Below are 57,671 nucleotides of genomic sequence, written 5' to 3' on the forward strand. Positions count from 1 at the left end.
TGTCCTCAGCAAGAGCGCCCAAAGCGGGGACGCCCCGAGCGGATACGCCTGAAGCTGTCCGTCCCGAGAAGGTGCCTCCGAGCTGCATGTCCTCAGCAAGCGCGCCCAAAGCGGGGACGCCCCGAGCGGATACGCCTGGAGCTGTTCGTCCCGAGAGGGGGCGTTCCGGGAGGTGCGTTCCGAGGCGGGCGTCTGCGGGAGGTGCGGGGAGGCCGGTATACGAGGCCGTCGAGCCGCTGTCTCCTTCAGGCGCCGTTCCTCCCTGAGCAGCTCTGCTCCGGCTCCTCCTTTTCCCGGCTCGCTGCTCCCATCCCGGCCGCCCTTGCTTTTCCGGCCCTTCTTCTCCGGCCCAGCCGCTTCCCCCGGGCGCCCCTTTTCCTCTCCGGCACCCTTCCCCTCTGGCATCCCTCCTTCTGGGGCACCTCTCCCTCTCCAGCCCAGCCTCTTCTCCAGGCACCCCTTCATCTCCGGCGCTCTCCTCCCCAGCGCCCTCCTCTCCTGCCCGGCTGCTTTCTCCGGGTGCCCTCGCTTTCTCTCCCCTTGGGCAGCGCTTCCTCTCCAGCTCCCCTTCTCCGGCCCAGTCGCTTCTCCGGGCCCCCTCCCCCCGAGCGCCCCTCTTTCTGCGGCCTCTCTCCCCCTCCCTCGCCCCTTGCTATCCGGTCCGGCTGCTTCCCTGGGCGCCCCACTTCCTCTCCGGCGCCCTTCCCCTCCGGCATCTCCCCGCCCGGGAGGGGCACCCCTTCCCCCCAACTCCTTCTTTCCGGCCCCTCTCCCTCCGAGCGTCCCTTTCCCCCGGCTCCTCTCCCCCGCCCCCATCGCTTTCTCCGGGCGCCCCTTTCCTCCCCGGCGCCCCTACTCCCTCCCCGGCTCCCCCTTCTCCCCCAGCTCCTCCTCCGACTCCTCCCAAGGTTTCGACGCCTTCCTCAGTGCTGCCCAGCGGGCCTCCCTGGCCGTGTCGGCGTGCCAGGACGGGTCGGGGTCCGGGGTGTGGAAGTCGTAGGGGTCGAAGAGGGCGTCCGGGGCGTCCAGGTCGTAGGAGGCGTCCTGGTGAAGGTGGGCGTAGACGGGGTCGTCTAGGCGGGGTACGGGCTGCCCGGTCGGCAACTCTGTGGGCGTCTCCTTCGTCCTCGTTCTGGCGCGGGGCCAGGGGAAGGTCCGGCGGGAGCGCTTCTCTGAGGTGGGCGGCTCGGGGGTGGCCGGGGGTGGTGGAGGTGTCGGGGGCTGTGAAGGTGCTGGGGTCGAAGAGGGTGACGAGATCTGCGAGGGCGCTGGCAGCGAAGGCGTCAGGGGCGATGAAGACGCCTGACTCTGCGAAGGCGCCGGAGCCGGTGCAGGCTCCGGGGTCTTAGAAGTCGCTGGCGTCGGTGAGGGCGTCGGGGCCTGTGAAGGCGTCGGAGTCGATGAGAACTCCGGGGTCTGCAAAGGCGTCAGGGCCGGCGAGGCTGGCGGGGTCTGCGAGGGTGCCGGAGTCGATGAAAACTCCGGAGTCTGCGAAGGTGCCGGGGTCGATGAAGACTCCGAGGTCCGCGAAGGTGCCGGGGTCAGTGAGGGCGACGGAGGCTGCAAAGGGGACGAGGTCTGTGCAGGCGATGAGTTCTGCCCAGGTGCCGGAGTCGGTGCAGGCGACGGGGTCCGCTCAAGTACCGGAGTCAGCGCAGACGCCGAGTTCTGCTCAAGTACCGGAGTCAGCGCAGACGCCGAAGTCGATGACTGAGCCGGCGGCAGCGGAGCCAAGGGCAGCGGCGTAGCCAAGGGCGATGCCGGTGTCAGCGGCGACGCCGGGATCGTCGTACCCCTCTGCTTCCGTTCCCTGCGGCGCCACACCCGTACCCCCAACGCCACCGGCACCGCCAAACCCATCATCCAGACGAGGGCCGCCGTGCCGGTCTGCCACCAGACCGGTCCGAAGCTGGCCAGCGCGCCCACCCCTAGGGGGCCGCCCGCGATGACAGCCGCCACGGTGATGAAGAAGGAGCAGGTCAGAGCCGCCACGGCTGCGGTGAGCGCGGTGATGGGGAGGCTCGGGGCTCCGAGGGAACGCCCGTCAGAAGGGGAACGCTCGCCGGAGAGCGAACGCCCGCCAGAAGAGGAACGCTCGCCGGAGAGGGAAAGCCCGCCGGAGAGAGCGCGCTCGTTGGAGAGCGAACGTCCGCCGGAGAGGGAACGCCCGTCGGAGGGCAGCCCTTCAACCGACCGTCCACCCGACAACCCCCCTTCAACCGGCACCCCCTCCCCCAACCGCCGTTCACCCGACCGCCCTTCAGCGAACCGCCCTCCCGAAGACCGTCCGCCAGTCGGCAGCCCTTCAACCGGCCACCCCTCAAGCGGCCTCCCCTCAACCGATCGTCCCTCGATCGGCCGCCCCTCAAACGATCCCCCTTCAACCGACCGCCCCTCAAACGGCCGCCCCTCAAATGACCGCCCCTCAAACGGCCGCCCCTCAAATGACCGCCCCTCAAGCGGTCGCCCCTCAAGCGGCCTCCCCCCAACCGACCCCCCTCCAGTCGACCACCCCCCAGCCAGCCACCCCGCCCCCGACCGCCCCTCCCCGAACCGCCCCTCCCGCGAACCCCCCTCAGCCAACCGCCCTCCTCCGGAACCCCCTCCCAACGGCCGCCCCCTCTCCCCGCCAACCCCCACAAACCACCCCACCACCAACCCCGCCACCACCGGCACCAACCCCGCCGCCCACGTCAACGGGCCCCCCGCGCCGGCATCCGGGACCGCCGACAGGAGCGGGAACGGGGGGAGCAGCGCCGCAGGAGATGAGGCGAGCGGGGTGATCACATGGCCCGTGCCCAGGAGGAAGCCGGGGCCCAGGGCGTACGAGGCCGCCCAGACCGCCGCGTTGGGGATCAGGGCCAGGCAGAGGAGGAGGACCGCGAACCTGCCGGACCAGCCCTCGGTGAGGTGGAGGAAGGACGCCTGCGCGGCGCGGGCGTGGAGGAGGGAGGAGGCGGCCACCAGGAGCGCGCCGCCGCCCAGGAGGACGGCCGTGCCGGCGCCGGCCGCGCGCAGGGCCGTGCCCGCCCAGGGGGGCGTGCGGCCGGCCAGCGAGCGGGGCAGGCCGTAGCCCGTCCACGCGGCGGCGGCGACCAGGAGCGGGACGGCCGTGAGGGTCCAGGTCCAGGCGGGGCGCAGGGGGCCGGCCGTCGCGTAGGCGGCCGTCGCCGCGGCGATCATCAGGTAGCCGATGACCACGCCCGCCCACGCCGTACGGCCCCCGGCGTCGCGCGCGGCGCGGTGCACGAGCCACATCGGGAGGGCGAGGAGGAGCAGCGGCGTCACCCCTACGGGTGCGGGGACGCCCGAGAGGGTGTCGACGCGGACGAGTTCGGCGCCGTGGGCGAGGAGCCAGAGGGCGGCGGCGGCGTGGAGGGCGCCGCCGGGGCCGCTGTCGGGGTACGGCGAGCTGATCCACAGGACCGTCACCAGCACCGCGACCGCGCCGAGCCCCAGGCCCGCGGCGAGGGCGCCGGCCAGCAGGCCCGACACGAGGCCGGGGGAACGGTCGCGGAGGAGGGCGCGGAGGGCGGGCAGTGACGGTCGGCTCACGCGGATCGGGATCACGCCGGTCATGCTCCCAACGACACGCGCTTTCCCGTCGTAACAGGCGAACATTCGCCGTGTCACCCAAAATACGCTTATGTACTTTTTCGTACGAAAGGGTGCCCGGTGAACCAGAGTCCAGCCGCCCCGCTCCCTCCCCCCAAGGAACGCCGACGCCTGCGCGAGGCCCACGCGCTGACACAGGCTCAGGTCGCGACCACCGTCGGCGTCACCCGGGAGACGGTGCGGGCGTGGGAGACCGGACGTACGACGCCCCGGGGGCGGAAGAGGGAGGTGTACGCGAGGTTGCTGGCGTCGCTGGAGCCGCCGGAGCGGATGAGGATGGGGAGGGCGGAGTTGCCGGAGAAGCTTTCGGGTGAGCTTTCGCCGGAGTTGACGCCCAGGCCGGAGCTGACGTCCGCTCAAAGGGTGACGTCCGCTCAAGGGGTGACGTCCGCTCAAGAGACGGCTTCACCCCAAGAGGTGACCGCCCCTCAAGAAGCGGCCCCCGCTCCTGCGGTGACCGAGCCGCGGGAAGCCGGCCCCCTTACCCCCGCCCAGGCCTTCGACGCCCTCTACGCCTTCTGCTCCCCCGCCCTCGTCCGCCAGACCTACCTCCTCACCGGCCGCCGCGAACTCGCCCGCGAGTCGGTCGAACGGGCCTTCCAGACCGCCTGGCAGCGCTGGCCCGAGGTGGCGACCGACCGCGACCCGGCCGGCTGGGTGCGCGCCACCGCGTACGAGTACGCCCTCTCCCCCTGGCACCGGATGCGCCCCCGCTACCGCCACCCCGAACCCCCGCCGGCCACGGCCCCCGACCGCGCCCTCCTCGACGTCCTGCTGAAACTGCCCCCCTCCTACCGCCGCACCCTCGTCCTGTACGACGGCGTCGGCCTCGACCTTCCCGAGACGGCCGCGGAGACGGAGGCAAGCACCCCGGCCGCCGCGAACCGCATCCTGCACGCCCGCGAGATGCTGTCGAACCGGCTGCCCGAGCTGTCGGACCCGGCCGTGCTGCACCGGCGGCTCGCCGAAGTCGCCGGCGCGCAGCGGCTGCGCGCGCCGAAACCCGCGACGGTCCGGATCACCGGCGAGCGCCGCGCCAGCTTCTGGACGCGCGCCGCGATCGCCTTCACGGTCGCCATCATCGGCGCCACCGCGCTCACCTTGCAGACGGCTCCCACCCATTACGAGCCTCCGGTCCCGGCCGGGGAGACGGTGCGCGGGGTGCCCGCGCGGGTGGCGCCGGGGGCGCTGTCGGACGCGGAACTCGCGCTGCGCGCGAAGCTGCGGAAGGAGGCGCATCACGGGCCGGAGAGGTTGGTGCCGGAGGTGAAGTGAGGGAGCGGCGGCACGCCGAATCTTTTAGGGGCGCGGGGAACTGCGCGACCAGCCACGACGCAGCCGCACCCGAAAACGGCGACGGGCCCACCCCCACCTGGGAACGGGCCCGTCGACGCGCAGTCAGCCAAACTCAGGCGGACAGGATCTCCCTGGCCAGCTTCGCCGTCTCCGTCGGCGTCTTGCCGACCTTGACGCCCGCGGCCTCGAGAGCCTCCTTCTTCGCCTGCGCCGTGCCGGAGGAGCCGGAGACGATGGCGCCGGCGTGGCCCATGGTCTTGCCCTCGGGCGCGGTGAAGCCCGCGACGTAACCGACGACCGGCTTCGTCACGTTCTTCGCGATGAAGTCGGCGGCCCGCTCCTCGGCGTCGCCGCCGATCTCACCGATCATCACGATCAGCTCGGTGTCGGGGTCGGCCTCGAACGCGGCGAGCGCGTCGATGTGCGTCGTACCGATGATCGGGTCGCCACCGATGCCGACGGCGGTCGAGAAGCCGATGTCGCGCAGCTCGTACATCATCTGGTACGTCAGCGTGCCGGACTTCGAGACCAGGCCGATGCGGCCGGGCTTGGTGATGTCACCGGGGATGATGCCGACGTTGGACTGGCCGGGCGTGATGATGCCGGGGCAGTTCGGGCCGATGATGCGGGTCTTGTTGCCCTTCTGGCCGGCGTACGCCCAGAAGTTCGCCGAGTCGTGCACGGCGATGCCCTCGGTGATCACGACGGCCAGCTCGATCTCGGCGTCGATCGCCTCGATGACGGCGTCCTTCGTGAACTTCTCCGGGACGAAGATGACGGTGACGTTGGCGCCCGTCGCCTCGATCGCCTCGGCGACGGTCCCGAAGACGGGTACCTCGGTGCCGTCGAAGTCGACGGTCGTACCGGCCTTGCGGGGGTTCACGCCGCCCACGACGTCGGTGCCGTCGGCCAGCATCAGCTTGGTGTGCTTCTGCCCGGTGGCGCCGGTCATGCCCTGGACGATGACCTTGCTGTCCTTGTTGAGCCAGATAGCCATGGTGTGTGGTGTCCTCGTCCTGAGTGCTTACTTGGCGGCGGCCAGCTCGGCGGCCTTGTCGGCCGCGCCGTCCATGGTGTCGACGCGCTGCACCAGCGGGTGGGCGGCGTCGGTGAGGATCTTGCGGCCCAGCTCGGCGTTGTTGCCGTCGAGGCGGACGACGAGCGGCTTGGAGACGTTCTCGCCGCGGTCCTCAAGGAGCTTCAGGGCCTGGACGATGCCGTTGGCGACCTCGTCACAGGCGGTGATGCCGCCGAAGACGTTCACGAAGACCGACTTGACGTCCGGGTCGCCCAGGATGATCTCCAGGCCGTTCGCCATGACCTGGGCGGAGGCGCCGCCGCCGATGTCGAGGAAGTTGGCGGGCTTGACGCCGCCATGGTTCTCGCCGGCGTAGGCGACGACGTCGAGGGTGCTCATGACGAGACCCGCGCCGTTGCCGATGATGCCGACCTCGCCCTCCAGCTTGACGTAGTTGAGGCCCTTCTCCTTCGCCGCGGCCTCAAGCCGGTTCGCCGCGGCCTTGTCGTGGAGCTCCTCGAAGTCGGGGTGGCGGAACTCGGCGTTGTCGTCGAGCGAGACCTTGCCGTCGAGCGCGATGACCTCACCGGAGGCGACCTTCGCCAGCGGGTTGACCTCGACCAGGAGGGCGTCCTCCTTGATGAAGGTGTCCCACAGCCTGACCAGCACGTCGGCGACCTTGTCGGCGACCTCGGCCGGGAACTTCGCGGACTTGACGATCTCCCGCGCCTTCTCGGGGGTCACCCCTTCGATGGCGTCGATCGGCGTCTTGGCGACGGCCTCGGGGCGCTTCTCGGCGACCTCCTCGATCTCCATGCCGCCCTCGACGGAGGCGATGGAGAGGAAGGTGCGGTTGGCGCGGTCGAGGAGGAAGGAGACGTAGTACTCCTCCACGATCTCCGGCGCGGTCTCGGCGATCATCACCTTGTGGACCGTGTGGCCCTTGATGTCCATGCCGAGGATGTTGGTCGCGTGCTCGACGGCCTCGTCGGTGGTCGCGGCCAGCTTCACACCGCCGGCCTTGCCACGGCCGCCGACCTTCACCTGGGCCTTGACGACGGACTTGCCACCGAGGCGCTCGGTGGCTGCGCGGGCCGCCTCAGGCGTGTCGATGACTTCACCGGCCAGCACCGGTACATCGTGCTTGGCGAAGAGGTCCCTCGCCTGGTACTCGAACAGGTCCACGCGCTTCCGTCCCTATCAGTGATCTCGCGGTTCGTTGGATGCGTGGGCGTGCCGCGAAGGGCAACGTGACGACCGCTGTGTCACAAGGAGGGCGCACACGGTGTCCGGCGCGCGGCATGTCCGTCTCGCAGGTTATCCCTGCTGGGCGGAGCCCTCTAAATCGCGAGTCGCACCTGAGCGGTGATACCTGTCACATGATGCCGCGATCTCTGACACTCCGTGCCGCACCGGCGCGTCCTCACCGGTCACCCCGGGCCCACCCGGCGGGCCGGGCGGGGGATCCGGGGCGGGGGATCCGGGGCGAGCCGGTGTCCGCCGTCACCGAACGCCGTCCCGCCCCGGGCCCCTTGTCCCCGGCCGCCCCGTCAGCCGGCGCTCACCCCCGGTCGGGCACCGGTATCGCTCTCCTCTCCAACGCCGCCGCCATCACCTCCGGAAAGAGATCCGGAGTACAGGCGAACGCCGGGACCCCGAGCGCTCCCAGCGCCGTCGCGTGCTCCCGATCGTAGGCCGGGGCCCCTTCGTCGGAGAGGGCCAACAGGGCCAACACCTCGACCCCGGAAGTCCTCATCGCCGCCACCCGTTTCAGCATCTCGTCCCTTATCCCCCCTTCGTACAGATCGCTGATCAGCACGACCACCGTCTCCGCAGGCCGCTCGATGCGCTCCTGGCAGTACGCCAGCGCCCGGTTGATGTCGGTCCCGCCGCCGAGCTGTGTCCCGAACAGCACGTCCACCGGGTCATCCAGCTGATCGGTGAGATCGACGACCGCCGTGTCGAAGACGACGAGTCGCGTGCTGATCGTCCGCATGGAGGCCAGCACCGCCGCGAACACCGACGCGTACACCACCGACGCCGCCATCGAACCCGACTGATCTATACAGAGCACGACCTCTTTCTTGAGTGACTGCGCCGCCCGCCCGTATCCGACGAGCCGCTCCGGCACGACCGTCCCCCGCTCGGGGAGGTAGTGCCTGAGGTTGGCGGCGATGGTGCGGTTCCAGTCGATGTCGCGGTGGCGCGGACGGTTCATCCGCGCACCCCGGTCGAGGGCTCCGCCGATCACGGCCCGGGTCCGCCCCGCGAGCCGCTTCTCCAGATCCGCGACGACTTTCCTGACGACCGCCCGCGCGGTCTCCCTCGTCGTCTCCGGCAGCGCCTTGTTCAGCGAGAGCAGCGTCCCCACCAGATGGACGTCCGGCTCCACCGCCTCCAGCATCTCCGGCTCCAGCAGCAGCGACGCCAGGCCCAGCCGCTCGATGGCGTCCCGCTGCATGACCCGCACCACCGAGGAGGGGAAGTACTCCCGCACGTCCCCGAGCCACCGCGCCACCGACGGCGCGGACGCCCCGAGCCCCGCTCCCCTCTCTCTCCGCCCCTCCTCCTCCCCTTTCCCTCCGCCGGAGTACAGCGCCCCCAGCGCCCGGTCCATCGCCGCGTCCCGCCCGCTCAGTTCCCATCCCGTCCCCTCCTCTTCACCTTCACCCGGCGCACCCGCCGCCTCGCCGCCCAGCACCAGCCGCCACCGCCGCAGCCGCTCCGCTGCCGCGTCCCCGATTCCGTCCGCTACTCCCTCTCCTCCCGCTGCTTCCGCTCCTCTCTCTCCCTCGGCTGCTTCCGTCGTTTCCGCCGGCGTCACCTCCTTCCCCTCCGTCGCCCGCTCCCTTTCCTGCCCTTCCTGCCCTTCCGCCCCTTTCGCCCTACACCCCTTCATCGGTCCACCCCCTCCGATCGGTTCACACATCCGCCCACGAATTTCCGGACCCCAGCAGCCCCCGCACCACCGGCACCACCGCCGCCGCCCGCCCCTCATCGAGCCTGGCCCCGAATCCGGCCGCCCAAGAAATCCCGGCCGCGTTCCCCCGCTCCCGCGGCTCCCGCCGCACCACCTCCCCCAGCGTCCGCCGCACCCCCGCCTCGAACTCGGTGAACGTCCGCCGCAGCAACGGCAGTACGTCCACGAACGCCTCAGCGGACACGCCGGTCAGCCAGGCGTCGACCAGCCCGAGCAGCCGTTCGTCGTGGACGAGCAGCAGCCCTCCCCCGGGCCCGCCGACGAACCCCTCGATCCAGGCGGCGGCGTCGGCGGGCGGGGCCGCCGGGGACAGGGCGAGGCCCATCCGGCGGGCGGCCTCGTCCTGGCCCGCATCCCCGCCGTCCAGGAGGAGCCGGGCCGCGCGGCCCCGGACCACCCCCGCCACGTCGTCCCGCCCGGCGAGCCGGCGCAGCACGGCGAGCCAGGACGCCCGCAACTCCCCCTCGTCCAGCAGGGCCACCGCCCCCTGGACTGCGTCCACATGGCCGCGCATCTCCCGCGCCGCGTCCGCGTCGAGGCCCACGCAGGCGGCGGGCAGGCCGACGAAGACCCGCCGGGCCAGGCCCGCCGCGACCTCCGCGAGCGGTCCTGTCCCGGTGCCCCGGACGTCGCCGTAGCGCAGGGAGCGGACCAGGGCGGGCAGGGCCTGGGCGAGGCGGCCGACGTCCGTGTCGAGCGCCGCGCGGTCGGCGAGGGCGCGCATGACGTCGGGCAGCGCGCCGGGCAGGTCCGCCAGCAGGCACTGCTCGGCCAGCTCGGTCACCTCCGCGAGGGCCTTCGCCGCCTCGGCCCGCGCGCGGGCTCTCGCGGTCGCCGCGGCCTCCACGGTCGTCCCCCACACACCCGCCTCGGCGACCCGGACGTACAGCTCGGGCTCCCAGCGCAGCCGCCAGGTCTCGCGGAACGTGCCCGCGCCGCCCCGGCCGGCGACCGGCTCGCCCCACCCGACGCCGAGCAGCCGCAGCCGGTGCAGCAGGCGGCTGCGCGCGCCGTCGGTGTCCTTGCGCAGGTCCAGTTCGGCCTCGCGCTCCCCCGCCTCGGGCCGCAGCCGCAGCCTGCGCTGCGTGCGCTCCAGGTCCCGCCGCAGCGGCACCGCGGGCGCCCCCTCGGGCACCTCCCCGAGGACGTCCCCGACGGCCAGCCGGTCCCGCACCAGCTCCAGCGGCACGTCCGAGCCCTCGCACAGCACGGCCCGCACGGCGTCGGTGACCTCCCCGAACCCGGGCAACGGCCGCCCCCGTACGGCCGCGAGGGTCTCGGCGAGCCGGACCGCCTCGATGACGTGCGCCGGGGACACCACGCGGTCCTCCGCGCGCAGGAGCCGCGCCGCCTTGGTCATCCACCGCTCGACCGGCCGGTCCGGGGCGTCGTGCAGGTGCGCGTACCAGCCGGGCGAGTCGACGCCGGCGCCGTACCCGCCCGCGCGCGCGAGCCTGCGGTGCGTCCACGGCACCCACGTCAGCTCCGCCTTGACCTTCGGCAGCCCTTTGAGCAGCCCCCGGTCGGCGGCGACGGCCGTACGGCGGCGCAGCGCCGGCACATGCCAGGCCCCGCACACCACGGCCACCCCCTCGGCCCCGAACTCCCGCAGCGCCGCCCGCAGCTGAAGCCGCATATGGGCCTCGCGCACGGCGTCCCGGCCGCCCTCCGGGTCGTCGTACACCTCCCGCACGGCGTCCATGGCCTCCTCGACGGCCAGGAACGCCGCGAACGGGTCGCCCGCCGCGCGGTGTTCGACGACGTCCTCCCACCAGCGCTCGGCGTCGTCGTACCCGGCGGCCCGGGCCAGCTCGCCCAGCGGGTCGACGCGGACGGCCTCCTCGGGGTCCTCGGCGGGCCGCGCCAGGGTGTGGGCGGCCGGCAGGTCCATGAAGCGGACCGGGACCTCTTCGGCGAGCGCCCAGCGCAGGGCCGCCCACTCCGGGGAGAACCCGGCGAACGGCCAGAACGCGGACCGGCCCGGCTCGTCCACCGCGTGCGCCAGCAGCGCGACCGGCGCGCGCATCCCCTCGTCCGCGACGAACGGCACCAGCGCGTCGGCCTCCATGGGCCCTTCGACCAGGACGACCGCGGGGCGCGCCTTCTCCAGCGCCTCCCGCACGGCCCGCGCCGACCCCGGCCCGTGATGCCTGACCCCCAGCAGCAACGGCCACCGCACTTCTCCACCCCCCTCTGCGCTCATCCGCCCATCCGTCCGTCCGCCCATCCGTCCGTCCGCCCATCTCACCCACGAGGCCACTTCGAGTCGTCGTCCTTCATGCGCTCACCTCCCTGCACGCCCGGTAGAAGTCCGTCCATCCGTCCCGCTCCCGCACCACCGTCTCCAGGTACTCCTGCCACACCCCCCGGTCCGCGCCCGGATCGCGGACGACGGCCCCGAGGATCCCCGCGGCGACGTCCCCCGCGCGCAGCACCCCGTCCCCGAAGTGCGCGGCCAGCGCGAGCCCTCCGGTGACGACCGAGATCGCCTCGGCCGTCGAGAGCGTCCCGCTGGGCGACTTGACCTTCGTACGGCCGTCCCCGGTGACCCCTTCGCGCAGTTCCCGGAAGACGGTCACCACGCGCCGGATCTCCTCGATGCCCTCGGGCGCGGCCGGCAGCTCCAGGGACCGGCCGAGCTGCCCGACGCGGCGCACGACGATGTCGACCTCGGCCTCGGCGCTCTCCGGCAGGGGCAGCACCACCGTGTTGAACCGGCGGCGCAGCGCGCTGGAGAGGTCGTTGACCCCCCGGTCGCGGTCGTTGGCCGTGGCGATCAGGTTGAAGCCGCGCACGGCCTGGACCTCCTCGCCCAGTTCGGGCACAGGCAGGGTCTTCTCCGACAGGATCGTGATCAGCGTGTCCTGCACGTCCGCCGGGATGCGGGTCAGCTCCTCGATCCGGGCCGTCCTGCCCTCGGCCATGGCCCGCAGCACGGGGCTGGGCACGAGGGCCGCGCGGCTCGGGCCGTCCGCGAGCAGCCGCGCGTAGTTCCAGCCGTAGCGGATCGCCTCCTCCGGCGTCCCCGCCGTGCCCTGCACGAGCAGCGTCGAGTCGCCGCTGACGGCCGCGGCCAGATGCTCCGACACCCACGTCTTCGCCGTGCCGGGCACGCCGAGGAGCAGCAGCGCGCGGTCGGTCGCGAGCGTGGAGACGGCGACCTCGACGATGCGGCGCGGGCCGACGTACTTGGGCGAGATCACTTCCCCGCCGGGCAGTCCGCCGCCCAGCAGATAGGTCGTCACCGCCCAGGGCGACAGCTTCCATCCGGCCGGGCGCGGGCGGTCGTCGTACGCGGCGAGCGCGGTGAGTTCGGCCGCGAACTCGTCCTCCGCGTGCGCCCTGAGAACGGTCGGCGCGGAATCGTCCGCGGATGTGTTTTCGGTGGTTTCGGGCATGACTGGGTCCCCCTCCGGCTCGGCCGGTTTTCCGATCTGGCTCCACCATGCACCACACCACTGACAATCGCGCTGACCTGCGGAAACAGGGTTTTCGGAGGGGACGGCGAGGGCGATTGTCAGTGCCGGGTCCTACCGTCGGGGACATGACGCAGCAGGGGGAGCGCTGGAGCGCGGATCAGGTGCGGGCACTGGCGCCTGACGAGGCATCACGGGTGGCGGGGGACAAGCTCGCGGCGGCCGGCCGGTGGGAGTCGGCGGGGTGCGCGGAAGGGGGTGCGGTGTGGGGGGTGTGCCGGGGCAGCGCGCTGTACCGGACGGTCGTCGATGTGCCGGGGCCTGCGTACCGGTGCGGTTGCCCTAGCCGGAAGGTGCCGTGCAAGCACGTGCTGGGGTTGCTGTTGCTGTGGGCGGCGGGGGAGGTGGCCGGGGCGGCGGCTCCGGACTGGGCGCGGGAGTGGCTCGCGGGCCGGGGCAAACGCCCTGAGGCATCTTCGGCACCGGCCGGTCCTGCCGATCCGGAGGCTGCCCGGCGGCGGGCGGAGCGGCGTGCCGCGCGGATCACCGCCGGGGCCGCCGAGCTGGAGCGGCGGCTGGGGGATCTGCTGCGGGGCGGGCTGGCCGCGGCCGAGCGGGCGGGGTACGGGCTGTGGGAGGAGACGGCGGCCCGGATGGTGGACGCGCAGGCGCCCGGACTCGCCACGCGCGTGCGCGAGTTGGGCGCGCTGCCCGGATCGGGCCCCGGCTGGCCCGGACGCCTGCTGGAGGAGTGCGCGCTGCTGCACCTCCTGTGCCGGGCCTGGCTGCGCCGCGACGAACTCCCCGAACCACTGGCGACGACCGTACGCGCGCGCGTGGGCCTGCCGGCCGCTCCCCAGGGACCGCCGGTCCGCGACGACTGGCTGGTCCTGGCCCAGTACGACACCTCGGACGGCGCCCTGACGACGCGTCGCATCTGGCTCCACGGCGCCGCCACGGACCGTACGGCCCTGGTCCTGTCGTACGGCGGCGCCGGACGCGCCCCCGAACTCGGCCTGCCGGTGGGCCTGTCGGTGGCGGCGGAGGTCACGCCCTACCCCGGCCCGCGCCAGCCGCGCGTGTCCCTGGGCGACGCGTTCACGTCCCCCGCCCCGACCTCGGTACGACCGCCCGGCATCCCTCTGGCCCAGGCCATGTCCCGCTATGGCGACGCCCTGCGCGAGGACCCCTGGCTGGACTCGGTGCCGGTCACCCTGGACGACGTCGTCCCGGTCCCGGCCGGAACCTCGTGGCAACTGGCGGACGCGCGCAGCGGATCCGCCCTCCCCCTGACGCCGGCGGCCATGTCCCGTCCCGCTCTGTGGCGCCTGATCGCCCTCTCCGGCGGCGCCCCCGTCAAGGTCTTCGGCGAGTGCGGCCACCGGGGCTTCACGCCCCTGACCGCCTGGCCCACCGCCCCCGGAGAAGCCGTCCCCCTGCACTGAGCCGCACCGAAAGGAGCCGACATCCCGATGAACGACACCCCTGGGGACACCGCCCACTGGGAAACCCTGCTCACCACGGCCCTCTTGGGGACGGACCGCAGGCCGCTGCCGGGGGAGGGCGTGGACGCCCCCGGCGCCCTCCTAGACGCCCCCGGCGCCCTCCTAGACGCCCCCGGCGCCCTCCTGGACGCCGCCGCCGTGGCGACCGTCCGCCGCCGGGCCGGGCTCTGTCCTGGTGCCGCCGGCCCCCGGCTCGCGCCCGCGCCCGAGGAGCCGCGTCCGGCGCTGCCGGCTGCGGCGGCCCGGCGGCTCACCCTCCTGCTGGCCGAGCGGGGCGCCCCGTCGGCGGGGCGGCGCGGGGGCGTGCCGGACCTTGTGGAGCTGCTTCCGCAGTGGCTGGCGGCGGCCAACGCACACGGGTACGCGCCGCCGCCGCAGGCCCTGCCCGCGCTGCTGGACGCGGCGCGGGGGCGGACGGATCTGCGGGCGGCGGTGCTGGTGTTCGCGGGGCCGCGCGCGCTGTGGCTGGCCCGGCTGAACCCGGAGTGGCGGTTCGCGCTGCGCGCGGCGGGCGCGGACCGGACCCCGGCGTCGACCGCCGAGGAGGCCGGACGGGTCTGGGAGGAGGGGCTGTTCGCCGAGCGGGTCGCGCTGCTCGGGACGCTCCGCGCGCGGGACGCCGACGCCGCCCGTGAGCTGCTGGCGTCGACCTGGGCGACCGAACGCGCCGAGGACCGGCTGCTGTTCCTGGACTCGCTGCGCACGGGGCTGTGCCCGCGCGACGAGCCGTTCCTGGAGCAGGCCTTGTCCGACCGCAGCCGCAACGTGCGCGCCACGGCGGCCGAGTTGCTGTCGGCGCTCCCGGGTTCGGCGCTGGCCGCGCGGATGGCCACGCGCGCGGGGACCTGCGTCGCCGTGGACCGCACGCAAGAGACGCCCACGATCGTCGTCGAGGCGCCTCACGAGTGCGACGCGGGCATGGAGCGCGACGGCGTCGTAGGGGCCGCTCCGGCGGGGCGGGGTGAACGGTCGTGGTGGCTGGGGCAGTTGGTGGAGGCGGCGCCCCTGGGGAGCTGGCCGGCGCGGCTGGGGGGCCGTACGCCTGGGGAGATCGTGGGGCTGCCGGTGGCCGACGGGTGGCTGGGGGAGCTGCATGCCGCGTGGTGCCGGGCCGCCGTGCGGCAGCGGGACGCGGACTGGGCGCGGGCGCTCCTGGGCGCGCCGTCCGCGCCCAGCGCGGGTGGTCCCGGGGCGGTGTCGCTGGCCGAGCGGGCGCGGCTGCTGGGCACGCTGCCGGGGGACGAACGGGCCGCGTGGGTGGCCGGTTTCATCGCCGCGCACGGCCTCTCGGAGGCCTTCCAGCTGCTCGGCGTGTGCGCGGTGCCGTGGGCCGCGCCGCTGGGGCAGGCGGTCCTGGACGCCCTCGACATCGCGCGGGACACGGGCAGTTACCCCTGGAGCCACAGCGGGGTGATGGGGCTCGCCGAGCGCTGCCTGGATCCCGCGGAGGCGCCCCGCCTCGACGCGCTGCTGGCGGCGCCGGACGAGGGGACGGCCGACGCGGCGCCGGGAGCGGGCGGCTACTGGGCGGAGGCGTTCCGCCGGCTGGCGGCGACGCTGCGGCTGCGGGGGGAGATGCGCAGGGAGTTGGAGGCGGCGTGAGGGGCGTCCGTGGGGCCTGGGAGGGCGTACGAGGGGGCGGGAGGCCGATCGCGTCGGCGGTGGCCTCCATGCCCGCGTCGCGCAGCGCCCGCGCGAGGGCCTCCGCCGCCCGGCAGGTGAACGAACGTTATGTCCAGCATCCCGTAACCGGCAGTTTCGCGGCGGAGGGCGAGGGGCAAACCACACGCAGGGACACATTCGCCGCGCACCGCACCCCCGTTCACCGCGGGGAGGCGGGCGCACCGGGAGCCGCAACGAGGTCGCCGTACCGCCGCGCCGAGGCCGCGCGGCGCGCGCGGTACGGCGCGCGTCGGCGTCGGCGCAAGGGTTCGGGGAGCAGGTACGGCACGACTCACGGGGGCTCGTCACCAGCACCGCAACGGCGCTCCCGGCATGTCGAAGGGCAGCACACGCACGACCCGCGCGCCCGCGACCGCACCGCCTCCCGGCCCGCGCCGGCCGCCGGCCTCCTCCGCCCGGCCGCCCACAAGGGGCACACGGGGGGAACAGTGCCTCCTCCCGTGCGCCGACAGGAGGTCGGCCATGACACCCGCAAAGGCAGCCACCGCGCGGGCAGCCAGCGCCCAGACGACCACCGCGCGGGCGACCACGTCCGCCCGCGCCCTGGAACCCCTGCGCCGCCTCCTGCCCGGCTTCCTGACGGGCCTGTCCATGGCGCTGCTGAAGGCGACCGCCCTGGAGCTCGCGATCCTCACCGGGCACGCCCTGCTGTACCCCACGGGGATGACCCAGGAGCGTCCCAGCGCGCCCCCTAAGCCGGAGCCCGGCGGCCCGGACCTGCTGCCGGTGCCGGCCCGCCCGCCGGTCGTCCTGCTGCACGGCTTCATCGACAACCGCTCGGTCTTCGTCCTGCTGCGCCGCACCCTCGCCCAGCACGGCCACCAGTCGGTGACGTCCCTCAACTACTCGCCCCTGACCGGTGACATCAGGGTCGCCGCCGAGTCCCTGGGGCGGCACATAGAGAGCATCTGCGCGCGCACGGGCAGCAGCCAGGTCGACGTCGTGGGGCACAGCCTGGGGGGTCTGATCGCCCGTTACTACGTGCAGCGCCTCGGCGGGGACGCGCGCGTGCGCGTGCTGGTCACGCTGGGCACCCCGCACGGCGGCACCCGCCGGGTGCCCCTGGCCGACGCCCACCCGATCGTGCGTCAGATGCGCCCCGGCTCCCCGGTCCTGGCGGAGCTGCGGCGGCCCGCGCCCGGCTGCCGTACCCGGTTCGTAAGCTTCTGGGCCGATCTCGACCACCTGATGGACCCCCCGGAGACCGCCGCCGTCGACCATCCCGACCTGCTCGTCCACAACGTCCGCGTCACCGGCATCGGCCACCTCGCCCTCCCGGTGCACCCGGCGGTCGCGACGGGGATACGGCAGGCCCTGGACGCGGAGTTCCCGCTCCCCCGCGCGCGCAGGGACGGCCTCACGGTCGCCTGAGACCCGCCCGGCTCACGGCGGTCCGGGCCCCGCCCCGCGCGCGGGCCGCACGACCCGGCGCGTGGACACAACAAAGCGGCGTACAGGCGCAGTCCAACGCCGGGCAAAAGTCCCCCGCAGAAACCGTCCGCCCGCGAGGAACCCCGCCGCACCTTCGAACATTGACTCGAACAAAGCCCCGAAGCCGCGTCCGCAGTCCCCCGAAAGACGGCCGAATGCCCGTTTCCCGCAAGGGCGAAACCTGAGGAAGATTGTCGCGCCCGCGTACCGCCGGGTACAGTCGCCGCACTGCTCTGGCAGCCCCTGTTGTCGAGGCGAAAGAGAAGTTGGTGAACGACGGTCACCCGTCGGGGATCCTGACCCCCCCGGCCCCGGCTTCCGACGCCGCCCCGACGCCCCAGGCGTCGTACGGCAGCCAGGAGGCCCAGTACGACGGCTTCACCACCCCCTACGGGGGCCACGACACGGGCGCCTACGGGACCGGCGCGTACGACACCTGGTCGACGGGCGCTCAGCCCGCCCTGAACCACGACCCGTACGCGGCCCAGCACCACGCCGCCTACGACACCACCGGCTGGCAGGCCGACTACCAGCAGCTCCCGGCCATCCCCGGGCAGCAGCCCCCGGCGGACAGCAGCGGCCAGTGGGACACCCGGACCTGGCTCCCGCCCGAGCAGAGCGGCGGCCCCGCCGACCAGACCCAGCAGTGGGAGTGGGGCACCCAGGCGTTCGAGACCGGGACCTTCGAGACCCAGTCCTTCGACACCGGCGCGTACGACGCCACGGAGTGGAACTCCGCGGGATCGCCGGACGTTTACGAGACATCCGGCGACACACCGGACGCCGCCGACCCGTCCTACGACCCGCAGGCCCACCACCCCGACCAGTCCTCCGACCCCTTCGCCCCCTTCGACCAGCAGGCCACCACGACGTTCGAGGCCGACGGCCTGGCCGCGACAGGTGAGCTCCCGGTCCTGCTGGACGGCCAGGAGGAGCCCGCCGCCCGCCCGGCGGGCCGCGCCGCGAACCGCCGCCGCAAGGCGCCCGCGAAGCGGTCCGCGCTGCTGACCGTCGCCGTGCCCTCGGCGTGCGTGATGAGCGTCGCCGGCATCGCCGCGGCCTCGGTCGGCACGTTCGGCGACGACGGCAAGGACACCACCGCCTCCGCCGCCGCCGAGACGAAGTCGGTCAAGCCGTCCGCCGCCAACAACAAGCTGGACAGCCAGCTGGAGAGCCTCAGCGCGGAGGCCGACGACTTCGCCGACCGCGCGAGCCGTACGCAGGAGCGCATCGACCTCAAGGCGCAGCAGGAGGCCGAGAAGAAGAAGGCCCTCGCGGAGGCGGCGCGCAAGGAGCGGCTGCGCCCCAAGTACGCCCTCCCCGTCGCGCAGCACGGCCTGAGCGCCTACTACGGCCAGTCCGGCATCAACTGGATGTCCATGCACACCGGCATCGACTTCCCCGTCGCCTACGGCACGACCGTCATGGCCGCCACCGACGGCACCGTCCGCACGCAGTGGAACAGCGCCTACGGCAACATGCTGATCCTGACCGCGAAGGACGGCACGGAGACCTGGTACTGCCACCTCTCCAGCTACCGCGTCGCCTCCGGTACGACCGTCAAGGCCGGCGAACCGATCGCCTACTCCGGCAACTCCGGCAACTCCACGGGCCCGCATCTGCACTTCGAGGTCCGGCCGGCCGGGGGCTCCGCGATCGACCCGCTGCCGTGGCTGCGCAGCCACGGGCTCGACCCGACGTAAGGCCGAACTCCCCGCCGGTGGGCCCCTGCTGGACAGCAGGGGCCTTTCCCGTGCGCCCGTGCGCCCGTGCACCCGTCAGGTCGCCGGGGCGTCGGGTCGTCGGCCGTCGGGTCCGTCGCGTCAGAGCTTCTCGACCGGCGCGTACCGCAGCAGCAGCCGCTTCGGCTTGCCCTCGCCGAAGTCGATCGTCGCCTCGGACTTCGCGCCGGAGCCGGCGACGCCGACGACCGTGCCGAGCCCGAACTGGTCGTGGGTGACGCGGTCCCCGACGGCCAGCGCGACCGCGGGCTTGTCGTCGGCCCGGCTGGTGGCGAACCCGGAGGCGCCCTTCGCGGAGGAGCGGGAACGGGTCGAGAACGACGAGGTGACGCCGGACGTACCGCCGCCGGACACGGGAGGCGCGGCGGGCGCGCCCGTGCGCTTCCAGTCGACGTGGACCGCCGGGATCTCCTCCAGGAAGCGGGAGGGCGGGTTGTACGACGGCTGGCCCCAGGCGCTGCGCAGCGTGGAGCGGGTGAGGTAGAGCCGCTCGCGCGCGCGGGTGATCCCGACGTAGGCGAGGCGGCGCTCCTCCTCCAGCTCCTTGACCTGGCCGAGAGCCCGCATGTGCGGGAAGACGCCGTCCTCCATGCCGGTGAGGAAGACGACCGGGAACTCCAGGCCCTTGGCGGTGTGGAGGGTCATCAGCGTGATGACGCCGGAGCCGTCCTCGCCCTCGTCGGGGATCTGGTCGGAGTCGGCGACCAGGGCGACGCGCTCCAGGAAGTCGGCCAGGGAGGGCTGCTCCCCCTGCTCGTTCTCCTGCTCGAACTCCAGGGCCACGGCGGCGAGTTCCTGGAGGTTCTCGATCCGGGTCTCGTCCTGGGGGTCGGTGGAGCTCTGCAACTCGGCGAGGTAGCCGGTGCGTTCGAGGACGGCCTCCAGGACCGTCGCCGGGCTCGCGCCGGACTCGACGACCGTACGGAGGTCCTCCATCAGCGTGTTGAACTTCTTGACCGCGTTGGCGGAGCGCGCGGCCATGCCGTACGCCTCGTCGACGCGGCGCAGGGCCTGCGGGAAGCTGATCTTCTCGCGCTGGGAGAGGGCGTCGATCATGGCCTCGGCGCGCTCGCCGATGCCGCGCTTGGGGACGTTGAGGATGCGGCGCAGCGGGACGGTGTCCTCGGGGTTGGCGAGCACCCTGAGGTAGGCGAGGACGTCCCGGACCTCCTTGCGCTCGTAGAAGCGGACGCCGCCGACGACCTTGTAGGGCAGGCCGACGCGGATGAAGACCTCTTCGAAGACACGGGACTGGGCGTTGGTGCGGTAGAAGACCGCCACGTCACCGGACTTGGCGTCGCCCGCGTCGGTGAGGCGGTCTATCTCCTCGGCGACGAACTGCGCCTCGTCGTGCTCCGTGTCGGCGACGTAGCCCGTGATGCGGGCGCCGGCGCCCGCGTTGGTCCACAGGTTCTTGGGCCTGCGGGACTCGTTGCGCTCGATGACCGCGTTGGCGGCGGTCAGGATCGTCTGCGTGGAGCGGTAGTTCTGCTCCAGCAGGATCGTCGTCGCGTCCGCGTAGTCCTCCTCGAACTGGAGGATGTTGCGGATCGTCGCGCCCCGGAAGGCGTAGATGGACTGGTCGGCGTCGCCCACCACGCAGAGTTCGGCGGGCGGCAGGTCGTACTCGCTGGGCGGCGTGTCCGGTGAACGGTCGGCGCCGCCGACGAGTTCCCGTACGAGCGCGTACTGGGCGTGGTTGGTGTCCTGGTACTCGTCGACCAGGACGTGCCGGAAGCGGCGGCGGTAGTGCTCGGCGACGTCGGGGAAGGCGCGCAGGAGGTTGACCGTCGTCATGATCAGGTCGTCGAAGTCCAGCGCGTTGGCCTCGCGCAGCCGGGACTGGTACAGCGCGTAGGCCTGCGCGAGGGTCTTCTCGAAGCTGTCGGCGGCCTGGCCCGCGAAGTCGTCCTCGTCGATCAGCTCGTTCTTGAGGTTGCTGATCTTGGCGCTGAAGGACTTGGGCGGGAAGCGCTTGGGGTCGAGGTCCAGGTCGCGGCAGACCAGGGCCATCAGGCGCTTGGAGTCGGCCGCGTCGTAGATCGAGAACGACGACGTGAAGCCGAGCTTCTTGGACTCGCGGCGCAGGATGCGCACGCACGCGCTGTGGAACGTCATGACCCACATCGCGTTCGCGCGCGGGCCCACGAGCTGCTCGACGCGCTCCTTCATCTCGCCGGCGGCCTTGTTCGTGAACGTGATCGCGAGGATCTGGCCCGGGTGCACGTTGCGCTCGGCGAGCAGGTAGGCGATGCGGTGCGTGAGCACACGGGTCTTGCCGGACCCTGCGCCGGCGACGATGAGCAGGGGCGAGCCGGCGTGGACGACCGCCTCGCGCTGGTTCTCGTTCAGCCCGTCCACCAGCGCCGCCGCGTCCAGCACCGGGCGCGGGGCGCCGTCGCGGTAGTAGGCGTCCCGGTCCGGCGGCGCGTCGAATTTCCCGCCGAACAGGTCGTCCGGAATCGGCTCCGGCGCGTGCTCGTCCTCGGGCGGGGGCGGGGGTTCCTCGCCGTGCCCGCGCGGGGCCTGGAGGTCCGCCAGGAAGCTGTCGTCAAAGAGGCTGCTCATCGCTCTCCGAGTCTAGGCGGCCCCACTGACAACCGGTCCCGATCCCGGAAACGATCTGCGTACGACAGGGGCGGGACAGCCTCCGGTGAGGCGCGAAACCGACTCCAGGAGGACCGGAACCGGCACCCTCTCCAGCGCGTCTTCCCTTGACGTCACAAAAACGTATCGGGCATATCGGCCATCAACCTTCACAGAAGCCACACGAGTTGGCTACCGTGCCGCTCAGGCCGCACTGTCCCCCACCGGCGAACGTCGCCGGGCCGCGCGGCCTCCGCCGAGTCCGGCCCGCCCCCGTGCGCGAGGCAGCCGGAGCCGGGGACCCACCGAGACCTTGGGGTGAATCGGCCGGATCCCGACCAGGAGACGGCCGTAGGGCAACCTTCCGCGGGCACGACCGCGCCCGAACCCGACAGCTGACCCGGTAGGCGGTAGTACGGAAGGAGTCGCCTCCTTGGCGTCGCAGCACCGCAAGCCCCGCTGGACGGGCAGCGTTGCGTCCGGCATACGCACGCCCGCACTCGCCACCGCGGCCCTCACCTCGGTGGCCCTGCTCTCCCAGACGGCCGAAGCGGCCCCCGCCACGGACGGCAGACCCACCCTGGAGGACATCGAGAAGAAGCTCGACGCCTTCTACAGCCAGACGGGCACCAAGAAGGACACCGCGGCCAAGGAGAAGGAGACCAAGCGCGCCAAGACGTTCCTCGACACGGCGACGCGCTACGGCACCCCTCCGGAACCGCTCCTCCCGCCCCGGCCGACGCATCCGCCGAGCATTGGGGGCGAGGACTTCGGGGAGGCGGCGGGGGACTCTGGGGCGCCGTCGGAGGGCTTCAGGGAGCCGCCGGAGGGTTTGGGGAAGTCGGCGGGGGGCTTCGGGGAGTCGCCGGGGGGCGAGGCCTCCGCGCGCGCGGAGGAACCCGCGCATCTGGAGGCGCCCGCGCGCGTGGACGATCCCGTGCGGACCGGCACACCCGCGCGCGCGGAGGAACCCGCCGCCGACCCCGAGAGCGATCTCAAGAACGCGAAGGTGACGGTCCAGGGGAAGCTCAGCAAGGCGCAGGCCCTGTTGTCGTTCCGCACGGCCGGCATGCAGAAGGCGGCCCCCCAGCAGCAGAACGCGGACGCGGTCACGGCCAAGGCGGAGATCACCGCGAAGGCGGAGATGGCCCTGGCCTTCGCCCGCGCGCAACTGGGCAAGCCGGTCGTCCTGGGCGCCTCGGGCCCCGGTTCGTACGACAGCCCCGGCCTCACCCGCGCGGCCTGGGCGTCCGCCGGAGTCTCCCTCCCCCGCACGACCTTCGCCCAGGTCACCGCGGGCACCCCGATCCGCCTCCCCGACGCCCGCCCGGGTGACCTGGTCTTCTTCCACGACGACATCACCCACGTGGGCCTCTACATCGGCGACAGCCTGATGATCCACGCCCCGCACCCCGGCGCCCTCATCCGCGAGGAGTCCATCGACTTCGCCGGCAAGGCGGAGATCCACAGCGTCGTCCGCCCGTCCTGAGGGAACCGGGACGCCCGACGACGACACGTGTCACCTCCGGTGGTTGCGGGGGTGACCGGTGCTCCCCGGAAGAGCGGCTCCAGGGGGGTTCTGGCGGGCGCGGAGGGCGCTTGGGCTGCCCCGGGTCGCGGACTCTCCGTCGCGGCCCTCCAGGGAGCCGTGAGGCGCCCCTACGCGCGGCTCACGTCCAGAGCACCGCGATGAAGATGTTGGCGACGGTCAGCCCGCCGACCAGGCCGAAGAGCGGCTTCTCGACGGTCTCGTCGTCCCGTTTCACGTAGACGAGCCCCAGGATCACGATCAGCAGGGCCAGCTTGAGCCCGATCTTGACGTTGTTGACGGCGTGGTCGTCGGCCTGGTTGAGGCCCACCAGGATCACGCCGGTGACCAGCATCGTCGCCGCGCCGTGCAGCATCCCGGGCACGAAGCGGGCGGTGCCCTGGCCCATCGCCTTCATCTGGGTGAGGAAACCGCCGAGCAGCGCGGCGATCCCGATGATGTGCAGGCCGACGAAGAGATGGATGAGTACGTCCATGAGGCGGAGCCTAATCAGCCCCCTATGGGGCGTCTGTCACCGCCCCCACCCGGTACACGCGCCCCGTACGACTCCAGGAGTACGGCCCGTAGCACTCTGTCCCACCTCACGGACCAGAACCCCCGGTTCGGTCAACGCAGCGCACGAAGTCGTCTTCGAAAGAGGGACTCGTCCGCACATACGGTCACCGGGCAGTCCACTCACGCCACTTCCGCACATCGCGTTACCGAGTCGTCACCGACAGGCCTAGCGTCCTCCCCCAGGTGCCCGGCTCCCCACCGCCGCCCAGGCCAAGGGGCGGCAGTCGGACACCACCGCCGAGGAAGTCCGGCGGCGGCCCGTCTCTCCCCGGAGCGGACCGCCGCCGGACGCGCCCCCGCCGCCCCGCTTCCCCCGGTCCACGGGCCGCCGCGGCGCGCGAGGCGGTCGTACGAAAGGACAGGCACGTCCAACGTGGCAGCGCACCGAAAACCCCGCCGGCATCAGCTCGGCGGCCCCGCCGTCCGTACCGCCGCGACCCTCGCCCTCGCGGGCGCGGCGAGCGCGACGGCCTTCGACGGGACCGGCCAGGCCGCCCCGGCGCCGACGGCGGACCAGGTCAGGGCGGAGGTGGACCGGCTGTACCGGGACGCCGAGACGGCGACCCAGCAGTACGACGGCGCGCGCGAGCAGGTGCGGACCGCCGAGAAGCGGCTGACGGTCCTGCGCGACGAGGCCGCCCGGCGTACGGCCGACCTCAACTCCGCGCGGGACACGCTGGGTTCGATCGCCGCCGCCCAGTACCGCAGCGCCGGCCTCGACCCGTCCGTACAGCTCGCGCTCTCCGCCACGCCCGACCGGTACCTGGAGGACGCCGCGCTCGCCGAGCGCGCCGGCGACCGCCAGACGGAGGCCGTACGGCTCGTGCGGCAGCGCCTCGGCGAGGTCGAGCGGCTGCGCGGCGCCGCCCGCGTCGAGATCGCCTCGCTGACCGCCCGGCAGGCGGAGCTGCGGGAACACCAGCGCACGGTCACCTCGAAGCTGGCCACGGCCCGGCAGCTGCTGTCCCGGCTGACGGCTGCGGAACGCGCCCGGGTGAGCGAGGAGACAGCGGGCGGCGGGGGTGCGGGGAGCGGGACCCGCGCCTCACGGACGGCGTCCCGCACCGGTCTCCGGTCCGCCGCCGAAGCCCCCAACTCCCTCGCTGCCGCGGCGATCTCGTACGCCTACTCCAAGCTCGGCAGCCCCTACGTGTGGGGCGCCACCGGTCCCTCCGCCTTCGACTGCTCCGGCCTGATCCAGGCCGCCTACCGCTCCGCCGGCGTCTCCCTGCCCCGCACGACCTACGCCCAGATCGACGCCGGCCGACGCGTCTCCCGCTCCGAACTCCGTCCCGGGGACCTGGTCTTCTTCTACTCCGGCATCAGCCACGTGGGCCTCTACATCGGCAACGGCCAGATGATCCACGCCCCCAACCCGTCGGCCCCGGTCCGGGTGGCCCCCATCGACCAGATGCCGTTCGCGGGGGCGACTCGGGTGGTGTGAGCCGACGCCGGCACGGAAACGCCCCTCCGCTGACGCGGAAACGTCCCCTCCCTCGGCGCGGGAGCGCCCCCTCCCCTGCGCGGGAGCCGCCCCTCACACCAACCGGCGTGCCGTCGCCCAGCGAGTCAGCTCATGGCGGTTGGAGAGCTGGAGCTTGCGCAGGACCGCCGAGACGTGGGACTCGACCGTCTTGACGGAGATGAAGAGCTGCTTGGCGATCTCCTTGTAGGAGTAGCCGCGGGCGATGAGGCGCAGCACCTCGCGCTCGCGCTGGGTGAGGCGGTCGAGGTCCTCGTCGACCGGCGGGGCGTCGGTCGAGGAGAAGGCGTCGAGGACGAAGCCCGCGAGCCGCGGCGAGAACACCGCGTCGCCGTCCTGGACCCGGAAGATGGACGCCACGAGGTCCTTCCCCGTGATCGTCTTGGTCACATAGCCGCGCGCGCCGCCGCGGATCACTCCGATGACGTCCTCCTCGGCGTCCGAGACGGACAGCGCGAGGAAGCGCACCGGCCGCTCGGGGTCGGCCGCCAGATCGGCGCAGCGGCGCAGGACCTCGGCGCCGCCGCCACCGGGCAGATGCACGTCCAGGAGGACCACTTCGGGGCGGGTCGCGGTGATGACGGTGACCGCCTGGTCGACGTCCTCGGCCTCCCCGACGACCTCGACCCCCGTCTCCTCGGTACGCCCGATCTCGGCCTGCACGCCCGTACGGAACATGCGGTGGTCGTCGACGAGCACCACCCGCACCCGCCGCTGCTGTTCACCGTCGCCCAGGGCCGCCGTCTCCTGCGGCAGCGCGTCCGGCTCCATCGGCTCAGTCATGTCGTCCTCTCCACCCTCTCCATCTCCAGCTCGACTTCCGTCCCGCCGCCGGGCACCGCCCGCAGCCGCGCCGTACCGCCGTTGCGCTCCATACGGCCGATGATCGATTCTCTGACACCCATGCGGTCGGCGGGTATCGAGTCGAGGTCGAAGCCGGGGCCGCGGTCCCGGACGGACACGAAGACCGTCCTTTCCTCGACCTCCGCGTAGACCTGGACGGCTCCTCCCTCGCCACCGTACTTGGCGGCGTTCACCATGGCTTCCCTCGCGGCCTGCATCTGCGCCCCCGTCCGCTCGTCGAGCGCGCAGTCGCCGACGACGACCACCTCTATGGGCACCCCGTGCTTGTCCTCGACCTCGGCGGCGTACTGGCGGACGGCCTCCGCGACCGTGGCCGGTTCGTCGGCCTCCTCCTTGCCGCTGCCGCCCGGGTTGTACAGCCAGGTCCGCAGATCGCGCTCCTGGGCGCGGGCGAGGCGGCGCACCTCGCCGGGGCTGTCGGCGTTGCGCTGGATCAGGGTCAGCGTGTGCAGCACCGAGTCATGGACATGGGCGGCGACTTCGGCGCGCTCCTGGGCGCGGATACGCATCAGACGCTCCTCGGAGAGGTCCTGCGTCATCCGCACGAGGTAGGGGCCGGCGAGCAGAGTGATCCCCACGAGGACGGCGAGGGCGGCCTGGAGGACCGAGCCGAGGTGGGCGACGGAGCCCTGGAGGACGAAGACGCCGGAGACCCCGGCGGTGACCAGCAGGACACCGCCGCCGGTGCGCAGCAGCGTCACCGTACGCCGACGGCGGCCGACCTCGACCCAGCGGGCCCGGCGGGCGTTGTCCGCCTGGCGCCAGACGAGGGCGACGCCCGCGCCGACCAGGACGAGGGGCAGCAGATACGCCTGGGCCGTACTGCCTATGTCGACGCTGCCGACGAACACCATGGCGAGGACGACCATGACGAGCAGGGCGAGGATCTGCCCCTTGTCCGGCCTGCGGGCGACGAGCCTGCGGCGGCCGTCGGCCCCCGTCTCGACACCCGCGGGCGACGGGGGGCGCCGGCCGCCGACGCCTTCGACCCCGAGCGGCACGAAGAACCAGAACGCCGCGTAGAGCAGGGCACCGAGCCCGTCCGCCATGAACAGGCCCGCGAACACAAGGCGGACCCACACGACGGGCAGGCCGAGATGTCCGGCGAGCCCCCGCGCCACCCCGCCGAGCCAGCGTCCGTCACTGCTGCGGTAGAGCTTGCGCGGCGGCCTCGGTTCGGCGAGTGCTGCTGCGACTTCGGGCATGCGTCGATCGTCACACGGCCCGGCCGCCCGGGACATCAGGGTTCACCCCCGAGACTCCCCTGATCCACAGCGCGTCACGGCTCGAACACAACCCCGGGTCGGTCTCGGGGCCGATATCAGGGTCGGACCAGGGTCTTCCCGGGTCCCGCCGGGCGGTTTCGCCCGCCACCATGGACGCATGGCAGATCAGCAGCGTGCGGCAGGCCCGGCGCCGGAGGACCCGGCGGCGGCCCCCGGCCTGTCCGCGAAACCGGCCGGGCCCGCCGGGTCCCCGCTCGGCTTCCGCCGCGACCGCGAGTACAAAATGATCGCGGGCGTGTGCGCGGGGCTGGGGCGGCAGTGCGACATGGACCCGGTGATCTTCCGCATCACGCTCGCCGTCCTCTCGGCGACGGGCGGTATCGGTCTCATCTTCTACGGCTTCGCGTGGCTGTTCGTGCCGTACGCGGACGACGGGGAGAACGAGATCCGCAAACTGCTGACCGGCAGGATCGACGGACAGGCCCTCACAGCGGTGCTGTTCGCCCTGGTGGGCTGCGGAGTCTTCCTCAGCCTCCTCGGCAACGGCGGCATCCTCGCCTTCGGCGCCGTCCTCGCCCTCCTCCTCGCCGGCGCCGGTCACTGGTCGCAGCATCGCGCCGCCGGCCCCGACCCCGTTGCCGCCCCCGCAGCCCCGGACGCCCCGCCCGAGGCCCAGGCACCGCCCGTGCCCGGCCCCTACCAGTCCTGGTGGCGCGACCCCCTCGTCAAGGACGGCACCCACACCGGAGGCACCGGCTATCTGTGGGGCCCCGGCGACGCCGGCACCCCCGACATCGCGTCCTTCGTCTCCCTCGACCTCACCGGCCACAGCCCCCCGCGGCGCACACCCTCAGCCCCCCGCCCCCCGAGCCCGCCGGCCCCCCACAGGCTGGGCGGCTGGCTCTTCCTCCTGGCCGTCGCGGCGGCAGCCGTGGCGACCGGCCTGACCTGGGACGACCACCCCCTCGGCAGCAGTCTGCAAGCCGGTCTCGCCGCCGCCCTGGTCGTCCTGGGCCTGGGCATCGCCGTCAGCTCCTTCCTCGGGCGCACCGGAGCGGGCTCGGTCCTGCTCGCCCTGATCACGGCCGCTCTCCTCGCCGCGACGACGGCCGTCCCGAAGAACGTCAGCACGCACTGGACCGACACCACCTGGCGCCCCACCACCGCCGCCGAGCTGCACCCCTCCTACACCCTGGGCACCGGCAGAGGCACCCTGGACCTCACCGCCCTGCCCCTCGCCAAAGGCACGACGACCGTCTCTGCGGAGGTCGCCGTGGGCAAGCTGAAGGTGATCGTCCCGGCGACGGCCAAGGTCGACCTCAGCATCGACGTGGGTCTGGGCGACGTCCAGCTCCCCGGTGACAAGAAGAAGGACGTCGACGTGGAGCCCGGAAAACACCGCCGGCTGACTCTCTCCCCGCCCGCAGGCACCACACCCACCGCCACCCTGGCCCTCACTCTCCAGGTAGGCGTCGGCCAAGCGGAGGTGACCCGTGCTACGCCATGAATTCCGCCCCGGCCGCCTGGTTCTCGGCCTCTTCCTCACCCTCGCGGGCTTCCTCTACGCGGGCGACGTGGGGGGCTTGTGGAACGCCGAGTGGTTCACCGTCATCCCGCTGGCCGCGCTGGGGCTGGTCCTAGGGGGCGCGGCGGGGGCGACGGCGGGAGCGATCCGGCGCCGGAAGGGGAAGGGGGTGATCGGTGCGGGGGAGACGGGGGCGCGGGAGTAGGGCGGGGGCGGAGGACGGAACCCTCTCAGTTCAGCCGAACCCACGCGAGCCGAAGCCCCTCAGCTCGGCCGGAGTTCCCTCGCCCCCAGCAGAGGCGAGCCCTCCAGCCGAGACAGGCCCTCAGCCTCAGCAACTCCAACTCAAGACAAGCCCTCAGCCGCAGCAACCCCCGCTCAAGACAAGCCCCCCGTCAGGACAAGCCCTCAGTCAAAGCGAGCCCTCAGCCGAACTCCCCGTCCCTCCTTCGCCGCCCGCGCCACAGGGCGTCGGCGGAGAGGACCGGTGCTCCGGCGAGGACGAAGGGGATCCAGGCCATCATGTAAGGGAGGTCGTTGCCGTAGTAGTAGGGGGACGCCGCCCAGCTGATGGTCAGCCACAGGCTCAGGGAGATCAGCATTCCGCCCAGTGCGGCCAGCCGGGTGAGGATGCCGAACAGAACCCCGAGGCCGACGGCGAGTTCACCGAAGGCGATGGCGTACCCGAACCCGACCGGACTCTTCAGCGCCAGATCCACCAGCGCCGGGATCGCGGAGGAGTCCCTGACGGCACGCATGGTGTCGCCGACCGACCCCGCCCCCGAGGCCTTCATGAACGCGCTGTCGGTGAGTTTGTCCAGCCCCGCGTAGATAAAGGTGACCCCGAGGAAGATCCGCAACGGCAGCAGCGCGTACCGGGCCGCCGTCTCCCGCCATCCATGTCCACCACCGACCGGGGAAGGGCGTGTGTCCATCCGCATACCGTGGGCCATCGTCGATCGCCGCCTCTCGTCCACCACCCCGTGAACCCTTCACCAGACCATACGTAAGCGAGGTCTCCCCCGCTCACCGTGCTCGCACACTGACAGCGAAGAGACAGACTCCGCCGGGACCGGAAGGAGCCGGGTCAGGAAAGCGCCGGGGGCGGGGAGGCTACCGGGGGCCAGGGAAGCGCCGAGGCCAGGAAGACGCTGGGCGCCGGAAAGCCCGAGACCGGAAACCGACGTCCACCACTCAACTCCGGCGAACCGACACCCACCGCCCGACCTCGACCTCGACTCACCGATACCGACGCCAACACCAACGCCGCCAGCTCACCCCACCCCACAAACCCCATACCAACAGCTCAGCTCACCCAACCCCCCTCCCCACACCAACAGCTCAGCTCAGCTCACCCAACCCCCTCACCCCACCAGCAGCTCAGCTCAGCTCACCCAACCTCCTCACCCCACGCCACCTCTCAGCCCCGAGCCCCACCCCCCGCTCCCCAGCACCCCCACCCCTCAACCCCCAAACCCCACCCCTCACCCCCCAAACCCCACCCCACCCCACCCCTCACTCCACCACCTCGATCCCATACCGATTGCTCTCCACCCCCGCCGCAGTGACAACCTGCACCTCCACCCGCCCCGGCTCCACCTCCACCGGTACCGGCACCGTCAGCACCGCGTCGGCCGGGTTCCGGAACCCCCCGGCGACCGGCACCAACGGCACCTGCACATGCACGGCCCCCACCCGTACGACCATCCGGGCCAGCCGGTCCGCCCCCTGTGCCCCGGGCGGTACGAATCCGGCGCCCCGGATCTCGATGTCGTCCCCGGTCCGGATCGGCGCGTCCAGATCACCGGCCTCCCGGCAGCGCACGACGGAGAGGATCACCGGCCGCCCGCCCTCGGCGTACTTCCCGGCGAAGTAGGTCGCGGCGGACACCAGCACCAGAACCGCCAACCCCCAGGGCAGATCGGGTAGTTGATCGGGCCGCCGGCCCAGCCGGACCCCGGCGAAGACGACGGAGACCGCGTTCACGACGACGTACTGGATATCGGCGAACGCCCCCTTCCCCGAGTCGTCGGTCAGCAGATCGGCGGCCCGCGGCCGATACGCCCGCACCTTCTGCAACCGCTGCCCGAGCACCCGCACCCCCACCACCCGCCGCACCACGACGGCGATCGCGCAGACCACGGCGAGCACGGTCAACACCCCGACCCCGCGCCGCAGTTCGAGCCCGGCGAGCAGGGCGTCCCGCTCCCGGCCCCCGGACGCGGCGGCCAGTTCACCGACGAGCACCAGCACGGCGTACGACACGAACAGCACCCACACCCCGGCCACCACCCGGGACGTGGAGAGCCGGTTGTCCTCGCCGATGACCGGCGCGAGCACACCCCCGCGCGCCCGGTGGAACCAGGACGCCGAGGTCAGCGCCGCCGCGACGGCGACCGCGGCGAGCAGCCCGGCCGTACGGGCGTCGCTCCACCCCGCCCCGACGGCGGTGAGCGCCTGCCCGAGCAGCAGGGCGAGCACCCCCGCCCAGACCACCGCGGCCGTCCGCCCCCACAGCCGCGCCAGCCACGCCTCCCCCTCGGCCCGCCCCCGCTCGGCGACCAGCGCGGCGGACTGGGTCAGCTCCTCGGAGACCCACTGCCGCGAAGCGGGCCCGGAGTGGGCGAGCGCCGCCGGCAGCCCCTCCCCGGCCGCGAAGGCGTCCCGCTTGCGCAGAAACTCGCCCACCGCCCGCCGATACCCCTCCCGCGCCCCGCGCGGACACCCCCCGCAGACACACCCCCCGTCATGCACACCCTGCACCGCCACGCCCGTACGACCACCTTCCCGCGCCCCGGAACACGAAAGCCCCCACCCTGGTAACTCCCGTACGTCAAAGGCGAATTGTGCCCTACCCGGACGCCCGGCCGGACCCACACCCAGACCCACACCCAGACCGAGACCCACACCCAGACCCCCGCCCGGACCCGCACCGACCCCTCACTCAAACCCCCGCCCGGACCCTCGTCCGAACCCCGCCCGGACCCGCGCCGCCCCCGCCCACGAACCCCGCACCCCACCTCCACCGCCCCCCACCGACCCCCTTCCCCCAACCCCCTCCCCCCGCCCCGCCCACACTGCGACAATTCCCCCATGTCCGAGCTCATCCAGCGCGACGGCACCTGGACCTTCGACGGCACGACGGTCAGGATCACCCCCGGACTGCACCGCAGCGTCCCCCTGTTCAGACAGACGTACGGCGAGGTCGCGATCCCCCTGGAGGCGGTGTCGGGGGTGGTGTACGAACCGGAGCGCAGGCGCGGCCGGTTACGGATCAGGCTGCGCGAGGGGGCGGACCCGCTGCTCCAGGCGACCGGCGGCCGGCTGCCCGAACCCGCCGACCCCTACCGCCTGTTGGTGGACGTCGACCGCTCCGGCACCGCCGAGTTCCTCGCCGAGGAGATCCGCAACTCCCTTCTCCTGGACCAGATCCCGAAGTCCCCGACGGCCGGCTACCTCCTCCCCGGCCCGCCGGTCCCGGTCTCGGTGCGCTCCTCCGACGGCACGGTCTCCTTCGACGGCACCCGCATCCGCATCGACTGGGCCGACACCTCGGACCGGGTGAAGCGGGCGACGGGACCGCGGATCATCGCCGTCGCCGACGTCGTACAGGTCGAGTGGATGCCCAACTCCGGTTACGACGACGGTTTTCTGCGGTTCGTGACCCGGGACACCGTCTTCTCCAAACTCCCGCCGGAGAAGGACCCGTACACCCTCGACCTCTGGGGCAACACCCGCCGCGACCTGCTCACCGCACTGATCGCGACGGCCGTCACGGCACGCGTCCCGCACCCGTCGAGACCGCTGAGTACGACGGCGTCGCGCCCGGCGCCGGCGCCCGATCATCACGACGTACTCCTGCGCCGGTTGCGGGAGTTGGGGGAGCTGCACCGCACCGGGGTGCTCACCGACGAGGAGTTCGGCAGGACCAAGTCGGTGATCCTCCAGGACTTCTGACACTCCGCCAATTCAGCAAAGCCAAGCCCCAATTCAGCAAAGCCTAGCCCCAGTTCAACAAAGCCGAGCCCCAGTTCAGCAGAGCTGACCCTCAACCCGGCAAATCCAGCCCTCAGTTCAACAGATCCGGCTCCCGCCGCACAATGTCCTCCCACATCGGCTGATAGCTGATCCACGCCACCAGATCCCCACCCAACTGCTCCCGCGTGGCCACCGCCTGCCGATGCTCGATGAGCACCGGCCGCCCCGCCGCCCGCGCCGCCAACTGCACCTGGCTCGACCGCTCCAGCGAGACGAACCACCAGGCGGCGGCGTCGACGGAGTCCCCCACGGTCAGCACCCCGTGGTTGCGCAGCACCAGCGCCTTGCGCGAGCCCAGCGCCGCCGCGATCCGCCGCCCCTCCTCGACGTCGACGGTGACCCCGGTGTACGTGTCGTACAGCGCCTGGTCCTCGTAGAACGCGCAGCTCTCCTGTGTGATCGGCTCCAGCAGTTCGCCCAGCGCGGCGAGGGCTCGGCCGTGGACGGAGTGGCAGTGGGCGACGGCGACGACGTCGGGGCGGGCCGCGTGGACCTGGGCGTGGACGGTGAACGCGGCCTGGTTGACGTGGTGTTGACCCTCGACGACCTGCCCGTCGGCGTTGGCGAGCACCAAGTCGCCCGCCGTCACGTGCCGGAACGGCATTCCGAACGGGTTCACCCAGAAACAGTCCGTGAACTCCGGGTCCCGCGCGGTGACATGGCCCGAGACGCCGTCCTCGTACCCCAGCCGCCCGAAGATGCGCACCGCGCCCGCGAGGCGTTCCTTGCGGTGCCGGCGTTCGGCCTGCGGCGACTCGTGCCGGGGCGGCATCGCGAACCGCAGCCGGTCGGTGGGCAGGGGGGCGGGTGGCGTGGGCCCGGACATCGGTCCTCCAGCACGGATTCGCTTACAGAGCCGGAAAGTTACCGCCGCCCACCGCAAAAGGGCAGGGGCGGAACGGCCGAAGCCGCCCCGCCCCTTCCACAGACCGCTACTCCCACTCGATCGTGCCCGGCGGCTTCGAAGTCACGTCCACCACAACCCTGTTGACGTCCGCGACCTCATTGGTGATCCGCGTCGAGATCTTCGCCAACACCTCATACGGCAACCGAGACCAGTCCGCCGTCATGGCGTCCTCGGAAGACACCGGCCGCAGCACGATCGGATGCCCGTAGGTACGCCCGTCCCCCTGCACCCCCACCGAACGGACGTCCGCCAGCAGCACCACCGGACACTGCCAGATCTCCCGGTCGAGACCCGCCGCCGTCAGCTCCTCGCGCGCGATCGCGTCCGCCTCCCGGAGCAAGTCCAGCCGCTCCTTGGTGACTTCACCGACGATCCGGATGCCGAGGCCGGGGCCGGGGAACGGCTGGCGCTGGACGATCTCCTCGGGCAGCCCCAACTCCGCGCCCACCATGCGGACTTCGTCCTTGAACAGCTTGCGCAGCGGTTCGATGAGCCGGAATTCGAGGTCCTCGGGGAGCCCGCCGACGTTGTGGTGCGACTTGATGTTCGCGGTGCCGGTGCCGCCGCCGGACTCGACGACGTCCGGGTACAGCGTGCCCTGCACCAGGAACTCCACGGCCGGACCCGCGTCCGCGATGATCTCGGCCTGCGCCTGCTCGAAGACGCGGATGAACTCCCGCCCGATGATCTTCCGCTTCTCCTCGGGGTCCGAGACCCCGGCGAGCGCGGCGAGGAAGCGCTCCTCGGCGTCGACGACGACGAGCTTGACGCCGGTCGCGGCCACGAAGTCCTTCTCGACCTGCTCGGTCTCGCCCTTGCGCATCAGCCCGTGGTCGACGTACACGCAGGTCAGCTGATCGCCGATGGCGCGCGCGACGAGGGCGGCGGCCACCGCGGAGTCGACGCCGCCGGAGAGCCCGCAGATCGCCCGCTTGTCGCCGACGAGCGAGCGGATCGCCTCGACCTGCTCCTCGATGACGTTCCCGGTCGTCCAGTCGGGCTTCAGCCCCGCGCCCCGGTACAGGAAGTGCTCCAGGACCTGCTGGCCGTGCGTGGAGTGCATGACCTCCGGGTGGTACTGGACGCCGTACAGCTTCTTCTCGTCGTTCTCGAAGGCGGCGACCGGGACGACGTCGGTGGACGCGGTGACCGCGAAGCCCTCCGGCGCGGCCGAGCAGGCGTCGCCGTGCGACATCCACACGGCCTGCTCGGCGGGGGTGCCCTCGAAGAGGGTGGACGACGGCTTCGAGACGCGCAGCTCGGTACGGCCGTACTCGCGCGCGCCGGAGTTGTCGACGGTGCCGCCGAGGGCCTGGGCCATCAGCTGGAAGCCGTAGCACATGCCGAAGACGGGGACGCCGGCCTCGAACAGCGCGCGGTCGATCGTCGGGGCGCCCTCCTCGTACACGGACGACGGGCCACCGGAGAGGATGATCGCCGCCGGGTTCTTCGCGAGGATCTCGGCCGCCGGCATGGTGCTGGGGACGATCTCGCTGTAGACCCTGGCTTCACGGACTCTGCGGGCGATGAGCTGGGCGTACTGCGCACCGAAGTCGACGACCAGGACGGTGTCGGGGGCGGCTGGGGTCGCTGATGACACGGGGGCCTTCCGGCGGTGGGGAGGGTGTGTGCGGCCGATTCTACCGGGGCCCGCGCAGGGGCGGCCCGGTCAGGGGCGCGGGGGCCGTGGCATACTGGCGCCCATGTTCACGCCCACGACCTTTACCTATGGCACCCGGCCCGCCGGCTGCCATGGTCGTGCCGCTTGAGCTGACAAGCGACTTCCCAGGCGCCCCGGGCCGACAAGGCCCGGGGCGCCTGTCGTTCTCCCGGGCCGCGGCGGACCGGTGTGCCGCAGCTCACCGACTGGAGCCCTCATGACCGCCCTCGACGTGACCGGCGCGAAGACCACCGACGCCGCCGACGTGATCACCGGCGCCCGCGACCGCATCGACGCCCTCGACGACCGCATCATCGGCCTCATCCAGGAACGGGCCGCCGTCTCGGCCGTGATCCAGGAGGCCCGCATCACCTCTGGCGGCCGGCGCGTGAACCTCTCCCGCGAGATGGAGATCCTGTCCCACTACAGCGACGCCCTGGGCAAGCCGGGTACGACGCTGGCGATGACGCTGCTCGAACTGTGCCGGGGCCGGATCTGAGCGTCGTAACTGAGTTCGGGCCCTCCCTCACCCGTACGGCGCGTGACCGGTGCCCCGCTGCTTCGTTGGTACCGATGTCCGTGCCAGCCAGGCGCGGGCCCGGAAGAACCACGCGTGGCTCAGTGACCGGACGGCAGGGGACAGCAGCCCGGTCACCCCAGAGAACGGCCGGCCTCGGGGACGCCCGGGGCCGACCGGCGGAACATGCAAAAATGCATCAGGGCTGGGCCAAACGGTTGCGGACGCCGCCGCCATCCAGCACGATGCCTACAAGCTCCGCACCCCCCACAACCCGGACCAGCGCGTCGTCGTGCACGGCGGCGCGTGCCACCGGCCGGTGACCGCCAGAGGTCCGGACCAGCTGGCGTGGGCCGACCCACATACCACCCCACAGCGGCGCAACCCCCCGGCGCCGCTTCCGAGAAGCACCGGCGCTGCCCTGCCGCCGGTGCTGACGAAGAAGGGCCCCGCGGTTCCGTCCCGCGGGGCCCTTCGCCTTTCCCCGAGCCTCTTCGCCGAGCCTTTTCGGGCCGGCCGGCGTCCACAGAATCTCCACGCGAAGCACACGTGACGCAGACCACATAAGAATTGCGTGAGGATCACCGCAACCTTTCCTGTGCCTCGTGGATCAAACCCTGCGTACCACGGACACCAGCCGCGCCCCACCGCGTCAGGAATCCCACCAGCAGCAGTCGTACCCGCCGGGTGTGACGCGACCTGACTCCTTGAGGTCTTTATCCATGAAGCTTCGCCGCGCCATAGCCGTCGCCGCCGCGACGGCCGCCCTCACCCCGATCGCCCTGCTGTCCGCGCCGGCCGTGTTCGCGGCGGACGGCGACGAGACTCCGTCGGCGAGCGCGTCCCCGTCGGCTCCGGCGGACGACTCCGGGTCGGACACCGCCGGCAACTCCGGGACGGGCTCGGGCTCGGGTGACAACTCCGGCTCTGGCGAGGCCGGTACGGGCGACAACTCCGGCTCCGGTGACAACTCCGGTTCCGGCGACGCGGGTTCGGGCAGCGGCGACACCGGTTCCGGCGAGAAGCCGTCGAACTCCCCCTCGCCCAGCGCCTCGACCTCCACCTCGCCCTCCCCGAGCGCCTCGGTCTCCACCTCCCCGAGCGCCTCCCCCTCCGCCCCGGAGATCGACTACTGCGAGACCCTGGGCGAGGAGGACGAGGCCAACCTCAGCGAGTCCCTGACGAGCGGCCTGTCCGGGCTGCCGGAGACGATCGTCGCGGGCAGCGGCTGGACGAACTTCACGTTCAAGGTCGCCAACAAGGGCGACGCGACGATCAAGAACATCAAGCCGCTGGTGGGCATCGCCGCGTTCGACGAGAACCTCGACGACCGGTCGGGCAACGTCACCCTCCAGATCTTCCAGAAGTCCTCGGGCACCTGGAAGACCCTGGCGGACGCGTCCGGCGACGGCGCGACGCTCTCCGCGATCACGCTGAACGGCGGCCAGTCGACGTCGTACCGGCTGCGCCTGAGCGTCAGCGGCAAGACCCCGCACTCCATCGGTCTCACCGGCGGTATCGCGACCTACTCGGACGCCAACAGCTGCTGGGTCTCCGACGACCCGAACGGCTGGGTCTATTTCTTCGAGATCCTCCCGGCCGGCTCCGACAAGGGCAAGCCGAACGACGCCAAGCCGCAGACCGGCGGCAGCAAGCCGGTGAAGGTCAGCGACGTCGAGGTCACCGGCAGCCTCGCCGAGACCGGCTCCAGCTCGGCGCTGCCGATGATCGGCCTGGCCGGCGGCGCGGCCGTCGTCGCGGGCGCGGGCGCGGTGTTCGTCGTCCGCCGCCGCAAGACGGCCGGCTCGCACGCCTGAGCCTGCTGAGACCACCCGGGCCCGCGAGGGCCCGGGCACCGGAGGGACCTGCACTCGGAGGGGGGCGCAGGTCCCTCTTCTTTCAATCCTTGGCGGGGACCCGCGGCACCCCGAGAAACGTCAGCGCCCCAAATGCCCCCGCGGGCACGGCCGGTGACTTGGGCGCGACGGCGGCCAGCCGCTCGTACGACGCCCCCTGCGCCGGACGCGGGTCGGCCTCCCCCTTGTTGGGCCAGTACGACATCGCCCGCTCCGCCTGTGCGGTGATCGTGAGGGACGGGTTGACGCCGAGGTTGGCCGAGACGGCGGCGCCGTCGACGACCGAGATGCCGGGGTGGCCGTACAGCCGGTGGTAGGGGTCGATGACGCCGCTCTCGCGGGAGGCGCCGATCGGGCAGCCGCCGAGGAAGTGCGCGGTCAGCGGAGTCCCCATCAGCTCACCGATGTTGGAGCCGGGGAAGCCGTTGATGTCGGCGGCGATCGCGGTGGCCGCCTCCGAAGCGGCCCTGATCTGCTGGGGGTTGGGGGCGCCGTGTCCCTGACGTGCCGTCAACAGGCCGCGCCCTACGCCGGATTGCTTCAGGTACGTCGTCAGCGAGTTGTCCAGGGACTGCATCACGAGCCCGATGATGGTCTTCTCCGACCAGCGCCGGTTGGACAGCGAGCGCAGCACGAGCAGCGGGTGCCGGGCGGCGTGGGCGAGCCAGCCGCCGACCCTCGACGACCCCTGCGCGTACGGGACTTGGAGGATGGACAGGCCGCCCATCGCGTTGGAGCCCTTGCCGTAGCGGACCGGTTCGATGTGGGTGCCGGCGTCGGGGTGGACGGAGGAGGTGATCGCGACGCCCCTGGTGAAGTCGGCCTTGGGGTGTCCGGTCGCCTTGCGGTAGCGCCGGTCGTCGGTCTGGGCGCCGACCAGGGCTTCGGAGTTGGTGCGGGTGAGTTCGCCCAACCGGTCGGAGAGGTACGGGAGTTGGCCGCCCGCCTTCATGCGGTGCAGGAGGGTCTGGGTGCCGTAGGTGCCGGCGGCGAGGACGACGCGGCGGGCGGTGAAGACGCGGCCCACGGTCCGGTCGTCGGCCTTGGCTTTCGCTTTTGCGGTGCGGCGCCGGCGGTCGGTCGGCAGGGTGGCGACGGCGTACCCGCCGCGCGAGTCGTCGGTGACGGACACGGCCGTCGTCATCGGGTGGACCACCGCGCCCGCCCGCTCCGCGAGGTACAGGTAGTTCTCGTTGAGGGTGTTCTTCGCGCCGTGCCGGCAGCCGGTCATGCACTCCCCGCACTCGGTGCACGCCCGCCGCGCGGGCCCCGCCCCGCCGAAGTAGGGATCGGCGACCTCCTCGCCGGGGCGGGCCTTCGGGGCGGTGCCGCCGGCGTCGTCGCCGTCCCCGAAGTAGACGCCCACGGGCGCGAGATGGAAGGTGTCGCCGAAGCCCATCTTCTCCGCCGCCGACTTGAGGTGGACGTCGGAGGGGGTCATGGTCGGGTTGAGCCGCACCCCGAGCATCCGCCGGGCCTGGTCGTAGTACGGCCGCAGCTCGTCCTCCCAGTCGGTGATGCCCTTCCACTGCGGGTCGGCGAAGAACGGCTTCGGGGGCACGTAAAGGGTGTTGGCGTAGTTGAGCGAGCCGCCGCCGACCCCGGCGCCGGCCAGCACCATGACGTTGCCCAGCAGATGGATGCGCTGGATGCCGTAGAGACCGAGGCGGGGCGCCCACAGATAGCCGCGCAGATCCCAGGAGTTGCGCGGGAGGGTGTCCCGGGTGAAACGCCGGCCGGCCTCCAACACGCCCACGCGGTAACCCTTTTCGGTGAGGCGCAGGGCGGTGACGGAGCCGCCGAAGCCGGAGCCGACGACCAACACGTCGTAGTCGTAAGGGTCTTGGGCCTCTTCGGCTATGGCGTCTTCTGACATGGGGCCTCTCCTACCGGAACCGGAACGCTTTCATGACCCGCAGGCCGCGGCTCATGAGGCGGGCGTACTGCTCGTCGTCCATCCCCAGCGAGGGCCCCATCGGCACCAGCCGCTGCTGCGCGACCGTCTGCGCCTCGGTGTACTTGAGGATCCCCTCGGAGCCGTGCCGCCGCCCGAGCCCGGAGTCCTTCATGCCGCCCATCGGCGACCGCACGCTGCCGTAGGCGGGCGCGTACCCCTCGTTGATGTTCACGGTCCCGGTCCGCAGCCGCGCCGCGAGCGCCCGCCCACGCCGCCCGTCCTTGGTCCAGACGGACGAATTCAGCCCGTACGGCGTCGAGTTGGCCAGCTCGACGGCCTCGTCCTCGCCGGCGAAACGGTAGACGGAGACGACGGGCCCGAACGTCTCCTCCGTGCACACGGACATGGGCGCCTCGACCCCGTCGAGGATCGTCGGCTCGTAGAAGTAGGGCCCGATGTCCGGCCGCGCCACCCCGCCCGCGACGAGGGTCGCCCCCTTGGCGACGGCCTCGTCGACATGCCTTTGTACGGTGGCCAGTTGGCGTTCGCCGACCAGCGAGCCCATGTCCGCGCCGTACGCGAGGGAGTTGCCGAGCCGCATCGCGCGGGTGCGGGCGGCGAAGCGGTCCAGGAAGACGTCGGCGATCCGCTCGTGGACGTACAACCGCTCGATGGAGACGCAGAGTTGGCCCGCCGAGGAGAAACAGGCGCGGATCGCGCCGGCCGCCGCCTTCTCGACGTCGGCGTCCGCCAGGACCAACATGGCGTTCTTGCCGCCGAGTTCGAGCGACACCCCGACGAGCCGGGCCGCCGCGCCCTGGGCGACCTCGCGGCCGGTGCGGGTGGAGCCGGTGAAGGAGATGTAGTCGGCCTGCCGGACGATCGCGGGCCCCACAACCGGCCCGTCCCCTATGACCACTTGGCACACCCCGGCGGGCAGCCCGGCCTCGATGAGCAGGTCCCTCGCCCACAGCGCGGTCAGGCAGGTCTCGGTGTCGGGCTTCATCACGACGGCGTTGCCCGCGGCGAAGGCGGGGAGGGCGTCGCCGACGGACAGCTCGAACGGGTAGTTCCACGGGGCTATCTGCCCAACTACCCCGCGCGGATGGCGCAGTTCGGTGACGCGGGTCAGCGCGGGAATGGCCCCGGTGTGCCGCCTGGGCTTCAGATAGGCCGCCGCCTTGCGCCCGTAGTGCCGGGCCGCGATGGCGACGGCCTGTATCTCCTCGTGCGCGTGCAGCCGGGCCTTGCCGGTCTCCAGCTGGATGAGATCCAGGACTTCGGCCTGCCGCTGAAGCACCAGATCGTGAAACCGCAGCAGCACGGCGGCCCGCTCCCGCACCGGCGTCCGCGCCCACACCCCCTGCGCGGCCCGCGCCCGCTCGAACGCCTCGCTGACGTCCTCGGGCGTCGCCCCGGGCAGATCAGCGAGCTTCTCCCCACTGAACGGCGCATGACTGACCACCCGCCCCGAGCCCACCACCCCCTTCGTGAGCTGCGCGATCAGCTCAGGCGTGACGACGTCGACGGCGGTACGGGCTCCTGCGGGGGGCTGGGCGGTCGGGTTGGTGCCGGTGTTCTGCGGGGGCTGGGTGATCGGGTTCGTGCCGGTGCTCTGCGGGGGCTGCGCGCGGGTCGAGTCCGTCATGCGCGCAGGGTATTCCGGGGGTCAGGCGTTTGGGTATCCGTGGGTAACACGGATTCACGGCACTTGCACATGGTGGGGGGCTGGTGTTGGGGGGTGGCTGGGGCGGGGGGCGCGGCGGCTCTGGGCGTGCGGGCCGAGGGGGTGCGTGATGGCTCGGGGGGCTGCTGCGGGGGGCTGCGCGGGGAGCCTGCCGACTCGGGGCGGGCTGGCCGGATCAGGGGGCTGGCCGCTGCTCGGGCAGGGGGTGTGTGGCGATTCGGGGGGTACTGCTACGCAGAGGGCCTGCCGACTCGGGGCGGGCCTGCTGGATCAGGGCGTCGGCCGCTGCTCGGGCAGGAGGTGCGTGACGGTTCGGGAGGCTGCTGCTGCGCAGAGGGCCTGCCGACTCGGGGCCGGCCAGCTGGATCAGGGCGTCTGCCACTCGGGCAGGGGGTGCATGACGGTTCGGGAGGTTGCTGCTGCGCAGAGGGCCTGCCGACTCGGGGCGGGCCAGCCGACTCGGGCGGGTCGGCGGACTCGGGGCGGGCTGGCCGGATCAGAGGGCCGGCCGCTGCTCGGGCACGGGGTGCGTGCCGGTTCGGGGGGTGCTGCCGTTCAGGGGGGCGCCACCCGCCGGGGGGCCGCCGCCCGGGGACGCCGCTCAGGGCGTGCCGGCGAGGGGTGCCCGGCAGCTCGGGAGATGTTTGCTGCCGTCCAGAACAGCCCCCGCTCTCGACAGCCCGCCCCACTCACGCCAGCCGGCCCCCGCTCATGCCGACCGCCCCCGCTCAGGACCCCGTCCCCGCCCCCGCTATCTCCAGCCGCTCCCGCGCCGTCTCGAACACCGCCGCGCCCTGCCGCTCGGCGGACGTCCCCTGTGGCATGGCGGCGCGCAGTTCGTACATGCGGCCGTCGTCGGTCAGCACGATCAGCTCGATCACCCGGGAGGACTCGTGCACGGTGTCGGCGAGGACGGCGTCATGCCCCTGGAGGCTGGTCCGCGTCACCCGCGTACGCGCACGCTCGCCGTACCGCCCCCACTCCGCCCGCACCCGCTCCTCCGGCGCCCCGGGCGCACGGTCCCAGCGGGTCAGCCGGATCTCGACGCCGCCGAACGTATAGACGGCCGACCGAGACCCGTCCCCGCTCTCCGCGGCACCCTCCCCGTACTGCCGGGGCAACGACAACACGGCCCCCAACTCCTCGTGCGCCACCCACACTTCGGGCGCGGCGCTGTGCCGAGCGGTCTCCTCGGTACGCGCCTCACCATCGACCCCGAGCACGAACACGGTCCCGAACCAGCCGCCGCCTACGAGGAGTCCGGAGGCCAGGGCGAGGGTGAAGGGGTGCCGGTGGAGGGGACGAGGGTCGAAGGGGCGGGGTTTCGGGGGGAGTTGGGTGGGGGGCTGGGGTTCGGAGGGGTGGGGTGTCGAGGCCGACGGCTGGGAGGGGTGAGGCGTCGCACCTGGCGACTCGGGGGGCTGAGGTGTCGAGGCCGACGGCTCGGAGGGCTGAGGCTCCGAGCCCGGCGACTCGGAGAGGTGAGGTTCGGGAAGCTGAGGCACCGAGCCCGGCGACTCGGGAAGCTGGGATTCCGGGAGCTGAGGCATCGAGGCCGACGGCTCGGGGAGTTGAGGCGCCGAGGCCGACAGCTCAGGGGCGCGGCCTGTCGAGGCCCGCCGCCCGGCGCGGCGCGCAGCCGGAGCCTGCGGCACAGGAGACCGCCCTGCCGAATCCTGCGGTACGGGCAACTGCCCCGCCAGAGCCCGCCGTTCAGCGGGCGTCCGCTGAAGCGTGACCTCCACCATGGCCTCCGGCACCTCAGCAGACGTCCGTCGAAAATCGACCTCCACCCCCTCGACGCCGCCCTCGTACGCAACCCTCCGCAACCCCCTCTCCACCACCCCCACCCCCGGCCGCTCCCCCGGCTCCTTGGCCAGCAGCCCCAACAGAAGTGGCCCCAGAGCACCGGCATTTCGCGGTTCGGGCGGATCGGCGGCAAGGACTGCGGCAAGCGTCTCCCGACCCGTCGCACGGCGGAACGGGGACACCCCCTCGACAGCGGTGTACAGCAGAACCCCAAGGGACCACAGGTCGGACTCGGCACCGGTATGTTCCCCGGACGTCCGCTCGGGAGCGAGATGTTCGGCCTCCTCGACGGTGAAGTCCGCTTCAGATGAGGCGAGTTGAGGATGCGTGATCCCGAAGTCGGTGAGAACGACATGCCCGTCCGCGGCAAGCAGGACATTGGACGGCTTGACATCCCGATGCACGATCCCGACCTCATGCGCGGCCCGCAACGCCCCGAGAACGGCAAGCCCGACCCGAGCCGCCTCGGAAACACCGAGCGGCCCCCGCACAAGAACGTCCCGCAAGGCTTCGCCGGAGACCAACTCCATGACGATCCAGGGAAGTTGATCCTCACCGGCACCCTCGGTGAGCACATCATGGACGACGACCGCAGAAGGATGCCGAACCCGCGCCGCCGACCGCGCCTCCCGATAGAGAAGATGAGCGGCCCGCCGATACACCGGATCCCCCGGCTCACCAGGCAACTCAGGCTGCTTGACGGCGACTTCACCCCCGCCGACCTCGTCCAGGGCCCGCCACACGGTCCCCGTCCCACCACCCCCGATCACCCCGAGCAGCCGATAACGCCCACCGACCGTACGGCCCTTGTCGTCACCGGCGTCCTCGGCACCCTGATCGTCACTCATGCCTCATGAGTACCCCGCGAGGCCGCCGATTGTCGACGCGAGCAACGCGTAAGAGCACACACCCAGAGCGCCCTCCCTCCAGAACACGCCCTCCCCAGAACCGGCCTCCTCAGAACCGCCCCCGCCAAAGCACGCCCCTCCAATAGGCGCCCTCCCCAACGCACGCCCCGCATCCTTCGCCAGCAACCCATGGATGACCTCAACCAACGGACCACACACGGAAGTTGAAGGCGCCGGACTCGCATGAAGCACCGCCTGCAACGTCGCCCGAGTATTGCCCCGCCGGAACGGCGAAACCCCCTCGGTCGCCGCATACAGCACGACCCCCAGCGACCACAGATCGGACTCAGGCCCGGGCCCCCGCCCCAACACCCGCTCGGGCGGGACGAATTCGGGCGACCCGATAAACCCCCCGGTGTCGGTGAGCCGCGTCTCCCCCTCGATCCGCGCGATCCCGAAGTCGGTCAGCACGACCCGCCCGTACGGCCCAAGAAGGACGTTCTCCGGTTTCACGTCCCGGTGCAGCACCCCCGCCGCATGCGCCGACTCCAGCGCCCCGAGCAGTGCGAGCCCGACCCGCGCGGCCTCAAGCGCGTCCAGGGTGCCCTCGTGCAGCACGTCACCGAGCGAGCGCCCCCGGACCAGCTCCATCACCAGCCACGGCCGGCCGTCGACCTCCGCGACGTCGTACACCCGCACCACCGCCGGATGATCCAGCCGCGCCGCCGCCCGCGCCTCCCGGCGCATCCGCTCGTACGCGTTCCGTCGTTCCCGATCGGGAAGGTGCTCCGGAATCCGGGGCTCCTTGACGGCGACCCCCCGCCGCACCACCTCGCCCTCGGCCCGCCACACGGTCCCCATACCACCATGCCCGAGCCGGGCCAGCAGCCAGTAACGCCCGGCGACCAGCCGCCCGGCACCGGGCTCGGAAGCCATCGGAACCGGCGGTTGCAGATGAAAGTCGCCGTACTCCGGACCTCACCGAGGCCGCCCCCGTCACTCCTCATCCCCCCGATCCACAGCGGACGCCGACCGGTCACAGAGCCGTGACCTGACGCCCCTCACATCCGCACGGTGAACGTATCGACGGCGACGTCGAAGTACTCCCGCGCCTCCCGCACCCGCCCCACCGGCGCCGACACCCACACGTCGTACAGCTTGCCACCCTCCTCCCAGCAGAGGTCGTACGTGTGCCGGGCGCCCTCCGCCGGGGTGAACCCGTTCCAGGTGAACTCCCAGAGGGCAGCGTGCAGTTCGCGGTGTTCCTGTTCGGTGACCTGGCCGTCGTGGTAACCGGGGTTCGTCTGCGGCCCCTTGGCCGCCGCGCGCTCCATCACCCCCAGCGGGCCGCCGGGTTGGGGTGCGGCGACTTTGATCCCGAGCCGGAACGCGCCGTCCGGCGACAGATAGAACACCCGGTCCCCCTCCACGCTCCGCGTGAACTGCTCGGGCACGGCCAGCGAGAACCCCGCGGCGTCCTGCGCGAGCCGGTACCCGGAGGGCGCGGAAGGCAGCCCGCCAGCCCCGCTCGGACTGACCGCGGCCCCCGGAGCGACGGGCACCCCGGACGCCGAGGCGGGCAGCCGGGAGGGGGTGACCATGGACGACGTGTGCGGCGCCGAACTCACCGGCACCTCCCCCACCCCGCTGTCCCGCCCCAGCAGCAGCGCCGCCGCCGACACCCCGGCCCCGGCCATCGCCGCGACCAGCAACACGGCGACCAGCACACTCCGGTTGAGCCGCGTCTCCCGCCCGGCCGCCCCCCGCACCCCGCCCTCGGCCGTCAACCCGCCACGAAACAGCGGGACTTCGCCGCCGACCGTCAACTCACCCCGCCCGCCGGGAAGTTCAGCGGAAGCCGCCTCTCCGGAATTCGCCCCTCCGACACGCGCCCTTCCCGCACGCCCCCCACCGACCCGCGCCCCTTCGACCCCGACAGCCACCCCCTCCGTCCCCCCGTCCCCCGGCACCCGCCCCGTCTCCAGGAACCCCCGCAGCATCCGCTCGGCCCCCGCCGCGTCCAGCCGCCGCCCCGGCTCCCGCTCCAGCAGCCCCCGCACGACCGGCAGCAGCGGCCCGAGCTGCTCGGGCGTACGGATGTCGGCGACGACGACGGCGTGCAGGATCCCGCCGAGGGAGTCCCGCTTGAACGGCGAGGTCCCGCTGACGGCCGCGCAGAGCAAGGCGCCCAGCGACCACAGATCGGACTCGGGTCCGGCCCGCTCCCCGGACATCCGCTCGGGCGCGGTGTACTCGGGCGAGCCGACGAAGGACCCGGTCTCGGTGAGCGTCGTGGCCCCCGCGACCTGGGCGATCCCGAAGTCGGTGAGGACGACCCGCCCGGTGTCCCGCTCGATCAGCACGTTCGCCGGCTTCAGATCCCGGTGCAGCACCCCGGCCGTGTGCGCCGTACGCAGCGCGCCGAGCAGCGCGACCCCGATCCGCGCCGCCTCCCGCGCGTCGACCGGCCCGTCCGCCGCGATCCGGTCGGCGAGCGAGCCGCCGTCGATCAACTCCATGACGATGTACGGCCGTTCGCCGTCCTCGACGACGTCGTGCACCACGATCACCTGCGGATGCCGCAGCTGCGCGACCGCCCGCGCCTCCCGCAGCGCCCGCTCCCGCCGCCCCCGGGCCTCCTCGTCCTGCGGCCCGGCGTCCAGCGCCAGCTCCTTGACGGCGACCCGCCGCCCGAGCAGTTCGTCGACGGCCTGCCAGACGACCCCCATCCCGCCGCGCCCCAGCCGGGTCTCCAGCCGGTACCGCCCCGCGATCACCCGGAGGCCGTCCCCCTCGTTGCGCATGCCCCCATGATGCCGCACCACCCCCGCCCCTCCCGGCCCTCGACCGGCCAACTCCGCGCGCCGCCGGGGCCCGGTGACCGCGGGTCAGGGCGGGCCGCCCCTCCGGAGCACGCCCCCTTCCCGGCGGGCACGCCTCAGGACGAGCCGCCCGCCTCCCGCCACCCCCGCAGGACCGACGGGAACTGCTCGGCGGCCGTCGCCCAGTCGGCCGCCGGGGAGGACATGTAGATCGCGTACTCCGTGCCGTCGTGCGCGATGTACGTCTCCTCTGTCGCGCGGCGCGGGCCGGGGAACTTGGTGTCCTTGGCCAGCGCGGTCCAGGTGTACTCCCACGCGGAGCCGCTGCGGTCGCGGTAGAGGTTCTGCTCCAGCTTGACCCGCCGGTAGTCGACGAGCCGCTTGAGCTGCTTCTCCAGGTCGAGCTGGTGGGCGTGGGGGTCGGCGTAGTCGGGCGAGGTGTCCATGGCGATCCGCAGGAAGTGCCGGCCGCCGTCCGGTGTGTAGTCGATCTGCTTCAGGTCGCCGTCGATCTGGAAGACCTGCCGCTTCCAGCCCTCGGGCAGCGAGAGCCCGAACCCGAGCGGGTCGCTCACCTCGACCCACGAGTCGGGCACATTGCCCCCGCCGACGGACGCGCTCACGGAAGGCGACGGCTCCGCCTGCCCGCTCTGCCGCCCCTCGTCCCACTTCTGGAACGCGACGGCGGTGCCTCCGCCGACCAGCGCCGCGAGCACGACGACCAGCGCGAGCGTCCGCAGCCTCCGCCGCCTCGGCGGCTGCCCGCCCGCCTTGGCCGAATGCTGCGGCCCGGAGCCCCGGCCCCCCGGCCCACTGCTGTTCCCGTACGACGACGCGGTGTTCGTGGTGTTCACAGGGTCCAACGCGCCGCCCCCGTACGGAGTTCCCACCCCGTCCGAGAAATGCGCGCCGCCCCCGGAGGACCCGGAGTCGAAGCCGCCCGCCCCGAGCGGACCGGAACCGTCGACGACGGTCCCCCCGGGCCCGTAACCAGCACCGCCCCCCGACGTCCCGCCGAAACCGGAACCCGAACCCGACCCGTGCTCCACCCACGGCACGGACCCGCTCTCCGCCCCCGGCAGCGCCCCGGAACCCGAAGCGCTCTCCGCGGCCGGCGGAAACCCGGACCCGCCCTCACCCTGCCCCCGCAGCCCGGCGCCCGAGCTGTCCCCGGCCCCCGAGGACCCGCCGAAACCCCCGCCGTACTGGGTCGCGATGTACGCCTGCGCCCCATGCGGACGCCGCCCCTCCGCAGCCTCCGCGAGCAACTGCTCGGCCTCGGCCGTGCCGGGGCGGGTCGCGGGGTCCTTGCGCAGGAGGGCGGCGATGACCGGGCCGAGCGCGCCGGCGTGCTGCGGATCGGCGGCCTCCTGCTCGACGACCGCCTGCATCGTGCTCAGCGGAGAGGTCCGGCGGAAGGGCGAGCGGCCCTCGACGGCCGTGTAGAGGGTCGCGCCGAGCGCCCACAGGTCGGAGGAGGGCCCGGGGTCGTGCCCGCGCACGCGCTCCGGCGCGAGGTAGTCGACCGAGCCGACGACCTCACCCGTACGAGTGATCGTCGTGTCACCCTCGATCTGGGCGATGCCGAAGTCGGTGAGCAGCACCCGGCCGTCCTTGGAGAGCAGGACGTTGCCGGGCTTGACGTCGCGGTGCAGGACGCCCGCGGAGTGCGCGGCGCGCAGGGCCCGCAGCACCCACAGGCCGATCCGGGCGGCCTCGGCGGGCTCGATGCGCCCCTCGGCCTTGACGGCGTCGGCGAGCGAACGCCCCTCGACCAGCTCCATCACGATCCACGGCCGGCCGTCGTGCTCCAGCACGTCATGGACGGTGACCACGGCCGAGTGGTTGATCCGCGCCGCCGCCCTGGCCTCCGCGCGGGTGCGGGCCAGCAGGACGGCCTGGTCGCCCTCGGCGACGTAGAGGGCGGCGGTCAGCTCCTTGATGGCGATGGCCCGGTGCAACAGCTCGTCGTGGGCACGCCACACACGGCCCATCCCGCCGCTGCCGATCGAGTCGACGAGCCGGTAGCGGCCCGCGAGGAGCAGGCCCTGCATCTGATTCACGTTGCCCCGCAATGCTCTTGACAGGCTCAGCGTAAAGACCGCGCGACGTCCGGGAAACCAAGGAGGGCCCATGGGTACAGCACTGTGACCGTTGTCGCTTCGGCCCCCGCGGATGAACCGCCCGATCCGCCCGGTCCGCCCGCCGGCCCCCGCCGCCGTCAGCCGGTGTACTGATAGCTGTCCGCCGCCTGCTCGTACAGCCTCGTCACCTCGTCCCGCTCCGCCTCCGGCCCTCTGACCTGCACGATGTGATACCGCCCCGCGATGAGGACCACCCGGTTGCGGACGAAGAGTTCCGCCCCGCCGTCATCCGTCCAGGTGAACTGCCCCTCCGCCATCTCCGTCTGCCCGACCGTGATGCTCCGCAGCCCCGACGCGGTGGCCCAGCTGGAGTCCCGGTAGGGCTGCAACTCGCTCTCCTTGTCCCGCTGGTACACCATCGGATCCCCCCCGTCCGCCGCCGCGCTGTCCCGGCCGGGTACGACGATCAGCTCGAAGTCCCCGTGCGCGTAGACGACCTGCGCCCGCCCGTTCTTCGGCGTCCGCTCCCACCCATTGGCGACGGCGATCTTGAACCCGGCGGCGTCCGTGCGCAGCGTGAACCCGGCGGCGGCCTCCGTCCCCGAACCGGCCTGCGTGGCCGTCCCCGCCGTGGTCGTCCCCGAGTCCGGGGCGCTCTGCTCGGGCCGGGGCTCACTGCTCGCGGCGGGCGGCGGGGCACTCGCCCCGGCGGGCTGGGTGGCCCCGACCGCTCCGGCGGCCCCCGCCGCGCCCTCGTCGGTCTTCTTGGGCAGGAACAGCATGGCGTAGGCCACCGCCCCCGCCAGGAGCAGCAGGACGACCAGCAGCAGCGTCCGCCCCAGACTGCGCGGCGAACCGCTCCGCTCCCGGTCCCGCTTGTGCCGCCCGTGCGGACCGTTCGCGGGCAGCCCGGCCTTGCGCCTGCGCACCAGCTCGCCCTTGCGCCGGATGATCGGCAGCCGGCGCGGGTCGGCGGGCGGGGTCGCCACGACGTACGCCCCCGCCTCCGCCTCGGGCGCCGAGCGGACCAGCGAGCGCAGCCAGCCGCGCAGCTCCTCTATCCCGGGCCGCTCGGTCGGGTCCTGGCGCAGCAGCGACTCGACGACCGGCCTGAGCGGGCCGCACTCCTCGGCGAACGCGGGCGGTTCGGCGCAGACCATCTGCACCAGCTCGGCCGTCGACTCCTCCGGGTAGGGCGCGTGCCCCTGGACCGCCTTGAAGAGCAGCACGCCGAGCGCCCACAGGTCGGTGGCCGGTCCCACGGGCGCGGCCAGCTGCCAGTTCTCGTGCACCGGCCCGGCCTGCTCCGGGGACCAGCGCTCGGTGACGGGACCCACGACCGCCATCCGGGCCTGGCGGGCCCGCTCGGCGGCGAGGGCGGTGACGGGTCGTGAGTTCGGGGACGGATGGGCACGATGCGCGGTGTCTGTGGAGTGAACGCCCCGAACGCCGGCCGCAGTTCCCGCCCCGCCGTCACTCCGTCGAGCGAAAGAGGGGGGCCCGCCATTGACGTCGGGGCCCGTGTTGACGCCGGGCCCGGCGTCGGGCCCAGCGTTGATGTCGGCGCCGGCCGACTCCGCAGCGCCGAACGCCCCCGCCGACGACCCCGGCCGCGCCTGTACACCGTACGGATCGGCGATCTGCCCGTGCGGCGCACCACCCGGACCGTACGGCGGCGGAGTCCGGTCGTTCTGCTGGGCCTCCTGGACCCGGGCCGCGGCACGGGCCCCGGCCCGATAGGCGGCGATGGCACCGGCGCGGGCGGCACGGATGTCGCCGCCGGTCTCCACGGGCGCCTGCCGCCGCACGACCTCACCGCTCCCGCCGTCCGGGAGAGCCGGCTCACCCGGCAGCCGCCCGGTCGGCCGGGCCTCGATGGCGGCGCGCCGCGCGGCCTCGACGTCGGCGATCCGCGCGCGGGCGGCATCGTTCGCGGACGTCTCCCCGCGCGCGTACCCGTCGCCCCGCACGTACCCCTCCCCGGGCGCGGGCGCCCCACCGGACAGCGCCGCCCCGCCGGACGGAGCCGCGCCCCCGCCGAGGGGACCGTCCTCGGCGGGCACGGGGTCGTACCCGCACAGCGCCTCCTCGGCCGCGCCGACGGCGAGACCGGTCAGCACCACCCGGCCGTCCTCGCAGACCAGGACCGTCCGCGCGGTGATGTTGCGGTGCACCCAGCCGTGCGCGTGCAGCACGCGCAGCGCGGTCAGCACGTCGGAGGCGACCTCGGCGGCCCGGTACGGCGTCAGCGGCTTGTCCGCGAGCAGCGCAGCGAGCGGGCGGGCGCCCACCAGTTCGCTCACTATCCACAGCGAGCCGCCCTCGGCGAACACGTCGAAGACCTGGTCCAGCCGGGCGTGGTCGGGTATCCGCGCGGCGGCCTGGGCGGCCTCCAGGGCGCGGCGTACGACGGGGTCGGCCGGGCGGCGGGTGCTCGCGGCGCCGTATCCGCCGTCGCGCGCGGTGAAGCCTTCGGGCAGGCCTTCGGCGTCGAGCACCTCGGCCTCGACGACCTCGGGCAACGGCACCTGCCGGACGAGGACTTCCTGTCCGCTGTAGGTGTCGAAGGCGCGGGTCTCGCTGAGTTCGTACGCCTCGGAGGGCGGCAGCGGCAGGCGGTAACGGTCGGCCAGCACCCGGCCCGCGTAGTCGTCCATGCTGCCTCCCCCGGCCGCCGCTCCGCTCAATTCCGTTCGCCTGGCGCTCCGTTACCCACCTCTAGCCGGATGTGTACGGTCCGCGAGCACTCACGATACGTGCCGGAGGCAACCTGGAAAGCGGGGATGCCTTATATCCCGTTCCGTCCCGGGCATATCAGGCTCGCGCCGCCGCTCACTTCTTGGGCTGGAAGCTCTCCGTCAACGTCGCCCAGGTGGCCTGGCGCAGCTCGCCGTCCCAGTCGGACGCCTTCGCCGTGTACATGAGGGCGTACCCCTGGCTGTCGCTGACGACGAACCCCCGGTCGACCGTCCGGTACGACGTCCCGCCCTCGGTGTAGGTGAACTCCCAGTCGGCCGTGTTCCAGCCCCGGTAGTCCACCGCCTCTATTCGGATCTTCTGGTACTGCGAGCGCCGCATGGACTTCTCCTGGTTCTCCCAGTCCGCGACGGGGTCACCCTTCGGCGTCGTCGTCCACGCGATGAGCAGCTTCTGCCCGTCAGGCCCCGTGAAGCGGTCCCCGGCCGAGCCCGTGGTCTGGAACTTCCAGCCGTCGGGCAGCCCGATCGAGTAGCCCTGGCCGCCCTTGTACGTCGAGACGGCCGCGCCGGCCGAGGGCGTCACCTGTGCGCCCGTACCGCCGCTGGGACTGGCCGAGTTGGCGCTCTCCCCGCTCGCACCGCTCCCGGTGCTCTTCCCGGCCGACCCGTCGGTACGGGCGTCGGAGCCGTCCTCCTTGGTGCCGACGGACGCGCTCTCGCTCGCGACGGCCTTGGCGCCGCCGTTCGCGCCGTCGGAGGAGGTGGCGTCGTCCCCGCCGAGCGTCACCGCGAGGACCGTGCCGATCACGGCCAGGACGACGACCACGGCGATGATGACCAGCGTCCGCTTCGGCACCACGTCCGTCAGCGGCGCCCTCGGCGCCGGCCGCGCGGGCAGGTCCGGCGGCTCCATGACCGGCCAGCCGGAACTGCGCCCGCCGGCGACCCCGGTGGACGGCGACACGGTCGTCGTGGTCTTCGCGAGGCCCGCGGCGGCGGTCCCGGCCGCGACGGGCGCCTTCTTCTTCGGCGCCCGCAGTCCTCCGCGCGCCCCCTCGGCGCGCTCCGGGGCGGCGGGCTGCTGCGGCAGCGGCACGACCCGGGTCACCTCCGCCGGCGGGGCCGGCTTCGGCTCGGGGGCGTGGATGACGTCGTCGAGCATGGCCCGCGCGCGGGCGTCGTCGAGCCGGCGGGCCGGGTCCTTGGTGAGCAGCCCATAGATGACGTCCCGCAGGGGGCCGGCGTTCTTCGGCTCCTCCAGGGGCTCGGTCATCACCGCGGTGAGCGTGGCGATCGCGGAGCCCTTGTCGTAGGGCGGGGCGCCCTCGACGGCCGCGTACAGCAGGCCGCCGAGCGACCAGAGGTCGGACTCCGGGCCCGGCTTGTGCCCCCGCGCGCGCTCCGGCGCGATGTAGGAGGGGGCGCCGACGAGCATGCCCGTCGACGTGATCGACGGGTCGCCCTCGACCTGGGCGATGCCGAAGTCGGTGAGGACGACCCGGCCGTCCTCGGAGATCAGCACGTTCGACGGCTTCACGTCGCGGTGCAGGATGCCCTCGCGGTGCGCCGAGCGCAGCACGTCGAGGATCGCGAGCCCGACCTCGGCCGCACGCCGGGGGGCGAGCAGCCCGTCCTCACGGATGACCTCCGCGAGCGACTTGCCCTCGACCAACTCCATGACGATCCACGGCCGGTCGTCCTCCTCGACCACGTCGAAGACGGTCACGGCGCTGTTGTTGCGGATCTTCGCGATGGCCTTCGCCTCGCGCAGCGTCCGCGTGATCAGGCGCCGCTTCTCCTCCTCGTCGATGTTCGAGGGGAACCTCAGCTCCTTGACGGCGACCGTCCGCCCGAGCGTCTCGTCCTCCGCGCGCCACACCGTACCCATGCCGCCGCGGCCGAGTACGCCTCCCAGCCGGTACCGCCCGGCGAGGAGACGTGCGCTCTTGTCCTGACGGGATGTCCCCGCCCGCTCCGCCTCCGACATGCGTCCCCTCATGCAACCCGCCCTGACAGAGCCTCCATTGTCCCCCACCCGCCAAGCGTCCGACGCCCAGGGGGCCCTTCCCCGCACACCCGCCTCCGCCCATTCCGGCCAATCCGTACACCCCGCTCCGGACCCGCCCACCCCCATCTCCGTCACAACCGCCACAACCCCCTCTCCCGCATCTCTCCCGAACCTCCCCAGCTCCCGCCCCCGTTCGGCCGCCCGCGCCCTACCCTGCATCATGTCCCTTGCTACAGAAGGGGTTTCGCGATGCCGCCGATCCGCGGCCTGCTGGTCGCCCTCGTGGTACTGGCACTGCTCGGGGCGACGACGGCCGGCTCACGGGCGCTGCCCGTCGCTCCGGCGGACGCGCTGCTGCCGCTGCTGCTGTCCCGGGGGAAGGCGCCGGCCGCCGCCCTGCTGGCGCGGGAGGGCGGCACGACCCGGTTCGCGGCGGCCGGTCCCGGGATCGCCCAGGGCGACCACTTCCGGGCCGGCAGCCTGACGAAGACCTTCATCGCCACCGTGGTCCTCCAACTCGCCGCGGAGCAAAGGCTTTCGCTGTCCGACACGGTGGAGCAGCACCTGCCGGGCCTGGTGCGGGGAGCCGGCAACGACGGCCGCGCGCTGACCCTGCGCTCCCTGCTCACCCACACCAGCGGCCTCTACGACTTCACCCGGGACACCCGCGGGGCCGTCCCCGTCACCGCTGTCCAAGCCGTCCGTACAGCCCTCACCCACCCTCCGGCCGACCTCGGCCGCTTCGCCTACTCCAACACCAACTACGTTCTGCTCGGCCTCGTCGTCGAACAGGTCACCGGTCACTCCTACGCCGCCGAGGCCGAGCGCCGCGTCATCGCCGCGCTGGGTCTGTCCGGCACCTCCTTCCCTGGCTCCCGCACCGCTCTCCCCCGGCCGCACGGCCGGGCCTACGCGGCCGACGGCTCCGACGTCACCTCCCTCGACCCGCGGGTGGCCGGAGCCGCGGGCGAGCTGGTGACCACCCTCGCCGATCTCGACCGCTTCTACGCCGCCCTGCTCGGCGGCGAGCTGCTGCCCGCCCGTCAGCTCCACGAGATGCTCGACACCAGCACCGCACACGGCGCGTACGGCATGGGCCTCTTCCCCGCGAAGCTCCCCTGCGGGCTCACGGTGTGGGGACACAACGGCCGTATCTCCGGCAGCTACGTGCGCACCGCGGCCACCCTCGACGGCCGGCGCGTCCTCACCTTCCGCGTGAACACCACCACGCTGGCCGACCCCGACCTCGAACCGGCCTTGCTCGCCGCCGAGTTCTGCCCTCGCTATTCATAGAACGGCCGGGCCCGCGACGGAGATCCCGCCAGGGGGTCGCTCGATCGGGTGACGTTCGCGGCGGGGGGCGGAAACGTTTCTGGCAGGACCGTTTCTGACGGAGGCTCGGGCCGGCGGAGCTACAGCGGCACGATGTCCGGCGCCCCCAACCGCGCCGCGTCCGCCGTCAGATCGTCCGGCTGCCGCTGCGACTCCCGCTCCGCCTCGACCCGCTTCTCGTAGTGCTCGACCTCCCGGTCCACCTGTCCGGCGTCCCAGCCCAGCACCGGCGCCATCAGCTCGGCGGCCTCGCGGGCGGACCGGGTGCCCCGGTCGAAGGTCTCGATGGAGATGCGGGTGCGGCGGGTCAGGACGTCGTCCAGGTGCCGCGCGCCCTCGTGGGAGGCCGCGTAGACGACCTCGGCGCGCAGATAGTCGTCGGCGCCCTGGAGCGGCACCCCCAGCGACGGATCGGCGGCGATCAGCTCCAGCACCTCCTCCGCCAGGGCGCCGAATCGGTTCAGCAGATGCTCGATCCGCACGACGTGCAGCCCCGTCCGCTCGGCGGTGCGCGCCCGCGCGTTCCACAGCGCCCGGTACCCCTCGGCACCCAGCAGCGGCACGTCCTCGGTGACACACTCGGCGACCCGCCGGTCGAGACCGTGGACGGCCTCGTCGACGGCGTCCTTCGCCATCACCCGGTACGTCGTGTACTTGCCGCCCGCGACGACGACCAGCCCCGGCACCGGATGCGCCACGGTGTGCTCGCGCGACAGCTTGCTCGTCGCGTCCGACTCGCCCGCCAGCAGGGGCCGCAGGCCGGCGTAGACGCCCTCCACGTCGTCCCGGGTCAGCGGCACCGCCAGCACCGAGTTCACGTGCTCCAGCAGATAGTCGATGTCGGCGCTGGAGGCCGCCGGATGCGCCTTGTCGAGGTCCCAGTCGGTGTCGGTCGTCCCGACGATCCAGTGCCGCCCCCAGGGGATGACGAACAGCACCGACTTCTCGGTCCGCAGGATCAGCCCCGTCGAGGAGTTGATGCGATCGCGCGGCACGACCAGATGGATGCCCTTGGACGCCCGCACGTGGAACTGCCCGCGCTCCCCGACCATCGCCTGCGTGTCGTCGGTCCACACCCCGGTCGCGTTCACGATCTGCCGGGCCCGGACCTCGTACTCCCCGCCCGCCTCGACGTCCTGCACCCGCGCCCCGACGACCCGCTCCCCCTCCCGCAGGAACCCGGTCACCCGCGCGCGGTTAGCGGCTTTCGCGCCGTACGACGCGGCCGTGCGCACCAGCGTCGCGACGAACCGGGCGTCGTCCATCTGGGCGTCGTAGTACTGGAGCGCGCCGACCAGCGCGTCCTTGCGCAGCGCCGGGGCCACGCGCAGGGCGTGACGGTGGCTCAGGTGGCGGTGCGTGGGCAGGCCCCTGCCGTGGCCTCGGGCCATCGACATCGCGTCGTAGAGCGCGACGCCCGAGCCCGCGTACAGCCGCTCCCAGCCCTTGTGCCGGAGCGGGTAGAGGAACGGCACCGGCTTCACCAGGTGCGGTGCGAGCCGCTCCAGGAGCAGGCCGCGTTCCTTGAGGGCCTCGCGCACGAGGGCGAAGTCGAGCATCTCCAGGTAGCGCAGTCCGCCGTGGATCAGCTTGCTGGATCTGCTGGAGGTGCCCGACGCCCAGTCACGGGCCTCGACCAGGCCGGTCGACAAGCCCCGCGTGACCGCGTCCAGAGCCGTGCCCGCGCCGACCACTCCGGCGCCGACGACCAGCACGTCCAGCTCGCGCTCGGCCATCGCCGCGAGGGCCTGCGCACGCTGCGCCGGGCCCAGTGTCGCTGTCCTCACCGCTGTCTCCCGCCTGTCGGCCGTACCTGCCGTGTCCCGCCGTACCTGTCGCATCCCCCACGCCTGCCGCCCCCGCCGTCCCGCCCCGGCGGCGCCCTGTCCAAATTCTGACCGGCTTGCCCGAGTTCGGCCACCAGTCGCACCCGACCTGTGGACAACCCGCCGCTTGTGGACAACACGGCCTGCCGACATATCAGCAATCCAACATAACGGTCATATTTACTCCTAGTCTGACATTGCGCTCGCTCATCCAGACCACCGGGCTTGCGCGTTCACCTCACTTCGGTTAGGTCCCGCCACTGGGAAGGACGGCCCACGCCATGCCCGCAGATCTCGCCGTCATCGGACTCGGCCCGCTCGGCCTGCCGCTGGCCCAGGCCGCGGTCGCCGCCGGCATCCCCACCATCGGCTACCGGACCGGCCCCGAGCCCGGCTCCCTCAGCCCCGCCGAACTGCGCCGGATGCTCTCGGGGGGCTTCCGCGCCGTCACCGACCCGGCCGAACTCGGGCGCGTGCGCACGGCGGTGATCTGCGCGCCCGCCCCGCGCGACGCGGACGGCGGACTCGACCTCAGCCAGGTGGAGGCCGCCGCCCGCACCCTCGCCGGGCACCTGCGCCCGCACACCACCGTCATCCTCGAATCACCCGTCCCCCCGGGGACGACGGAGGACTTCCTGCGCCCCCTCCTGGAAGAGACCTCGGGACTGCGCGCGGGACGCGACTTCCACCTCGCCCACTCCCCCAGCCGCGTCGACCCCGGCAACCGCGCCTTCACCCCCGCCAACACCCCCCAGGTCATCGGCGGCCTCACCCCCGCCTGCACCGAGTCCGCCGCCGCCTTCTACAGCCGCCTCACCGACAAAGTCGTCCGCGCGCGGGGGCTGCGCGAGGCGGAGACCGTCCAGTTGCTGGAGACCAACTTCCGGCACGTCAACATCGCCCTCGTCAACGAGATGGCGATCCTCTGCAACCGCATCGGCGTCGACCTGTGGGACGTCATCCGCTGCGCCGAGACCAAGCCCTTCGGCTTCCACGCCTTCCGCCCCGGCCCCGGCGTCGGCGGCCACTCCATCCCCCTGGACCACCCCGGCGGCCCCCTGCGCATGGTCGAACTCGCCCAGCAGGTCAACACCCGCATGCCCCGGTACGTCGTCCAGCGCGCCGCCGCATTGTTGAACGAACACGGCAAGTCAGCCAGGGGCGCCCGCGTACTCCTTCTGGGCGTCACCTACAAGCAGGACCTCGC

36 protein-coding genes, 2 pseudogenes and 1 riboswitch (1 of these 39 running past the window's edge) are annotated in these 57,671 nt (G+C 72.8%); of the genes and pseudogenes, 14 read left to right on the forward strand and 24 right to left on the reverse strand.

What is annotated here, in order from left to right:
• Positions 1 to 852: 852 nt before the first annotated feature.
• Positions 853 to 1,104, reverse strand: coding sequence for a hypothetical protein (locus ACYUD3_RS15640; protein WP_470969845.1), 252 nt, complete (start codon positions 1,102 to 1,104; stop codon positions 853 to 855).
• A gap of 735 nt (positions 1,105 to 1,839) precedes the next feature.
• Positions 1,840 to 3,621 (reverse strand): annotated as a pseudogene (locus ACYUD3_RS15645) (cell division protein PerM); the annotation flags it as partial.
• A gap of 54 nt (positions 3,622 to 3,675) precedes the next feature.
• Between ACYUD3_RS15645 and ACYUD3_RS15650 the strand changes: the two are divergent.
• Complete coding sequence (locus tag ACYUD3_RS15650; protein ID WP_470969568.1) at positions 3,676 to 4,890, forward strand: sigma factor-like helix-turn-helix DNA-binding protein; 1,215 nt, start codon at positions 3,676 to 3,678, stop codon at positions 4,888 to 4,890.
• Between the two features lie 133 nt (positions 4,891 to 5,023).
• On the opposite strand, the gene sucD is transcribed toward ACYUD3_RS15650, so the two are convergent.
• The 5 genes from sucD to ACYUD3_RS15675 all read right to left on the reverse strand — a co-directional run bounded on the left by sucD (position 5,024) and on the right by ACYUD3_RS15675 (position 12,307).
• The gene (gene sucD, locus ACYUD3_RS15655; RefSeq protein WP_470969570.1) at positions 5,024 to 5,908 is read right to left on the reverse strand and encodes a succinate--CoA ligase subunit alpha; all 885 of its coding nucleotides are present in this window, start codon (positions 5,906 to 5,908) and stop codon (positions 5,024 to 5,026) included.
• A gap of 27 nt (positions 5,909 to 5,935) precedes the next feature.
• Positions 5,936 to 7,114, reverse strand: coding sequence for an ADP-forming succinate--CoA ligase subunit beta (gene sucC, locus ACYUD3_RS15660; RefSeq protein ID WP_470969573.1), 1,179 nt, complete (start codon positions 7,112 to 7,114; stop codon positions 5,936 to 5,938).
• A 376-nt stretch (positions 7,115 to 7,490) separates the two neighbouring features.
• On the reverse strand, positions 7,491 to 8,672 hold the full coding sequence (locus ACYUD3_RS15665; protein WP_470969826.1) for a VWA domain-containing protein: 1,182 nt from the start codon (positions 8,670 to 8,672) through the stop codon (positions 7,491 to 7,493).
• 178 nt (positions 8,673 to 8,850) lie between these two features.
• Positions 8,851 to 11,112, reverse strand: coding sequence for a DUF5682 family protein (locus ACYUD3_RS15670; protein ID WP_470969574.1), 2,262 nt, complete (start codon positions 11,110 to 11,112; stop codon positions 8,851 to 8,853).
• 73 nt (positions 11,113 to 11,185) lie between these two features.
• A complete protein-coding gene (locus ACYUD3_RS15675; RefSeq protein WP_470969577.1) occupies positions 11,186 to 12,307 on the reverse strand; it encodes an ATP-binding protein in 1,122 nt (373 codons plus the stop codon).
• 146 nt (positions 12,308 to 12,453) lie between these two features.
• Between ACYUD3_RS15675 and ACYUD3_RS15680 the strand changes: the two genes are divergently transcribed.
• The 4 genes from ACYUD3_RS15680 to ACYUD3_RS15695 all read left to right on the forward strand — a co-directional run bounded on the left by ACYUD3_RS15680 (position 12,454) and on the right by ACYUD3_RS15695 (position 18,647).
• On the forward strand, positions 12,454 to 13,770 hold the full coding sequence (locus ACYUD3_RS15680; RefSeq protein ID WP_470969579.1) for an SWIM zinc finger family protein: 1,317 nt from the start codon (positions 12,454 to 12,456) through the stop codon (positions 13,768 to 13,770).
• Between the two features lie 27 nt (positions 13,771 to 13,797).
• On the forward strand, positions 13,798 to 15,432 hold the full coding sequence (locus ACYUD3_RS15685) for a DUF5691 domain-containing protein (protein ID WP_470969581.1): 1,635 nt from the start codon (positions 13,798 to 13,800) through the stop codon (positions 15,430 to 15,432).
• Between the two features lie 543 nt (positions 15,433 to 15,975).
• On the forward strand, positions 15,976 to 16,884 hold the full coding sequence (locus ACYUD3_RS15690; protein ID WP_470969584.1) for an esterase/lipase family protein: 909 nt from the start codon (positions 15,976 to 15,978) through the stop codon (positions 16,882 to 16,884).
• Positions 16,885 to 17,213: 329 nt separating this feature from the next.
• Positions 17,214 to 18,647: a M23 family metallopeptidase gene (locus ACYUD3_RS15695; protein ID WP_470969586.1), complete on the forward strand. Its 1,434-nt coding sequence runs from the start codon at positions 17,214 to 17,216 to the stop codon at positions 18,645 to 18,647.
• 120 nt (positions 18,648 to 18,767) lie between these two features.
• Here ACYUD3_RS15695 and pcrA read toward each other — a convergent pair whose 3' ends face one another.
• On the reverse strand, positions 18,768 to 21,254 hold the full coding sequence (gene pcrA / locus ACYUD3_RS15700; RefSeq protein ID WP_470969589.1) for a DNA helicase PcrA: 2,487 nt from the start codon (positions 21,252 to 21,254) through the stop codon (positions 18,768 to 18,770).
• Positions 21,255 to 21,548: 294 nt separating this feature from the next.
• A riboswitch (cyclic di-AMP (ydaO/yuaA leader) is annotated at positions 21,549 to 21,698 on the forward strand.
• Positions 21,699 to 21,705: 7 nt separating this feature from the next.
• Between pcrA and ACYUD3_RS15705 the strand changes: the two genes are divergently transcribed.
• On the forward strand, positions 21,706 to 22,761 hold the full coding sequence (locus ACYUD3_RS15705) for a C40 family peptidase (protein WP_470969591.1): 1,056 nt from the start codon (positions 21,706 to 21,708) through the stop codon (positions 22,759 to 22,761).
• A 181-nt stretch (positions 22,762 to 22,942) separates the two neighbouring features.
• Here ACYUD3_RS15705 and ACYUD3_RS15710 read toward each other — a convergent pair whose 3' ends face one another.
• Entirely contained in the window at positions 22,943 to 23,296 is a 354-nt protein-coding gene (locus ACYUD3_RS15710; protein ID WP_470969594.1) for a hypothetical protein, read from the reverse strand.
• 453 nt (positions 23,297 to 23,749) lie between these two features.
• On the opposite strand from ACYUD3_RS15710, the gene ACYUD3_RS15715 reads away from it, so the two are divergent.
• Positions 23,750 to 24,820, forward strand: coding sequence for a C40 family peptidase (locus ACYUD3_RS15715; protein WP_470969595.1), 1,071 nt, complete (start codon positions 23,750 to 23,752; stop codon positions 24,818 to 24,820).
• A gap of 93 nt (positions 24,821 to 24,913) precedes the next feature.
• On the opposite strand, the gene ACYUD3_RS15720 is transcribed toward ACYUD3_RS15715, so the two are convergent.
• Complete coding sequence (locus ACYUD3_RS15720) at positions 24,914 to 25,630, reverse strand: LuxR C-terminal-related transcriptional regulator (protein WP_470969828.1); 717 nt, start codon at positions 25,628 to 25,630, stop codon at positions 24,914 to 24,916.
• Between the two features lie 8 nt (positions 25,631 to 25,638).
• On the reverse strand, positions 25,639 to 26,928 hold the full coding sequence (locus tag ACYUD3_RS15725) for an ATP-binding protein (RefSeq protein ID WP_470969598.1): 1,290 nt from the start codon (positions 26,926 to 26,928) through the stop codon (positions 25,639 to 25,641).
• A gap of 178 nt (positions 26,929 to 27,106) precedes the next feature.
• On the opposite strand from ACYUD3_RS15725, the gene ACYUD3_RS15730 reads away from it, so the two are divergent.
• A complete protein-coding gene (locus tag ACYUD3_RS15730) occupies positions 27,107 to 28,456 on the forward strand; it encodes a PspC domain-containing protein (protein WP_470969600.1) in 1,350 nt (449 codons plus the stop codon).
• Positions 28,443 to 28,679, forward strand: a complete 237-nt coding sequence (locus ACYUD3_RS15735) for a hypothetical protein (RefSeq protein ID WP_470969602.1) — start codon at positions 28,443 to 28,445, stop codon at positions 28,677 to 28,679. The genes ACYUD3_RS15730 and ACYUD3_RS15735 overlap by 14 nt, the downstream gene beginning before the upstream one ends.
• Before the next feature lie 220 nt (positions 28,680 to 28,899).
• On the opposite strand, the gene ACYUD3_RS15740 is transcribed toward ACYUD3_RS15735, so the two are convergent.
• Both ACYUD3_RS15740 and ACYUD3_RS15745 read right to left on the reverse strand, forming a co-directional pair.
• Positions 28,900 to 29,427 carry a DoxX family protein gene (locus ACYUD3_RS15740; protein WP_470969603.1) on the reverse strand — a complete coding sequence of 176 codons (528 nt, stop codon included), beginning with the start codon at positions 29,425 to 29,427 and terminating at the stop codon, positions 28,900 to 28,902.
• Between the two features lie 562 nt (positions 29,428 to 29,989).
• A complete protein-coding gene (locus ACYUD3_RS15745) occupies positions 29,990 to 31,243 on the reverse strand; it encodes a hypothetical protein (protein ID WP_470969605.1) in 1,254 nt (417 codons plus the stop codon).
• Between the two features lie 324 nt (positions 31,244 to 31,567).
• Here ACYUD3_RS15745 and ACYUD3_RS15750 point away from each other — a divergent pair, with 324 nt between their 5' ends.
• Positions 31,568 to 32,431: a DUF4429 domain-containing protein gene (locus tag ACYUD3_RS15750; protein WP_470969609.1), complete on the forward strand. Its 864-nt coding sequence runs from the start codon at positions 31,568 to 31,570 to the stop codon at positions 32,429 to 32,431.
• A 112-nt stretch (positions 32,432 to 32,543) separates the two neighbouring features.
• Here ACYUD3_RS15750 and ACYUD3_RS15755 read toward each other — a convergent pair whose 3' ends face one another.
• Together ACYUD3_RS15755 and guaA are read right to left on the reverse strand one after the other, a co-directional pair.
• On the reverse strand, positions 32,544 to 33,338 hold the full coding sequence (locus tag ACYUD3_RS15755; RefSeq protein ID WP_470969611.1) for a class II aldolase/adducin family protein: 795 nt from the start codon (positions 33,336 to 33,338) through the stop codon (positions 32,544 to 32,546).
• Between the two features lie 106 nt (positions 33,339 to 33,444).
• A complete protein-coding gene (guaA, locus tag ACYUD3_RS15760) occupies positions 33,445 to 35,019 on the reverse strand; it encodes a glutamine-hydrolyzing GMP synthase (protein WP_470969613.1) in 1,575 nt (524 codons plus the stop codon).
• Between the two features lie 277 nt (positions 35,020 to 35,296).
• Between guaA and ACYUD3_RS15765 the strand changes: the two genes are divergently transcribed.
• Positions 35,297 to 35,578 (forward strand): chorismate mutase, encoded by a 282-nt coding sequence (locus tag ACYUD3_RS15765; RefSeq protein WP_470969616.1) that lies wholly within the window; start codon positions 35,297 to 35,299, stop codon positions 35,576 to 35,578.
• A gap of 740 nt (positions 35,579 to 36,318) precedes the next feature.
• Complete coding sequence (locus ACYUD3_RS15770) at positions 36,319 to 37,413, forward strand: LAETG motif-containing sortase-dependent surface protein (RefSeq protein ID WP_470969617.1); 1,095 nt, start codon at positions 36,319 to 36,321, stop codon at positions 37,411 to 37,413.
• An 82-nt stretch (positions 37,414 to 37,495) separates the two neighbouring features.
• Here the strand turns inward: ACYUD3_RS15770 and ACYUD3_RS15775 are convergent, their stop codons facing one another.
• From ACYUD3_RS15775 to ACYUD3_RS15810, 8 genes and pseudogenes are all read right to left on the reverse strand, one after another.
• The gene (locus ACYUD3_RS15775; protein WP_470969620.1) at positions 37,496 to 39,328 is read right to left on the reverse strand and encodes a GMC oxidoreductase; all 1,833 of its coding nucleotides are present in this window, start codon (positions 39,326 to 39,328) and stop codon (positions 37,496 to 37,498) included.
• A 10-nt stretch (positions 39,329 to 39,338) separates the two neighbouring features.
• Positions 39,339 to 40,997 (reverse strand): succinic semialdehyde dehydrogenase, encoded by a 1,659-nt coding sequence (locus ACYUD3_RS15780; protein ID WP_470969624.1) that lies wholly within the window; start codon positions 40,995 to 40,997, stop codon positions 39,339 to 39,341.
• 767 nt (positions 40,998 to 41,764) lie between these two features.
• A complete protein-coding gene (locus ACYUD3_RS15785; RefSeq protein ID WP_470969627.1) occupies positions 41,765 to 43,693 on the reverse strand; it encodes a protein kinase domain-containing protein in 1,929 nt (642 codons plus the stop codon).
• 162 nt (positions 43,694 to 43,855) lie between these two features.
• Positions 43,856 to 44,700 (reverse strand): annotated as a pseudogene (locus tag ACYUD3_RS15790) (serine/threonine-protein kinase); the annotation flags it as partial.
• 54 nt (positions 44,701 to 44,754) lie between these two features.
• Positions 44,755 to 46,497 (reverse strand): serine/threonine-protein kinase, encoded by a 1,743-nt coding sequence (locus ACYUD3_RS15795; protein WP_470969629.1) that lies wholly within the window; start codon positions 46,495 to 46,497, stop codon positions 44,755 to 44,757.
• Positions 46,498 to 46,631: 134 nt separating this feature from the next.
• Positions 46,632 to 48,569 carry a serine/threonine-protein kinase gene (locus ACYUD3_RS15800; protein WP_470969632.1) on the reverse strand — a complete coding sequence of 646 codons (1,938 nt, stop codon included), beginning with the start codon at positions 48,567 to 48,569 and terminating at the stop codon, positions 46,632 to 46,634.
• Between the two features lie 167 nt (positions 48,570 to 48,736).
• A complete protein-coding gene (locus ACYUD3_RS15805) occupies positions 48,737 to 51,256 on the reverse strand; it encodes a protein kinase (RefSeq protein ID WP_470969635.1) in 2,520 nt (839 codons plus the stop codon).
• 175 nt (positions 51,257 to 51,431) lie between these two features.
• A complete protein-coding gene (locus tag ACYUD3_RS15810) occupies positions 51,432 to 53,285 on the reverse strand; it encodes a protein kinase domain-containing protein (RefSeq protein WP_470969831.1) in 1,854 nt (617 codons plus the stop codon).
• A 270-nt stretch (positions 53,286 to 53,555) separates the two neighbouring features.
• On the opposite strand from ACYUD3_RS15810, the gene ACYUD3_RS15815 reads away from it, so the two are divergent.
• Complete coding sequence (locus ACYUD3_RS15815) at positions 53,556 to 54,599, forward strand: serine hydrolase domain-containing protein (protein ID WP_470969637.1); 1,044 nt, start codon at positions 53,556 to 53,558, stop codon at positions 54,597 to 54,599.
• A 119-nt stretch (positions 54,600 to 54,718) separates the two neighbouring features.
• Here the strand turns inward: ACYUD3_RS15815 and ACYUD3_RS15820 are convergent, their stop codons facing one another.
• Positions 54,719 to 56,425, reverse strand: a complete 1,707-nt coding sequence (locus ACYUD3_RS15820) for a glycerol-3-phosphate dehydrogenase/oxidase (RefSeq protein ID WP_470969640.1) — start codon at positions 56,423 to 56,425, stop codon at positions 54,719 to 54,721.
• Positions 56,426 to 56,745: 320 nt separating this feature from the next.
• Between ACYUD3_RS15820 and ACYUD3_RS15825 the strand changes: the two genes are divergently transcribed.
• Positions 56,746 to 57,671, forward strand: partial view of a nucleotide sugar dehydrogenase gene (locus ACYUD3_RS15825; RefSeq protein WP_470969642.1) — the 5' portion only. It continues 274 nt past the right edge of the window; 926 of the gene's 1,200 nt are visible here — the first part of the coding sequence; it begins with the start codon at positions 56,746 to 56,748; its stop codon lies beyond the right edge, outside the window.

The sequence above is a fragment of the Streptomyces sp. AMJ-169 genome, from assembly GCF_055597585.1.

Coding starts and splice junctions, on each gene's coding strand:
- sucD (WP_470969570.1), bottom strand. CDS start 5,908: ATGGCTATCTGGCTCAACAAGGACAGCAAGGTCATCGTCCAGGGCATG.
- ACYUD3_RS15670 (WP_470969574.1), bottom strand. CDS start 11,112: ATGAGCGCAGAGGGGGGTGGAGAAGTGCGGTGGCCGTTGCTGCTGGGG.
- ACYUD3_RS15675 (WP_470969577.1), bottom strand. CDS start 12,307: ATGCCCGAAACCACCGAAAACACATCCGCGGACGATTCCGCGCCGACC.
- ACYUD3_RS15680 (WP_470969579.1), top strand. CDS start 12,454: ATGACGCAGCAGGGGGAGCGCTGGAGCGCGGATCAGGTGCGGGCACTG.
- ACYUD3_RS15685 (WP_470969581.1), top strand. CDS start 13,798: ATGAACGACACCCCTGGGGACACCGCCCACTGGGAAACCCTGCTCACC.
- ACYUD3_RS15690 (WP_470969584.1), top strand. CDS start 15,976: ATGACACCCGCAAAGGCAGCCACCGCGCGGGCAGCCAGCGCCCAGACG.
- pcrA (WP_470969589.1), bottom strand. CDS start 21,254: ATGAGCAGCCTCTTTGACGACAGCTTCCTGGCGGACCTCCAGGCCCCG.
- ACYUD3_RS15710 (WP_470969594.1), bottom strand. CDS start 23,296: ATGGACGTACTCATCCATCTCTTCGTCGGCCTGCACATCATCGGGATC.
- ACYUD3_RS15720 (WP_470969828.1), bottom strand. CDS start 25,630: ATGGAGCCGGACGCGCTGCCGCAGGAGACGGCGGCCCTGGGCGACGGT.
- ACYUD3_RS15725 (WP_470969598.1), bottom strand. CDS start 26,928: ATGCCCGAAGTCGCAGCAGCACTCGCCGAACCGAGGCCGCCGCGCAAG.
- ACYUD3_RS15730 (WP_470969600.1), top strand. CDS start 27,107: ATGGCAGATCAGCAGCGTGCGGCAGGCCCGGCGCCGGAGGACCCGGCG.
- ACYUD3_RS15740 (WP_470969603.1), bottom strand. CDS start 29,427: ATGGCCCACGGTATGCGGATGGACACACGCCCTTCCCCGGTCGGTGGT.
- ACYUD3_RS15750 (WP_470969609.1), top strand. CDS start 31,568: ATGTCCGAGCTCATCCAGCGCGACGGCACCTGGACCTTCGACGGCACG.
- ACYUD3_RS15755 (WP_470969611.1), bottom strand. CDS start 33,338: ATGTCCGGGCCCACGCCACCCGCCCCCCTGCCCACCGACCGGCTGCGG.
- ACYUD3_RS15765 (WP_470969616.1), top strand. CDS start 35,297: ATGACCGCCCTCGACGTGACCGGCGCGAAGACCACCGACGCCGCCGAC.
- ACYUD3_RS15770 (WP_470969617.1), top strand. CDS start 36,319: ATGAAGCTTCGCCGCGCCATAGCCGTCGCCGCCGCGACGGCCGCCCTC.
- ACYUD3_RS15775 (WP_470969620.1), bottom strand. CDS start 39,328: ATGTCAGAAGACGCCATAGCCGAAGAGGCCCAAGACCCTTACGACTAC.
- ACYUD3_RS15780 (WP_470969624.1), bottom strand. CDS start 40,997: ATGACGGACTCGACCCGCGCGCAGCCCCCGCAGAGCACCGGCACGAAC.
- ACYUD3_RS15785 (WP_470969627.1), bottom strand. CDS start 43,693: ATGAGTGACGATCAGGGTGCCGAGGACGCCGGTGACGACAAGGGCCGT.
- ACYUD3_RS15795 (WP_470969629.1), bottom strand. CDS start 46,497: ATGCGCAACGAGGGGGACGGCCTCCGGGTGATCGCGGGGCGGTACCGG.
- ACYUD3_RS15800 (WP_470969632.1), bottom strand. CDS start 48,569: ATGCAGGGCCTGCTCCTCGCGGGCCGCTACCGGCTCGTCGACTCGATC.
- ACYUD3_RS15805 (WP_470969635.1), bottom strand. CDS start 51,256: ATGGACGACTACGCGGGCCGGGTGCTGGCCGACCGTTACCGCCTGCCG.
- ACYUD3_RS15810 (WP_470969831.1), bottom strand. CDS start 53,285: ATGTCGGAGGCGGAGCGGGCGGGGACATCCCGTCAGGACAAGAGCGCA.
- ACYUD3_RS15815 (WP_470969637.1), top strand. CDS start 53,556: ATGCCGCCGATCCGCGGCCTGCTGGTCGCCCTCGTGGTACTGGCACTG.